At 74.5% G+C, this 57,671-nt stretch carries 18 protein-coding genes and 1 pseudogene (1 of these 19 running past the window's edge); 8 read left to right on the plus strand and 11 right to left on the minus strand.

Annotated elements, in window-relative coordinates; all coding sequences use genetic code 11:
* Positions 1 to 202 precede the first annotated feature (202 nt).
* A complete protein-coding gene (locus tag ACWGIS_RS18255) occupies positions 203 to 823 on the minus strand; it encodes a TetR/AcrR family transcriptional regulator (RefSeq protein ID WP_453363451.1) in 621 nt (206 codons plus the stop codon).
* Positions 824 to 990: 167 nt separating this feature from the next.
* On the opposite strand from ACWGIS_RS18255, the gene ACWGIS_RS18260 reads away from it, so the two are divergent.
* The gene (locus ACWGIS_RS18260) at positions 991 to 1,284 is read left to right on the plus strand and encodes an ArsR/SmtB family transcription factor (RefSeq protein ID WP_453363452.1); all 294 of its coding nucleotides are present in this window, start codon (positions 991 to 993) and stop codon (positions 1,282 to 1,284) included.
* A complete protein-coding gene (locus tag ACWGIS_RS18265) occupies positions 1,281 to 1,667 on the plus strand; it encodes a VOC family protein (RefSeq protein ID WP_453363453.1) in 387 nt (128 codons plus the stop codon). The genes ACWGIS_RS18260 and ACWGIS_RS18265 overlap by 4 nt, the downstream gene beginning before the upstream one ends.
* A gap of 66 nt (positions 1,668 to 1,733) precedes the next feature.
* Here ACWGIS_RS18265 and ACWGIS_RS18270 read toward each other — a convergent pair whose 3' ends face one another.
* Both ACWGIS_RS18270 and ACWGIS_RS18275 read right to left on the minus strand, forming a co-directional pair.
* Positions 1,734 to 2,360, minus strand: a complete 627-nt coding sequence (locus ACWGIS_RS18270) for a GOLPH3/VPS74 family protein (RefSeq protein WP_453363454.1) — start codon at positions 2,358 to 2,360, stop codon at positions 1,734 to 1,736.
* Between the two features lie 145 nt (positions 2,361 to 2,505).
* Complete coding sequence (locus ACWGIS_RS18275) at positions 2,506 to 2,808, minus strand: muconolactone Delta-isomerase family protein (RefSeq protein WP_453363455.1); 303 nt, start codon at positions 2,806 to 2,808, stop codon at positions 2,506 to 2,508.
* Positions 2,809 to 2,951: 143 nt separating this feature from the next.
* On the opposite strand from ACWGIS_RS18275, the gene ACWGIS_RS18280 reads away from it, so the two are divergent.
* Positions 2,952 to 3,665: an SDR family NAD(P)-dependent oxidoreductase gene (locus ACWGIS_RS18280; protein ID WP_453363456.1), complete on the plus strand. Its 714-nt coding sequence runs from the start codon at positions 2,952 to 2,954 to the stop codon at positions 3,663 to 3,665.
* 5 nt (positions 3,666 to 3,670) lie between these two features.
* Here the strand turns inward: ACWGIS_RS18280 and ACWGIS_RS18285 are convergent, their stop codons facing one another.
* The 8 genes and pseudogenes from ACWGIS_RS18285 to ACWGIS_RS18320 form a co-directional block, all read right to left on the minus strand.
* On the minus strand, positions 3,671 to 4,183 hold the full coding sequence (locus ACWGIS_RS18285) for a GNAT family N-acetyltransferase (protein WP_453363457.1): 513 nt from the start codon (positions 4,181 to 4,183) through the stop codon (positions 3,671 to 3,673).
* 225 nt (positions 4,184 to 4,408) lie between these two features.
* Positions 4,409 to 4,612, minus strand: a complete 204-nt coding sequence (locus ACWGIS_RS18290; protein ID WP_453363458.1) for an MbtH family protein — start codon at positions 4,610 to 4,612, stop codon at positions 4,409 to 4,411.
* A 140-nt stretch (positions 4,613 to 4,752) separates the two neighbouring features.
* Positions 4,753 to 24,789, minus strand: coding sequence for a non-ribosomal peptide synthase/polyketide synthase (locus tag ACWGIS_RS18295; protein WP_453363459.1), 20,037 nt, complete (start codon positions 24,787 to 24,789; stop codon positions 4,753 to 4,755).
* Positions 24,790 to 24,802: 13 nt separating this feature from the next.
* Positions 24,803 to 43,510: a non-ribosomal peptide synthase/polyketide synthase gene (locus ACWGIS_RS18300; RefSeq protein ID WP_453363460.1), complete on the minus strand. Its 18,708-nt coding sequence runs from the start codon at positions 43,508 to 43,510 to the stop codon at positions 24,803 to 24,805.
* 178 nt (positions 43,511 to 43,688) lie between these two features.
* Entirely contained in the window at positions 43,689 to 45,038 is a 1,350-nt protein-coding gene (locus ACWGIS_RS18305; protein ID WP_453363461.1) for a serine hydrolase domain-containing protein, read from the minus strand.
* A gap of 92 nt (positions 45,039 to 45,130) precedes the next feature.
* Positions 45,131 to 46,339, minus strand: coding sequence for a cytochrome P450 (locus tag ACWGIS_RS18310; RefSeq protein WP_453363462.1), 1,209 nt, complete (start codon positions 46,337 to 46,339; stop codon positions 45,131 to 45,133).
* A 1,164-nt stretch (positions 46,340 to 47,503) separates the two neighbouring features.
* Positions 47,504 to 48,374 (minus strand): annotated as a pseudogene (locus ACWGIS_RS18315) (thioesterase II family protein).
* Between the two features lie 433 nt (positions 48,375 to 48,807).
* Positions 48,808 to 49,800 (minus strand): LacI family DNA-binding transcriptional regulator, encoded by a 993-nt coding sequence (locus ACWGIS_RS18320; protein ID WP_453363463.1) that lies wholly within the window; start codon positions 49,798 to 49,800, stop codon positions 48,808 to 48,810.
* Positions 49,801 to 50,083: 283 nt separating this feature from the next.
* Here ACWGIS_RS18320 and ACWGIS_RS18325 point away from each other — a divergent pair, with 283 nt between their 5' ends.
* From ACWGIS_RS18325 to ACWGIS_RS18345, 5 genes are all read left to right on the plus strand, one after another.
* Positions 50,084 to 51,010 (plus strand): carbohydrate ABC transporter permease, encoded by a 927-nt coding sequence (locus ACWGIS_RS18325; RefSeq protein ID WP_453363464.1) that lies wholly within the window; start codon positions 50,084 to 50,086, stop codon positions 51,008 to 51,010.
* Positions 51,011 to 51,015: 5 nt separating this feature from the next.
* Positions 51,016 to 51,969 carry a carbohydrate ABC transporter permease gene (locus ACWGIS_RS18330; RefSeq protein WP_453363465.1) on the plus strand — a complete coding sequence of 318 codons (954 nt, stop codon included), beginning with the start codon at positions 51,016 to 51,018 and terminating at the stop codon, positions 51,967 to 51,969.
* Positions 51,970 to 52,052: 83 nt separating this feature from the next.
* Positions 52,053 to 53,393, plus strand: a complete 1,341-nt coding sequence (locus ACWGIS_RS18335) for an ABC transporter substrate-binding protein (protein ID WP_453363466.1) — start codon at positions 52,053 to 52,055, stop codon at positions 53,391 to 53,393.
* A gap of 99 nt (positions 53,394 to 53,492) precedes the next feature.
* On the plus strand, positions 53,493 to 55,553 hold the full coding sequence (locus ACWGIS_RS18340) for a beta-galactosidase (RefSeq protein ID WP_453363467.1): 2,061 nt from the start codon (positions 53,493 to 53,495) through the stop codon (positions 55,551 to 55,553).
* A gap of 103 nt (positions 55,554 to 55,656) precedes the next feature.
* A protein-coding gene (locus tag ACWGIS_RS18345) for a glycoside hydrolase (protein ID WP_453363468.1) crosses the window boundary here: on the plus strand, positions 55,657 to 57,671 show its 5' portion. It continues 49 nt past the right edge of the window; the window shows 2,015 of its 2,064 coding nt (coding positions 1–2,015); the start codon lies at positions 55,657 to 55,659; its stop codon lies beyond the right edge, outside the window.

The following is a 57,671-nucleotide window of genomic DNA, read 5'->3' on the forward strand; positions in this document are numbered from 1 at the left end:
ACCGACAGGTGGCGGCCGCCTCCGCCGTCACGTGTGCGGCCGGTCCGTGTCCTGCGGGTCCACCGACCGCCGCGCCTGCCAACGGGCGGCAAGCTGCCGGTGGACGGAAAGCCGCACCCCCGCTGCCCCCTGCCTGCCGGTGGACCGAAAGCGGTACGCCCGCCGTCCCACCGCCTGGCGGGTGCGGCGGGCGTCTCGCGGTTCAGCCGGTCGTTGCGGCCAGTTCCGGGTCGCGGGCGCCGAGGATGGCGAGGCAGGTGCGCCACAGGACCGTGAGGCGCTGGGTGTCGTTGTACAGCTTGGCGAAGAGGACCTGGCCCTCCAGCTGGGCGACGACGGACCTGGCGGCCTCGCGGGTGTCGCCGACGGTGACCTCGCCCCGGCGGGCGGCCTCCGCCACGACCTCCTCGACCATGTCGACCTGCGCGTCGAAGATCTCCTGGAGGCGTCCGCGGATGGCCTCGGTCTGGTTGCTCATCTCCAGGGTGAGGTTCCCGAACATGCACCCCGAGACCGTGCCGCAGCTCTGCTGGCCCGCGCGCTGGCCGGCCTCGGTCTCCTCGAACAGCCGGCGCAGCCTCTGGAGCGGCTCGGCGTCGTCCCGCAGGACGCGGGCCCAGTCGTCGCGCTGGGCGGCCCACTGCTCGTCGAGCACGGCGAGCGCGAGAGCCTCCTTCGACTCGAAGAAGTAGTAGAAACTGCCCTTGGGCACACCCGCGGCCTTGCAGATCTCCGCGGTGCCCAGAGCCGAGTAGCCCCGCTGCTCGATGAGCGACTGGGCTGCGGTGAGGATCTTCTCCCTGGCATTGCTGGTACGTCCCATGGGTCCAGTATACGACCGATCGACTACACACGAGTGGACCAGTCACCTACGGATCCGGACCGCCCGGCCTCGGATCCGGCCGCCCGCACGCGGACCACTGCGGGCCGGGCGAGGGCCCGCACCCCTCCCCTTGATAGGCAAGCGTTCACTTGCCTATGGTCTCGGTCATGGCGGAGGATGTCTTCAAGGCCCTGGCCGACCCCACGCGTCGGCGCATCCTCGACGAGCTGGTGGAGCGGGACGGCCAGACACTGTTCGAGATCTGCACACGGCTGCTGACCAAGCACGGCCTGGGGCTGTCCCGTCAGGCGGTCAGCCAGCACCTGGCCGTTCTGGAGGCGGCGGACCTGGTCCGGTCCCGGCGCCAGGGCCGCTACAAGTTCCACGACCTGAACACCGCACCCCTGGAGCTCATCGTGACGCGATGGCTCAGGCCCGAGGCACCGGAGAGCACTCCATGAGGATTCACCTGTCCAGCGTCTTCGTCGACGACCAGGACAAAGCCCTGCGCTTCTACACGGAGGTGCTGGGCTTCATCAAGAAGACCGAGGTCCCGCTGGGCGAGGACCGGTGGCTCACGGTGGTGTCGCCGGAGGACCCGGACGGTACGGAACTGCTCCTGGAGCCCTCCGGCCATCCCGCGGTGGGACCGTACAAGGACGCGCTGGTCCAGGACGGGATTCCGGCCACCTCGTTCGCGGTGGACGACGTGCACGCGGAGTTCGCGCGGCTGAGCGGGCTCGGGGTGCGCTTCACACAGGAGCCGCTGGAGATGGGGCCGGTCACCACCGCGGTGCTGGACGACACCTGCGGCAACCTGATCCAGATCGTGCACAGCGCGTAGCGCGGACGCCCGAACGCGGAACGCCCGCGCCGGCAGGGCGCGGGCGGTGGGACGGGCGCGGCCGCGTCAGACTCCGCCGCGCCACACGTTGTCGAAGGCCGCTTCCTCGATCGCCCGGCGCTGTTTGACGGCCTCCAGCTCCATCACCGCGTCGTTGACCTCGGCCAGGACCGTCGCCACGCCGTCGTCGGTGATGTCCGGAGCGTCCTCCACCGTCTCGTCCCAGGGTTCGCCGTCCATGCCGGCGGCTTCCGCGAGGGCGACGAGGACGGGCTCGCGGGCCGCCCAGCGGGCCTCGGCGCGGGTGCGCGCGGGTGACTCGACGAGCACCACCGGACTCGGGCTCGTACGCAAGGACTCAAGGCGGCGGTGCGGCCGGGTGACCTGGCCCTCGGTCTCGAAGGCGGCCTCGTACACGGCGGCGAGGCCCCGGCCCCTGCGCCACAGCCAGTCCTCCACCGACTCGTACGGCTCCTCGCGGACCAGCGACGACGCGGCTTCCCGCAGCAGGGGATCACCTTCGGGGGTCCACTCCCCCGGCACGAGGCGCACGCCGTCCAGTGTTACGGCTCCCCCGCGCAGGAGATCGAGCAGCTCGGCCCCGGCGAGCGTCAGCGACAGCGCGCCCTGGTCGACGGAGCGACCGGGCCCCATGTCCATCGCGACGATCAGCAGGTCCCGTGGTGTGGTCATGTCGGCATCCCCTCGGAGGTAGCCCCCACGGTACGACGCCGAGGCGGCCCGGCGCCCGTCGTACGGCCGAGGCCGACGGGCCCGTGCGACCTGCCGGCGACGTCGCGACGTCGCCGGCACGGCGGTACGACGGGCGCGCCCGGGGTCACGCGGCGGTGCCGGCCGCGCCCGGGTCGTTCGGGTGGGAGCCGAGCGGGGTGACGGTGGCCCGCATCCAGGGGCGCAGCGGCAGCGTGCCCAGCACCTCGCGGTGGAGTGCGGCCTCGTCCTCGGCCCTCCACACGCCGATGCTGCGCAGTTCGCCGACGGGGCGCCACAGCCGCACCAGGTGTCCGCGGGCGGCCAGTTCGCGGGCCCGGACGGCCTCGGCGGCGCGGCGCCGGTCCACTTCCGCGGGGTCGGTCCCCTCGGGGACGGTGGTGACCAGCTCGACCAGGAACTCACGCATGGTCCTTCTCCTTCGCTGAAGCGTCCCGCCGGAGAGGCGGAACAGTGCGGGACTGCCTTGCTTGACAATAGTAGACCAGTCGCTTAGTTTTTACACGACCGGTCGGCTAGCGATCGGAACGAACCCGACAGGAGAGAACCGTCATGAGCGCTCAGGGTCAGAAGGTCGCCGTCGTCACCGGGGCCTCGCAGGGCATCGGCGCCGGTCTGGTCGCCGCCTACCGCAAGCTCGGGTACGGCGTCGTCGCCACGTCGCGCACCATCGCCGAGTCGCAGGACAAGGACCTCGTGACCGTGCAGGGCGACATCGCCGATCCGGCGACCGCCGAACGCGTCATCGCCGCCGGCCTGGAGCGGTTCGGCCGGATCGACACCCTGGTCAACAACGCGGGAGTCTTCGTCGCCAAGCCGTTCACCGAGTACACGCAGGACGACTACGACGCGGTGCTCGGGGTGAACGTGGCCGGGTTCTTCCGGATCACCCAGCTCGCCATCGAGGACATGCTGCGGCACGGCGGCGGCCACGTCGTGCAGATCACCACGAGCCTGGTCGAGCATCCCAACTCCGCCGTGCCGTCCGTGCTGGCCTCACTGACCAAGGGCGGACTCCAGGCGGCCACCAAGGCGCTGGCGATCGAGTACGCCGGCCGCGGGATCCGCAGCAACGCCGTCGCCCTCGGCACGATCAAGACCCCGATGCACCCCGAGGAGACCCACGAGGCCCTCGCCTCCCTGCACCCGGTCGGGCGCCTGGGCGAGGTCGCCGACATCGTCGACGCGGTGCTGTACCTGGAGAACGCCTCGTTCGTCACCGGCGAGATCCTGGCCGTCGACGGCGGGCAGAGCGCCGGCCACTGACCCGGTCAGGACGGATCGGTCGTGGAGATCACCAGCATCTTCGTCACCGAGCCGTCGTCGCCGACCACGTCGCGCACGTGCCGGAAGCCCAGGCGGCGGGCGAGCGCAAGGCTGGCGGCGTTCCCCTCGCCCACCATGCCGTAGGCCTCCTTCAGGCCCAGGTGGCCGGCGGCGTGCTCCAGCAGACCCCGGACCACCTCGCCGCCCAGTCCCCGGCCCCAGTACTCCGGGGCCAGCGCGGTGATGAGCTCGTGCCCGTCGACGTTGCCGGTCTTCTTCACCTCCGCGTGTCCGGCGTACGAGCCCTGGAACCACAGGCCCCAGACGTCGAACAGCTCCTTCGGATACACGTCGGTCAGGATCGTGCGGAAGAGGGTGCGCAGGTCGGCCTCGGGGACCCGGTCCTGGCCCATCCAGCGGCAGACCTCCTCGTCGCGCAGGAGAGCGACGAAGGCGTCCTCGTCCTCGGGGCCGTAGGGCCTGAACTCCAGTCGTTCGGTGTGCAGGGTGGGCGTCATCGGCGTACTCCTCTTGTGACGCGGGGTGGGACGGCGGCGCCGCGTCGGGATGCGGCGCGCGGGGGCTGCCGAGGTTCTTCGACGGGCCGCGGGGAGGGGCGGGCCGGGGCAGGGGCCGTTCCGGCGCCCCCGCCCCCGTCCGGCGGTCCTCGGCCGGCGTTCCGGTCACCGGAGCCGGGAACGGCATGACCGCCCCGGCGTCCGGAGTGCGGAAGCGGACGGGGCTCAGGAGCCCGCGCGCTCCATCCGCTCGCGCAGGCTGCGCGGGCGCATGTCGGTCCAGACCTCGTCGACGTACGCGGAGCACTCGGCCTCGGTGCCCTCCTTGCCGACCGGCTGCCAGCCGGCCGGCACCTCGACGTCGACCGGCCACAGCGAGTACTGGTCCTCGTCGTTGCGCAGCACCTGGTAGCGGGTGTTCTCGTCCATCTCACGCTCTTTCGTCGTCGGTACGGTGACCGCGGCCGGCCGGTGGCCGGCCGCTCCTGCTCGTTGGCCGGTCGGCCCGCGGGGCGGCGCCCTGCGCCCGCCGCCCGTCCGGCCCGCCGCCCCCGCGCGGTGCGGAGGCGTCACCGGCTGTCCCGCGCGTGCCGGGCGATGTGACGCAGCGCCTCGGCGAACTCCTCGGCGACGTCGCGCACGGTCGCCGTGTCGTGGAGCCCGGCCCGGTGGTGCCAGGTGAAGGCCAGCCGCCCGTGCTGCACCGCTCCCACCACTTCGAGGGGGTGCGAGCCGCTGTCCCGGGGGTCGTGGTCCTGGCCGAAGGAACCGTGCTCGGCGCGTACGAGACCGCTGCCGGAGTCGGCCGGACGGGCGTCCCACTGGCCGAGGTAGTTGAACACCACCTGCCCGTGCGCCGCCGTTCCCAGCCGCTCGCGCACCTCCGGTGAGCCGAAAATGCGCAGGGCGCCGAAGCCCAGTCCGTTCCCGGGCACCGCGCGCAGCTGGCGGCGCACCGACTTGACCAGGGCCCGCCAGTCCCGTTCGGGGCCGAGGTCGTCCGCCGCTGCGACCGTGAGGGCGACCGGGTGGACGGTGGTGAACCAGCCGACCGTGCGGGAGAGGTCGACCCCGTCGAGGACGTCCTCTCGGCCGTGTCCCTCCAGGTCCAGGCGGACCCGGTCGCGGCCGGTCCAGCGGGCGAGGGCCAGGGCCAGGGCGGAGAGCAGGACGTCGTTGACGCGGGTGCGGTAGGCGGTGGGCGCGGCCCGCAGCAGCGCCGTGGTGTCCTCCTCGTCCAGCTCCACCGTGACGACGCGCTTCTCGCCCGCGTCGGCTCCCGGGGCACCGGCGGGCGGCAGCTGTTCAGCCGTCACCGCCTCTTCCCAGTACGGGAGTTCGTGGTCCAGGCCGCCGTCGGCGACGTGCGCGGCGAGGGCGCGGGCCCAGTCCCGGAACGAGGTGCCGCGCTCCCCCAGCCGCACGGGCTCCCCCTGTGCCGCCTGCCGGTAGGCCGCCTCCAGGTCGTCGCGCAGGATCCGCCAGGACACCGCGTCCACGACGAGGTGGTGGGCGACCAGGAGGAGGAACGCGGGGCGGCCGGCGCCGGTGAACAGCGCGGCCCGCAGCAGGGGGCCGTGGGCGAGGTCGAAGCCGGCGTGCAGCTCGTCGGCCGCCCCGCTCATCGCCTCGTCGGCCTCCGCGTCGGACAGCCCCGTCAGGTCGTGGCGGAGGAGGACACCGCTGCCGCCGTCCCCGGGCGGCGGGGTGAACTGGCGCCAGCCGCCGTCCTCCCGGGTGAAGCGCGTGCGGACGGCGTCGTGGTGTTCCAGCAGGGCGTCCAGCGCCGTGCCCAGGGCCACCGGGTCGGGAGTGCCGTCCAGTTCCAGCAGCACCGACTGGTTGAAGTGGTCGTGGCTGTGGCGCGGGCTGGTCAGGAACCACTCCTGGATGGGGGTGAGCGGCACCTCGCCGGTCACCGGGCCGTCCTCGGAGCGCTGCGGGGCGACGCCGACGACCGTGGCGAGCTCGGCGACCGTCTGATGGGTGAACAGGTCCCGGGTGGCCAGGTGCAGGCCCTCCCGGCGCAGCCGCGACACCACCTGCATGCTGAGGATCGAATCGCCGCCCAGGTGGAAGAAGTTGTCGTCGGCGCCGACCTCGTCCACGCCGAGCACGTCCTCCCAGACGCGGGCGACGAGGCGCTCGGTGTCGGTGCGTGGGGCGGTGCGCGGGCCGGCGGCTGCGGTGTGCCCGGGCTCCGGTGCGGGCAGCGCGCGCCGGTCGGTCTTGCCGTTCGGGGTGAGCGGCAGCTCCGCCAGCGGGACGAACACCGACGGGACCATGTGCGGCGGCAGCAGCCCGGCGAGGTGCTCCCGCAGGTCGGCCAGGGGCGGTCCGTCCGGGTTCTCCCGGACGGGGACGACGTACGCGACCAGCCGTCCGTGCCCCGCGCCCCGCTCGTCGCCGGTGCCCTCGTGGCGGACCGCGACGACCGCGTCGCGCACCAGGGGGCTGCGGCGCAGGGCGCTCTCGATCTCCCCCGGTTCGATGCGGAAGCCGCGCAGCTTGATCTGCTCGTCGGCGCGTCCGGCGAAGCGGAGACGGCCGTCGGCTCCCCAGCGCACCAGGTCTCCGGTGCGGTACATCCGCTCCCCGGGCGCGCCGAAGGGGTCGGCGGTGAACCGCTGGGCGGTCAGGCCGGGGCGGCCCAGGTAGCCGCGGGCGAGCCCGGGTCCCGCCACGTACAGTTCGCCGGTCACCCCGGGCGGGACCGGGCGGCGGGCGGCGTCCAGGACGTAGACGCGGGTGGCGCCGGCCGGGCGGCCGATCGGCGGGGCTGCGGCCTCCGGGGTCAGGGGGCCGGTCCAGGTGGCGACGACCGTGGCCTCCGTCGGCCCGTACGAGTTGATCATCCGCCGGCCGGGGGCCCAGCGCTGGACGAGGTCCGCCGGGCAGGCCTCGGCGCCGACGATCAGGGTCCGCAGGTGCGGCAGTGCGGCGGACGCCTCGGGCGGCACGGTGGCGAGGGCCGCCGGGGGGATCAGGGTGTGGGTGATGGCCCGTTCCCCGAGGACGCGGGCCAGCCGCTCGCCGACCAGCGGGCCCTCCTCGCCGGTCACCAGGGCGGCGCCGGTGAGCAGGGACACGCACAGCTCCAGCACGGAGGCGTCGAAGCTGGGCGAGGCGAACTGCAGGACGCGGTCGCCCGGGCCCGCGGCGTAGCGTTCGGCTGCGGCCGCGGCGAAGCCGGCCAGTCCGCGGTGCGTCACGACCACGCCCTTCGGGGTGCCCGTGGACCCGGAGGTGTAGATCACGTAGGCCGGGTGGTCGGGGGTCAGCGGGACGGCGCGGTCCGCGTCGGTGGGCGCGCTGTCCGGCCCCGCGTCGGTCCAGACGTCGGCGGGGTCGTCCAGGACGAGGGAGGCGCCCGCGTCCCGCGTCATGAACTCCCGCCGCTGTCGCGGGTAGGCCGGGTCCACGGGCAGGAAGGCGGCGCCGGTCTTGGCGACGGCGAGCTGGGCCACCACCGTCTCGGCGGCGCGGGGCAGGGCCAGCGCCACCACCCGCTCGGGTCCGGCGCCGCGCCCGATGAGCCGGTGGGCCAGCCGGTTGGCGGCCCGGTCCAGCTCCGCGTAGGTCAGCCGCCGGGTGCCGTCCGCGAGGGCCGGCGCGTCGGGGGTGCGGGCGGCCTGCCGCTCGAACAGCTCGGGCAGGGTCGCCGCGGGTACCGGCAGGGCGGTGCCGCGCCCCTGGTCCAGGAGGGCCTTCAGCTCCTCGTCGGACGCCAGTGGCAGCGCGCCCAGCGGCCGGTGCGGGTCGTCGGCGACGGCGGCGAGGAGCGTGCCGAGCTGGTCGGCCATGCGCTCGGCGGTGGCCGCGTCGAACAGGTCGGTGTTGTAGGTGAGCAGTCCGTGCAGCGCCCCCGATTCCGTCTCGGCGAACTCCAGGGTGAGGTCGAACGCCGCGTGGTGCAGCTCCTGTTCGACGTCCTGGACGTCGAGGCCGGGCAGGTCGAGGTCGGCCGCGGGGGTGTTCTGCAGGACGACCATGACCTGGAACAGCGGGGTGCGGCTGGTGTCGCGCGTCGGCTGCACCTCGTCCACGACCTGCTCGAACGGCACCTCCTGGTGCGCGAAGGCGTCCAGCACGGTCTGCCGCACGTCGGCGAGGAAGTCCGGGAAGGGACGGCTCGTGTCCACCCGCGAGCGCAGCACCAGGGTGTTGACGAAGAAGCCGATCAGGTTCTGGGTCTCCGGCCGGTCGCGTCCGGAGGTGACGGTACCGACCGCGATGTCCCGCTCGCCGGACAGCCGCGCGAGGAACGTCTGCGCGGCGGCGACGAGTGTGGTGAAGAGGGTGGCGCCGCGGTCCCGGCCGACCCGGGCGAGGCGGCGGGCCGTGCCGGGCGGGAGCACCAGCCGGGCGGTGGCGCCGTTGCCGGTGCGCACGGCGGACCGGGGCCGGTCGGTGGGCAGGTCGAGCGGCTCGGTGCCGGCCAGTTGCTCCTTCCAGTAGGCGAGGTGCTCGCCGGGGCCGGCGCCGTTCGTGGTGCGCTGCCAGTGGGCGTAGTCGGCGTACTGCACGGGCAGCGGCGGCAGTTGGCCGGTGCCGGGGTCCCGTTCGGCCCGGTAGAGGTGGGCGAGGTCGCCGGCGAGCACGGAGGTCGACCAGCCGTCGGTGACGATGTGGTGCAGGGTCAGCGTCAGCACGTGGTCGTCGGCGCCGAGCCGGACCAGTCCGGCGCGCAGCAGGGGGCCCCGGCGCAGGTCGAACGGGCGGGTGCGGTCGTCCGTGAGGAGCTGCCGCAGGCGCCGGGCGCGTTCCTCGTCCGGGAGTGCGGACAGGTCGTGCAGCGGGAGCGGTACGTCCTGCGGCGGGTGGACGAGCTGGACGCCGTGGCCGTCCACCGTGTCGAAGGTGGTCCGCAGCGACTCGTGCCGGGCCACCAGGGCGCGCAGGGCCGCGGTGAGGGCGGCGGTGTCGAGCGCGCCGCGCAGGCGCAGGGCAAGGGCGGTGACGTACTCCGCGCCGCCGGGCGCGAACTCCTCCAGGAAGAACAGGCGTTGCTGGGCGTACGACATCGGCGGCGGCACGTCGCGGGGCGCCGGGGTGACGGCGGGCGTGAGGGCGTCACCGGGCCGCCGTTCGGTGAGCAGGGCGGTGAGGGCCGCCGGGGTGGGGTGGGTGAAGACGGCGCGGGGTGAGAGGCCGGTGCCGAACGCCTCCGCGAGGCGGGAGGCGAGGCGGATGCTGAGGATCGAGTCGCCGCCCAGCCGGAAGAAGTCGTCGTGCACGCCGGGATGTCCGGCGCCGAGGACCTCGGCGAAGATCTCCGTCGTGCGGCGTTCGGCCTCGGTGCGGGGTGCGACGTGTGCGCCGTCCGCCGTCCGGGAGTCCGGTGCGGGCGCCGGGAGCGCCGCGCGGTCCACCTTGCCGTTGGTGCTGAGCGGGAGGGCGGGCAGCGGGACGAACGCGGAGGGGACGAGGTAGTCGGGCAGGGTGCGGGCGGCGAACGCCCGCAGGTCTTCGGTGTCCTCGGCGGCGGGGCCGACGACGTAGGCCACCAGGCGCCTGCTGCCGGGCCGGTCCTCACGGGCCAGCACGGCCACGTCGGCGACGCCGGGACGGGCCGCGAGCACGGCCTCGACCTCGCCGGGCTCGACCCGGAACCCGCGGATCTTGACCTGGTCGTCGGCGCGGCCCAGGAACTCGACGGTGCCGTCCGGACGGCGGCGGGCGAGGTCTCCGGTGCGGTACATGCGGGTGCCGGGCGGCCCGTACGGGTCGGCGAGGAACCGGGCGGCCGTGTCGCCGGGGCGGCCCAGGTAGCCGCGTGCCACCCCCTCGCCGGACACGAACAGTTCGCCCGCGCAGCCCGGCGGGACGGGGCGCAGCCGGCCGTCCAGGAGGTGGACGCGCACGTCGTCCAGGGGGTGTCCGATGGGCACGGTGCCGGGCACGTCCGCCGCGTCCGCGAGGGCGAGGGCCGTCGCGAACGTCGTGGTCTCCGTCGGCCCGTAGCCGTCCACCACGGTGAGGGCGGGGCACGCGTCCAGGACCCGCCGTACGGCCGCCGCGGGGACCACGTCGCCGCCGGTCCACACCTGGCGCAGGTCCGCGAAGCAGTCCGGCGCGTCCTGCGCCAGGAGCCGGAACAGGCCGGCCGTCAGCCACACCGCGGTCAGCCCGCCGTCCGCCGCGAGGCGCCGCAGCAGGGCGGCGTCCAGGGGCCGGTCGGGGGCCACCACCACGCTGCCGCCGTTCAGCAGCGGCGCCCACACCTCGAACGTGGCGGCGTCGAAGGCCGGCGGCGAGTGCAGCAGCACGCGGTCGCAGACGCCGTCCGCGAAGCGGCTGTCGGTGGCCAGGGACGCCACGTCGCGGTGCCGGACCGCCACCGCCTTGGGCCGGCCGGTGGAGCCGGAGGTGAACATGACGTAGGCCAGCCGGTCGGGGTCGGCCGCCGGGAGAACGGCCTCGGCTCGGGCCTCGGTGCGCGCCGCGGCGACGTCCTGGGCGGTCAGGCGGACGGTGGCGCCGGCCTGGTCGAGGAGGGCGCGGCGCCGGTCCTCGGGGGCACGGGTGTCCACCGGCAGGTAGGCGCCGCCGGCCTTGAGGACTCCGAGCTGGGCGGCCACCAGCTCTGCCGAGCGGTCCATGAGCAGGGCCACCCGGTCCTCGGCCGCCAGGCCGCCGGACCGCAGCCGCCGGGCCACGGCGTCCGACCAGTCGGCGAGCTGCCGGTAGCTGACCCGCCGGTCGCCGTCGCGCACGGCCGGCGCGTCGGGAGTGCGCAGGACCTGTTCGGCGAACAGGTCGGCCGGGCTGCGGGGCGGGGTCTGCCGGGCGGTGGTGTTCCAGCGGTCCAGCAGCGCGCGGTCGGCGGCGGTGAGGAGGTCCAGGTCGTCCACGTCGCCCTCGGCGCCGTCGGCGAACCGGGTGAGCAGGGCGGCCAGCCGGGACGCGGCGTGCTCGACCGTCGCGCGGTCGAACAGCGCGGCGTCGTAGGCCAGGTCGAAGCCGAGGCGGTCGGTCAGGTGGGCGCGGAGGCAGAGCGGGAAGGTGGTGGCGTCCTCGGCCCGCACCTCCTCGACGCGCACGCCCGTCCTGGCGGTGGCGGACTCGTCGACCGGGTAGTTCTCGAACACCACCATGCTGTCGAACAGCGCCTCGCCCTGCGGGATTTCGCTCAGGGCTTGGATGCGGGGCAGCGCCAGGAAATCGAAGCGCCGGGACTCGCTCTGCTGCTGCTGCAGTTCGCGCAGCCAGGGCAGGACGCCGCCCGAGGGGACGCGGACGCGGGTCGGCACGGTGTTGATGAACATGCCCACCATGGAGTCCACGCCGGGCAGTTCCGCGGGGCGGCCCGAGACGGTGGTCCCGAACACGACGTCACGGCGCCCGCCGTACCGGGCGAGGAGCAGCGCCCACATGCCCTGCACCACGGTGTTGACGGTCAGTCCGCCGCGGGCGGCCGTCTCCCGGAGCCGCCGGGAGAGCCGCTCGTCCAGTTCGTGGTGCACGGCCTCCGCCGCGCGGGCCCGGTGCGCCTCGGCGGGCGTGCGGTCGTACGGCAGCGGGGTGCGCGCCGTGAATCCGGCGAGGGCGTCGGCCCAGTGGCGGCCGGCCTCGTCCTCGTCCTGGTCGCGCAGCCAGCCGAGGAAGTCGGCGAAGGGCCGGCGCGGCGGCGGGGCGGTGTCGGCGCCGCCGGTGAGCGCGGCGTAGCGCTCGCACACCTCGGTGAGGAGCTGCCCGGTGCTCCAGCCGTCGAGGATCAGGTGGTGCGAGGACCACAGGAGCAGGACCTCGTCGCCGGGGAGGGCGGCCAGGGTGACGCGGGTGAGGGGCGCGGTGGTCAGCTCCATGCCGGCCGCGCGGTCCTCGCCTAGCAACCGCTCGGTGGCGTCGGCTCGCTGACGTTCCGTCATGTCGCGCCAGTCCAGGTGGGTGACGGGCAGTTCGACGTGCCGGTGCACCACCTGCACGGGGTGGGGCAGGCCCTGCCAGTGGACGCTCGTGCGCAGGGCGGGGGTGTGGTCGGTGACCTGCTGCCAGGCCGCGGCGAACGCCCGCGGGTCGGCCACTCCCGACAGTCGTACCGCAGTCCGGTCGAAGTAGGCGCCGGCCGCGTCGACCAGGCCGTGGAAGAGCATGCCGGACTGGAGCGGCGTCAGCGGCAGGACGTCCGCCACGTGGCGTCCGTCGCCGACGAGCCGGTCCAGCTGTTCCGGGGTGAGGCCGGCGAGCGGGAAGTCGGACGGGGTACGGCCGCCCGCCTCGGGGCGGGCGCAGTGCGCCACGATCTCGCGCAGCGCCCGGCACATGTCCTCGGCCAGCCGCCGCACGGTGCTCTCGTCGTAGACGGCCGTGGGGTAGGTCCAGCCGAGTTCCAGCCGGCCGTCCTGGACGACGCCCGTGATGTCCAGGAGGTAGGGGCGGTCTTCGTCCGGGTCGGTGTCGCGGCCGGCGGGCGGGAGCGCGGCCCGGTACAGGCCGCTGCCGCCGCCGGCGTCCCACTGCCCGTGGTAGTTGAACCCGACCTGCGGTGCAGGGACTCCGGCCAGCGGGCTGCCGGGCAGCAGGTGGCGCAGCGCGCCGTGGCTGAGGCCGTGCAGCGGCACGGCGCGCAGCGTCTCCTTGACGGACTTGAGGACGTCGCCCCAGCCCGCCTCGCCGGGGACGGTCAGGGCGAGCGGGAACTCGGCGGTGAACCAGCCGACCGTCCGCGAGAGGTCCACGTCGTCGAAGAGGTCCTCGCGGCCGTGGCCCTCGACGCCGACCAGGACCGTGTCGCGTCCGCACCAGGTGGCCAGCGTGCGGCCGAGGGCGCTGAGCAGCACGTCGTTGACCTGGGTGCGGTAGACGTCGGGGACGTGGCGCAGCAGCGCCTCGGTCTCCTCCGCCGCCAGGGTGACGGTGACGGTGGCGGCGGTGCCGTGGGTGTTGGGGCCGGTGCGTCCCGGGGGCAGGCCGGCCGGGGCGGCGCAGGTGCGGGTCCAGTGGGCCAGGTCGGCGTCCAGGGCGCCGGCGCGGGTGTGCCGCTCCAGCAGGGCCGCCCAGTGGCCGTACGTGGTGCCCTCGTCGGGCAGCTCGACGGGGCGTCCGGCCGCGGCGGCGCGCTGCGCGGTCTCCAGGTCGGCGAGCAGGATGCGCCAGGAGACGCCGTCCACGACCAGGTGGTGGGCGGTGATCACCAGCTGCGGGGGCCGGTCGGGGCCCCGGTCGAAGAGGAGGGCGCGCACGACCCTGCCTTCGGCGGGGTCGAGGGACGCCTGAGCCTCCTCGGCCGCGCGCCGCACCGCCGGTTCCAGTGCCTCGTCGTCCAGGTGGGACACGTCGTGGTGGGTGAGGACGCCCTCGGGTGCCTCGGGCAGCACGTTCTGGCGCGGGCCGTCGTCGGTGTTCCGGAACCGGGTGCGCAGCGCCGGGTGGTGGCGGACGACCGCGTCGAACGCCTGACGGAATGTCAGCACGTTTATGCCGGGCGCGAGTTCGAGCCGCTGGGTCATGGTGAAGCGCAGGGGGTCGCCGGGGGCGCGGCCGTCGAGGTACCAGCGCTGGATGGGGGTGAGGGGGGCCTCGGCGGGTGCGGTCTCCGCCGTTGCGGCCGGGCGCGGGTCCAGATCGCCCACGCGCAGGGCGAGTTCGGCGACGGTCTGGTGGCGGAAGACGTCCTTGGTGGTGAGGGCGAGGCCGGCGCGGCGGGCCCGGGAGACGATCTGGATGCTGAGGATCGAATCGCCGCCCAGGGAGAAGAAGTTGTCCCGGGCGCCCACCCGCTCGGCGCCGAGGACCTCCGCCCAGATCGCGGCGAGGCGCTCCTCGGTGCCGGGGCGGGGTGCCACGTAGGGCGTCGTGGTGTCCGGCCGGTCCGGCGGGGCGGGCAGTGCGCGCCGGTCGGTCTTGCCGCTGCTGGTGCGCGGCATCCGCGCCAGCGGGACGAACGCCGCCGGCACCATGTGGTCCGGCAGGGTCCGCCGCAGCCGGACCCGCAGCTCGTCGGCGGGCGGGGTGCGGTCCCCGGTGGGCACGAGGTGCGCCACGAGCATCGGGCGGCCGCCGTGTTCGCGAGCGGTCACCACGGCCTCGGCGATGTCCGGGTCGGCGAGCAGCGCGGCCTCGACCTCGCCGGGTTCAATGCGGAAGCCGCGGATCTTGATCTGCTCGTCGGCGCGCCCGAGGAACTCCAGGAGCCCGTCCGCGTCCCAGCGGGCGCGGTCCCCGGTGCGGTACATGCGCTCCCCCGGTGCCCCGAAGGGGTCGGCGAGGAAGCGGGCGGCGGTCAGGCCGGGGCGGTTCAGGTAGCCGCGGGCCACCTGGGCGCCGGCGAGGTACAGCTCGCCGGGGGTGCCGGGCGGTACCGGCCGCAGCGAGCCGTCCAGGACGTAGGCGCGCAGGTTGCCGCCCGGGCGGCCGATGACGGGCCGTTCGGGCCGTTCGGCGCAGCGGCCGTAGACGGCGTCGACGGTGCACTCGGTGGGCCCGTACATGTTGTACGCGCTCACCCCGAGGTCGTCGGCGGCGCACAGCTCGTGCCAGGCGGTGCCGTCGACCGCCTCGCCGCCCACGAGGAGCAGCCGCGGGTGGTGGCGGCCGGGCGCCAGGAGCCCGGCGGAGGTCAGTTCGCGCAGGAACGACGGGGTCACGTTGACCAGGTCCAGGCGGCGTTCGGCGACGAGGGCGCAGAAGGCCTCCGGGTCCAGGCGGGTGTCCTCGTCGACGAGGTGCACCTCCTGCCCGAGGGCGAGCAGCAGCGGCCCTTCCCAGGAGGTGTCGAAGGAGAACGAGGCGCTGAGCGCGGCCCGCAGCCGCCGTCCGTCCGCGGTGTGGGGTGCGACGAGACCCGCCCGGTGGTCGTGGCAGAGGTTGACCAGCTGGCGGTGCTCCACCGCGACCCCCTTGGGGCGGCCGGTGGAACCGGAGGTGTAGACGATGTACGCGGTGTTCTCCGGGCGCAGCGGCATCAGGCGGTCGGCGTCGGTGGGGGCGTGTGCGGGCAGTTGGTCCCAGGCCACCTCGTGCAGGGTGCCGGGCGTCACGACGGTGTGCGGCGCGGCGTCCGCGAGGAGGAACGCGACGCGCTCCTCGGGCAGTTCGGGGTCCAGGCACAGCAGGGTGCCGCCCGCCTTGAGCACGGCGAACAGGGTCACCAGCAGGTCGCAGGTGCGGGGCAGGCGGACGGCGACGACGCGTTCCGGGCCGACTCCGAGGCCGATGAGGTGGTGGGCCAGCCGGTTGGCGCGCCCGTCGAGGGCGGCGAAGTCCAGCGTGCCGTCCCGGGCGACCAGGGCGGTGGCGTGCGGCAGCGCGGTCGCCCGCGCCTCGAAGAGGGTGGGGAAGGTGGTGTCCGGCGCCTCGGTCCGCGGGCCCTGCCACGCGTGGAGCACCTGGTGCCGTTCGGCGGCGGTGAGCAGCGGCAGCGCGCCGGACTCCCGGCCGGGGTCCTCGGCGACGGCCTCCAGCAGCATCCGCAGTCGTGCGGCGAGGCGTTCGGCGGTGTCCGCCGTGAACAGGCCGGTGTCGTACTCCAGGTGGCCGGTCAGTCCGCCGTCGCCCTCCACGAAGTCGAAGGCGAGGTCGAAGGTGGCGTTGCGGACGGGCGGGGTGAGCGGCTCGACGTCCAGGCCGGGCAGGTCCGGGGTCGCGGCGCCCAGGTTGTGCAGCGCCACCATGACCTGGAACAGCGGGGTGCGGCTGGTGTCACGCTCGGGCTGGAGGAGGTCCACCAGCCGTTCGAAGGGCACGTCCTGGTGGGCGAACGCGTCGAGCACGGTGGTGCGCACCTGCTCCAGCAGCGCGCGGAACGGCTGTCCGGGGCGCACCCGGTTGCGCAGCACCAGGGTGTTGACGAACATGCCGACCACGTCGTGGAGTTCGGGGCGGTCGCGGCCGGCGGTCACGGTGCCGACGGCGACGTCCTCCTGGTCCGCCCAGCGGGAGAGCAGGACCGTGCAGGCCGCCACCAGGGTCATGTAGAGGGTGGCGTCCGCCTCGTGTCCGGTCCGGCGCAGGCGCTCGGTCAGCGAGGCGGGCAGGGTGAAGGTCACCAGGGCGCCGTCGCGGGCGCGGACGGCGGGGCGGGGCCGGTCGGTGGGCGGCTCCAGCGGTGCGAGCCCGTCCAAGGTCTGGCGCCAGTAGGCGAGTTGTTCCTCCGCCTCTTCGGTGCGGGCGCGCTGCCAGGCCGCGTGGTCGGCGTACCGCACGGGCAGGGCGGGCAGGTCCGGGCGCCTGCCCTCCAGCGCCGCCGCGTACAGCTCACCGAGGTCACGGCCGAGGACGGCGACGGACCAGCCGTCGGTGGCGATGTGGTGGACGGCGAGGACGAGCGCGTGCTCGTTCTCGGCCAGACGCGCCAGCCGGGCCCGCAGCAGGGGGCCGGCGGCCAGGTCGAAGGGAGTGGACGCCTCCCGTTCGACCAGGGCGTCCAGGGCCGCGCGGGCGCCGTCGGAGGGGACGCCGGTGAGGTCGTCCAGCGAGAGGCGGGCCGGATGCGGCGGGTGCACGATCTGCCGGGGACGGCCGTCCTCCTCGGCGAACGTGGTGCGCAGTGCCTCGTGCCGGGCCACCAGGCCGTCCAGGGCGGTGCGCAGGGCCGCCGCGTCGAGCCGGCCGCGCAGCCGCAGCACCGACAGGGTCGTGTACTCGGTGCTGCCGGGCTCGAAGCGGTCGAGGAACCACAGCCGCTGCTGGGCGTACGACAGCGGCGCCGGGGTGTCCGGATCGGCGGCGGGTATGCCCTCCGCGGGCTTCGTGCCCTCCACCGCGGGGTCGCCGAGGGCGGCGGCCAGGGCGGACAGCGTCGGGTGGGTGAACAGCAGCCGGGGCGACACGTCCGCGCCGAACGCGGCGCGCAGCCGGGAGGTCACCCGGACGGCGAGGATCGAGTCGCCGCCGAGCGCGAAGAAGTCGTCCTCGGCGCCCACCTCGTCCGCGCCCAGTACGTCCGCCCAGGCGGCGGCGACCGCGCGTTCGGCCGGGGTGCGGGGCGGGGTGCGGTCGGCGCCGGTGGCGAAGCCGTCGGGTCCCGGGGCGGGCAGCGCGCGCCGGTCGAGCTTGCCGTTGGCGGTGAGCGGCAGCGCCGCCATCGGGACGTAGGCGGCGGGCACCATGTGGGCGGGCAGCAGGCGGTCCAGGTGGGCGCGGAGTTCGGCCGGGGACGGTACCGGGGCGTGCTCGCCGGTGCCGACGACGTGCGCGACCAGCCGGCGCGTCCCGGAGGTGTCCTCGTGCACGCCGACGGCGGCGGCGCCGACGCCCGGGTGGCTGTGCAGCGCGGCCTCGATCTCGCCGGGCTCGATGCGGTACCCGCGGATCTTGACCTGCTGGTCGGCGCGGCCCAGGTACTCCAGGGTGCCGTCGGCCCGCCGGCGGGCGCGGTCCCCGGTGCGGTACATGCGGCTGCCGGGCTCGCCGAAGGGGTCGGCGAGGAAGCGGGCGGCGGTCAGGCCGGGCCGGTTCAGGTAGCCGCGGGCCAGGCCCTCCCCCGCGACGTACATCTCGCCGACGGCTCCGGGCGCCACCGGGGCGAGGTCCTCGTCGAGCACGTACACGCGCAGGTCGGGGATGCCCGTGCCGATGGGTCCCGCGGCGCCGGTGCCGGTGGTCGTGCGGTCCAGGGGGGCGTAGGTGACGTGCACGGTGGTCTCGGTGATGCCGTACATGTTGACCAGGCGCGGGCTGGTGTCCGGGTGGTGTTCGTACCAGCCGGACAGCCGCTCGACGTCCAGGGCCTCGCCGCCGAAGACGACGGTGCGCAGGGCCAGGCGTGCGCCGAGGTCCGGGTGTTCGGCGTCGGCGCGGGCCAGCGACCAGAAGGCGGACGGGGTCTGGTTGAGGACGGTGACCCGCTCGTCGGCCAGCAGGCGCAGGAAGTCCTCCGGGGAGCGGGCGGTGTCGTCGGGGACGACGACGAGCCGGCCGCCGTGCAGCAGGGCGCCCCACAGCTCCCAGACGGAGAAGTCGAAGGCGTAGGAGTGGAAGAGGGTCCACACGTCGTGCTCGTCGAAGTCGAACCACCGCCGGGTACGGGTGAACAGCCGCACCACGTTGGCGTGCGGCACCACCACGCCCTTGGGCAGGCCGGTGGACCCGGAGGTGTAGATGGCGTAGGCGGGGCTCTCCGGCAGCGGACGGCGGGCCGGGCCGGGGCCGGCGGCGGGGCGCCGCTCCAGGTCGGCGGTGACGGCCGGGTCGTCGAGCGGCAGGACGGGCACGCCGGTGCCCGCGGCCCGGCCGGCCGTCTCCGTGGTGGTCACCAGCGTCACGGGGTCGGCGTCGCGCAGCAGGTGGGCGACGCGTTCGGCGGGCAGCCGGGGGTCGATCGGCAGGTAGGCCGCGCCGGTCTTCAGGACGGCGAGGACGGCGACGACCAGGTCGGTGGAGCGGGGCAGGGCGAGCGCGACGAACCGCTCGGGCCCGGCGCCCTGTTCGGCCAGACGGTGGGCGAGGCGGCCGGCCGCCTCGTCGAGCGCGCGGTAGTCGAGGCGGTCGTCCCCGCAGGTGACGGCGACGGCGTCGGGGGTGCGGGCGGCCTGGGTCTCGAACAGGTCCACCAGGGTCTCTTCGGGGCGGCCCCGTTCGGTGCCGTTCCAGTCGGCCAGCATCAGCCGCCGTTCCCCGGCGGTGGTCCAGGCGAGTGCGCGCAGCGGCCGGTCGAGGTCGTCGGCGAAGCCGGTGAGCAGCAGGCACAGGCGGTCGGCGAGGGCGCGGACGGTCGCGGCGTCGAAGAGTTCCGGGTCGTAGGCCAGGTCGAAGCCGAGCCGCTCCCCCTGGTAGGCGCGCAGCACGAGCGGGTAGTTGGTGGCGTCCCGTGAGGTGACGTCCGCCAGGCGTACCCCCGAGCCGGCCGAACGGGCCTCGTCGAAGGGGTAGTTCTCGAAGGCGACCATGCTGTGGAAGAGCGGCGCGCCGGACGGCACGTCGCTGAGCGCCGTCAGCTCGGCCAGGGAGACCGCGGCGAAGCGCCGCGACTCGGCCTGCGCGTCCTGGAGTTCGCGCAGCCACGCGGCGGCGGTGCGGCGGCCGTCGACGCGGACACGGGTGGGCAGGGTGTTGATGAACATGCCCACCATCGACTCGACGCCGGGCAGGTCGTCCGGGCGTCCGGACACGGTGGTGCCGAACACGACGTCCCGCTCCGCGCCGTGGCGGGCCAGCAGCAGAGCCCAGGCGCCCTGCACCAGGGTGTTGACGGTGAGTCCGGCGTCGCGCGCGGTCCGGGCGAGGCGCGCGGAGACCTCGTCGGGGAGTCCGCCCGTGTGGACGTCCGCCGACCGGGCCCGGTGCGCGTCGCGCAGCGGGCGGTCGGTGGGCAGGGGCGTCGGCGTGGCGAAGCCGCTCAGGGCGTCGCGCCAGTGGGCGCGGGCCGCGTCGTCGTCCTGGTCGGCCAGCCACGCCACGTAGTCGCCGAAGGGGCGGCGCACGGGCGGGCTCGGCTCGCGTCCGGCGGTGAGGGCGGCGTACTCGTCGAACACGTCGGTGAGCACCTGGGCGAGGCTCCAGCCGTCCAGGATGAGGTGGTGCGAGGTCCACAGCAGGTGCAGCCGGGCGTCGGGCAGCCGGACCAGGGTCAGCCGCATCAGGGGTGCCGAGCCGAGGTCGATGCCGCGTGCCAGGTCCTCGGAGCGGAGCCGGGCCAGCCGTTCGTCCCGCTCGCCGGACGGTACGTCGCGCCAGTCGTGGTGGGTCACCGGCACGCGGACGTCCCGGTGCACGATCTGCAGCGGCCGGGGCACGCCCTCCCACACCACCGAGGTCCGCAGGGCGGGGGTGCGGTCGGTCACGTGCTGCCAGGCGAGGGCGAGGGCGTGCGGGTCGCCGACGCCCTCCAGCAGCAGGGCGGCCTGGTCCACGTACACGTCGTCGGGGCCGCCGACCAGCCGGTGGAAGAGCATGCCCTCCTGGAGCGGGGTGAGCGGCAGCAGGTCCTCCACGCCGCGGCCGTCGCCGGCCAGCCGGTCCACGGCGGCCTGGTCCAGGCCCGCGAGCGGGAAGTCGGAGGGGGTGCGGCCGCCGGCGTCCGGGCGGGCGCAGTGCTCGGTGATCGCGGACAGTGCCCGCACCATGCCCTCGGCCAGGCCCCGCACGGTGTCCTCGTCGTGCACCTGGTCGCTGTAGTGCCAGGTGATCTCCAGTTCGCCGTCGGCGACGACCGCCGAGACGTCCAGCAGGTGGTCCAGGGGCCGGTCCGGCGCGATGTCCCGGCCGGGCACCTCGGCGGCGGCCGGGGCGAACTCCCGCCCGCCGGCCTCGTCCCACTGCCCGTGGTAGTTGAAGCAGACCTGGGGCAGGGCCAGTTCCCGCAGGGCGGCGGCCGTGGGGTCGGGCGGGCCGAGGCGGGCCAGCGCCTCGTAGCTCAGTCCGCGCCGGGGCACGGCCCGCAGCCGTTCCTTCACCGCCTTCAGCGTGGCGGCCCAGTCCGGGGCGGCGGCCGGTCCGGCCGGGGCGAGGGTGACGGGGTACTGGCTGGTGAACCAGCCGACGGTCCGCGACACGTCGAGGGCGTCGCCCAGGTCCTCGCGGCCGTGTCCTTCGAGGGCGACGGTCACCCGCTCGGTGCCCGCCCAGTCGGCGAGGACCCGGCCCAGGGCGCTGAGCAGCACGTCGTTGACCTGGGTGCGGTAGAGGCCGGGCACCCGGCGCAGCAGGGCCTCGGTGGTGGCGGCGTCCACGCGGGTGCGGACGGTGCGCACCGATCCGGCTCGCGGGGCCGCGGATCGGTCGACGGGCAGGGGGACGCGCGGCTGCCGCGCCTCGGCCGTCCAGTACGCCAGGTCGTCGTCGAGGCCGCCGGAGCGCACCCGTTCGGACAGCCGCGTGGCCCAGGCGGTGAACGGCTCGGTGGCGGGCTCCAGTTGCACCGGCTCGCCCGCGGCGGCCTGCCGGTAGGCCCGCTCCAGGTCGCCGAGGAGGATGCGCCAGGAGACGCTGTCCACGGCGAGGTGATGGGCCGTCAGGAACAACTGGGGCCGGGCGCCGGACGGGAGGAGCAGCAGGGCGGCGCGCAGCAGGGCTCCGCCGGCCGGGTCCAGGGCCGCGCGGGCGGCGTCGGCGGCCTCGGCGAGGGCGGCGGGGAGGGCCGTGCCGTCGAGCGCGGTCAGGTCGTGGCGGGTGAGCGGCGCGGTGGCGGGAGCGGCGCCGGGGTGCTGTCGCCAGGTGTCCCCGTCGCGGGTGAACCGCGTGCCGAGCGCGGGGTGGTGGGCGGCCACCGCGTCCAGGGCCCGGGTCAGGGCCGCTTCGTCGAGGTCGTGCGGCAGGTCGAGCAGCATCGACATGCTGAAGTGCCGCAGCGGTCCGTGCGTGGCGAAGAACCACTCCTGGACGGGGGTCAGCGGGGCGGGCCCCTCGTCCCGCGGGGCGCGGGGCGCGGGCACGGCGCCGGTCCGTCCGGACGCGGCGGCGGCCAGGTCGGCGACGGTCTGGTGGCGGAAGACGTCACGCGAGGTCAGGTGCACGCCGGCGGCGCGGGCCCGGGAGACGACCTGGATGCTGAGGATGGAGTCGCCGCCCAGCTCGAAGAAGTTGTCGTCGGCGCCCACCCGCGCCACGCCGAGCACGTCGGACCAGATGCCGGCCAGCGTCTCCTCGCCGGGGGTGCGCGGGGCGGTGAACTCCCGCTCGCGCGGGGCGTTGCCGAGGTCGGGGGCGGGCAGGGCGCGGCGGTCCAGCTTGCCGCTGGTGGTCAGCGGCAGCGCGTCGAGCACGGTGAACGAGGACGGCACCATGTGGTCGGGCAGGACACGCCGGCAGGACGCGCGCAGCTCGGAGGCGGCGGGGCGCGCCGCACCGGGGGCCGGTACGAGGTAGGCGGCCAGCCGGGTGTGGCCGTGCGCGTCGGTCACCGCGACGACCGCGGCGGCGGTGACGTCCGGCAGGTCGAGCAGGGCCGCCTCGACCTCGCCGGGTTCGATGCGGTGGCCGCGCACCTTGACCTGGTCGTCGGCGCGCCCGAGGTAGTCGAGCCGTCCGTCGGAGGTCCAGCGGGCCAGGTCGCCGGTGCGGTACATCCGCCCGCCGGGCCGGCCGAACGGGTCGGCGGGGAAGCGCGCGGCGGTCAGTCCCGGACGTCCGGCGTAGCCGCGGGCCACCTGCTCCCCCGCCAGATACAGTTCGCCGCCGACACCGGGCGGCACGGGGCGGAGCCGGTCGTCCAGGACGTAGGCCCGCACGTTGGGCAGCGGACGGCCGACCAGGGGGCGGTCGCCGGCGTCGATCCGGCAGGCCAGGGCGTCGACCGTGCACTCGGTGGGGCCGTAGAAGTTGTACGCGGCGACGTCGCGGTGGGCGGCCAGCTCGCGCCACAGGGCCGGGCCGACGGCCTCGCCGCCCAGCATCAGCACCCGGGGGCGGTGCCGGGGGTCGGTGAGCAGTCCGGCGGGCAGCAGCTGGCGCAGATGCGAGGGGGTCAGGTCGAGGAAGTCGACGCGGTGCTCGACGACGTACTCGACGAGGGCGGCGGCGTCGAGCCGGGTCGCCTCGTCGACGAGGTGCAGCGGGTGGCCGTCGGCCATCAGCAGCACGCCCTCCAGCGAGGTGTCGAACGAGAACGACGCGGTCAGCGCCACCCGCAGGGGGCCGCCGCCCGCGTCGGCGACGAAGCCCTCCCTGTGGCCGGCCAGCAGGTTCGTGAGGGAGCGGTGCGAGACGGCGACGCCCTTGGGCCGGCCGGTGGAGCCGGAGGTGTAGATGACGTACGCGGTGTGGTCCGGGTCGAGCGGCGCGTGCCGGTCGGCGTCGGTGGGGTCGGTGGCGAGGGCCGTGCCGGGCACCGACCGCAGCGCGGCCTCGTCCAGCACCAGGGCCGGCCGAGCGTCCTGGAGGAGGTACCGGACGCGTTCGTCGGGCAGGGCGAGGTCGACGGGCAGATAGCCGGCGCCGGCCTTCCAGACGGCGAGGATCGCGGTGACCATGTCGGCGGTGCGCGGCAGGCGCAGGGCGACCAGCCGCTCGGGGCCCGCGCCCCGGGCGATCAGGTGGTGGGCGAGCCGGTTGGCGCGGGCGTTGAGCGCCGCGTAGTCGAGCCGGGTGTCCCCGGCGACCAGGGCGGTGGCGTGCGGGGTGCGGGCGGCCCGCTCCTGGAAGAGGTCCGGGTAGGCGGCCGGGGTGACCGGCAGGGCGGTGTCGTTCCAGTCCTCGGTCACCCGCCGGGTCTCGCGTGCGGAGAGCAGGGGGACGGTGCCCAGCGGCCGGTCGGGGTCGGCGGCGACGGCCTCCAGCGTCCGCAGCAGCTGGTCCGCCATGCGCTCGGCGGTCGCCGCGTCGAAGAGGTCGGTGCGGTACTCCAGCAGGCAGCTCAGCCCGTCCCCGTCGGGCACGAACTCCACGCTCAGGTCGAAGGTGGCCGCCTGCCGCTCCACGGCGACCGGCGAGGTGGCCAGGCCGTGCGGCGCGGGCGCCTCGGGCGGGGCCGGGTGCAGCAGGACCATCACGTCGAAGAGCGGGTTGCGTCCCGCCTCGCGGGGTGCGCCCACCGCCTCGACGAGCCGCTCGAAGGGCGTGTCGCCGTGCGCGAAGGCGTCGTTCACGGTGTGGGCGGCGTCCGCGAGAAGTGCGCGGAAGGACCCGCCGGTGTCCACGGGGGTGCGCAGGGCGACCGTGTGGGCGAAGAAGCCGACGGTCCGTTCCAGGTCGGTGCGGGAGCGCCCGGGTGTCAGAGAGCCGACGGTGATGTCGTCCTGTCCGGACCAGCGGGCCAGCAGCGCCTGGCAGGCAGCGGTCAGGGCGGTGAACAGCGTGGTGTGCTGTTCGGCCGCGAGCTGCCGCAGCCGGCCCGTGACGTCCGCGGGGACGGGGAAGGAGTGGACCGCGCCCGCGCCGGACTCCTCCCCGCGGCGGGGGCGGTCCAGGGGCAGCGCGGGCGCCGCGGAGCCGGTCAGCTTCCCCTTCCAGTAGGCGAGTTGGCGCTCCAGCGTGGGCCCGGACAGGTGCTCGCGCTGCCACACGGCGAAGTCCGGGTACTGCGTCGCGACCGGCGGCAGCTCCACCGCCGCGCCGCGCGCGAGGGCGTCGTACGCGGTGCACAGCTCCTGGAGCACGACGCCCATCGACCAGCCGTCGGTGACGATGTGATGGGCCGTCAGCATCAGCACGTGCGCGCGGTCCGACTCCCGGAGCAGCAGGGCGCGCAGCAGCGGGCCGGTGCCCAGGTCGAACGGGCGGGAGTACTCGGCGCGCAGCGCCGCGTCCAGGGCGGGGTTCTCGTGCAGGGCGCCATTCACGTCCGGGGCGGCCTCGCCGTCCGGGGCGCCGTTCCCGTCCGGGGCGGTGTCCGGCCGGACGTCGTGGACCGGCAGGGGTACGGGGCCGGCCGGGTGCACGGACTGCGCCGGGCGGCCGTCGATCTCCTGGAACGTGGTGCGCAGCGCCTCGTGCCGCTCCACCACGGTGTCCAGGGCGCGGGAGAGCGCGGCCCGGTCCAGCGGGCCGGTGACCCGGAGCGCGACGGTGCTGTTGTAGCGGGCGTCGCCGGGCCGCAGCCGGTCCAGGAACCACAGCCGCTGCTGGGCGAAGGACAGCGGCAGCGGCCGGGTGCGGTCCGCGCGCGGGAGCGCCTGCCGGGCGGGCGTGCCCGGTGTTCCGCCGGCCCGCCCGGCGAGCCGGCGGCGCAGCGCCTCCTGGAGGTCCTTGGGCAGTGCCTCGGCGCGGTTTCGCTTCGAAGACGTCATGGTCGTCCGGTCCTCACCGTTCTTCGTCGTGGTCGCTGTCGCCGCGCAGGGCGTCCTCGAGTTCGCTCAGCACCTGTTCCTCCACCAGCTCCGCCAGGACGGCGACGGTGCGGGTGACCAGCACGTCGCGGGGTGTGAGGGACACACCGAAGGCGTCGTTGGCGCGTGAGGCGATGAGCAGGGCGCGCAGGGAGTCGCCGCCCAGGGAGAAGTAGTCGTCCTCCGCGCCGACGGCCGTGTGCAGGGCCTCCTCCCAGATCGCGGCCAGCGCCTCCTCGGTGGGCGTGCGCGGGGCGATGTGCCCCGGCGCCTCCTCCGTGCCGGGTCCGGGGGCGGGCAGGGCGGCGCGGTCGGTCTTGCCGTTCTCGGTGAGCGGGAAGCGGTCCAGCACCACGAACGCCGAGGGGACCATGTGCGCGGGGAGGGTGCGGGCGGCCGAGGCCCGCAGGTCGGCGGACGTGGGCGGCTCGCAGCCGGGTGCGGCGAGCAGGTGGGCCACCAGGCGCGGCAGCCCCGGTTCGTCCTCCCGGACGCTCACCACGGCGTCCAGCACGCCCGGATGGCGCACCAGGGTCTGTTCGACCTCGCCCGCCTCGATGCGGTGGCCGCGCAGCTTGAGCTGGTGGTCCGTGCGGCCCAGGTAGTGCAGCTCGCCGCGGGCGTCGCGGCGCACCAGGTCCCCGGTGCGGTACATCCGGGTGCCCGGGGGGCCGAACGGGTCGGCGGTGAACCGGGCCGCGGTCAGGCCGGGCCGGTTCAGGTAGCCGCGGGCCAGTGCCGGGCCGCCGAGCCACAGTTCGCCCGCTACGCCGTCGGGGACCGGGCGCAGCCGCGCGTCGAGCACGTAGGCCCGGGTGGAGGGCAGCGCGCGGCCGATGGGGGGCGCGGTGCCGTCCGGCTCCAACGGGGCCGACCAGGTGGCGACGACGGTGGCCTCGGTCGGCCCGTAGGAGTTGATCATCCGGTGGTGGGGGGCCCAACGGGCGACCAGCTCGGCGCCGCAGGCGTCCGCCCCGACGGTGAGCGTGCGCAGGTCGGGCAGCGTGCCGGGGGTGTCCGGCGGCAGGGTGGCCAGCGCGGCCGGGGGCAGCAGGGTGTGGGTGATGCGCGCGTCGCGCAGGACGTCGGCGAGCCCGGCGCCGAGCAGCGGGCCCGGGGGCGGGACGACCAGGCGGGCGCCGTTCGGCAGCGACATGCACAGTTCGAGGACCGAGGCGTCGAAGCTGGGCGTGGCGAAGGCCAGAACGCGGTCGCCGGGGCCCACTTGGTAGTGCTCGGCCTCGGCGGCGCAGAAGCCCGCCAGGCCCCGGTGGGTGACGACGACGCCCTTGGGGGTGCCGGTGGAGCCCGAGGTGTGGATGACGTAGGCCGGGTCGTCGAGGTCGAGCGGGCGGGTGCGGTCGGCGTCGGTGGGCCGGTGCCCGGGCGTGCCGTCCGGCGACGCCGCCAGCAGGCCGGTGACCTCCGGGGCGTCGAGGGTGAGGGCGGGTCCGGCGTCGCGCAGCATCAGCGCGACGCGTTCGGCGGGGTAGCCCGGGTCGACGGGGAGGAACGCCGCTCCGGTCTTGGCCACCGCGAGCTGCGCGAGGACCATCTCCGGGGAGCGCGGCAGGACGAGGGCGACGATGTCGCCGGGACCGGCACCGCGGGCGATGAGGCGGTGCGCCAGGCGGTTCGCCCGTGCCTCCACGTCCGCGAACGTCAGCTCCAGTCCCGGTGCGCTCAGCGCCGGCGCGGCCGGGTCGCGGTCCACGCCGGCCTCGACGAGGTCCGGCAGGGCGGCCGGGGGCACCGGCGGGGACTGCGGGCGCGCGGGCGGGTCGAGCAGGCGTGCCCGTTCCTCGGGCGGCAGCATGTCCACGGCGTCGAGGCGGGCGGTGTCCGCGGACTCGGCCAGGGCGCGCAGCGTGTGGAGCAGCCGGGCGACCAGGGAGCGCGCCGTGCTCTCCTCGAAGTACCGGGGGTCGTAGCCGAGTTCGACGCCCAGCTCGGTACCGGGCGAGATCACCACGGTGAGCGGGTAGTTGGTCGCCTCCCGCGCGTCGAGGTCGCGGACCCGCACGCCGTGGGCGCCCGCGGTCGCATCGCCGACCGGGTAGTTCTCGAAGACCAGCAGGCTGTCGAACAGCGGGGTCCCGCCGGGCACTCCGCTGAAGTCCTGCAGATCGGTCAGCGGTGTGTGGTCGAAGCGGCGGTCCTCGGCGCGGGCCGTCTGCATCTCCCGCAGCCACGCGTCACAGGGCGCGTCGCCGTCGACGGTGACGCGGGCGGGCAGGGTGGTGATGAACAGCCCGGTGATCGTGTCGGCGCCGGGCAGGTCGGCGGGCCGCCCGGAGACGGTGGTGCCGAAGCACACCTCGCGTTCCCCGCTCCACCGCGACAGCAGCAGTGCCCAGGCGCCCTGGACCAGGGTGTTGAGGGTGAGGCGGTGGCGGCGGGCGACGTCCAGCAGCCGCCGGGTGCCTGCGGGGTCGAGGCGCTGCGACAGCCAGGTGCCGGAGCGGGCCGCCGCGCCGCGCGCGGGCCGCCGGTCGTACGGCAGGGGCGTGGGGGCGGTGAGATCCGCGAGGGCCTTCCGCCAGTGGTTCTCGGCTTCTGCGACGTCGCGGGCGGCGAGCCAGGCGGCGTAGTCCGCGAACGGCCTGCGCTCCGGGAGCCGCGGCTCGTCGCCCCGGGCGAGGGCGGCGTGGCACGCCATGACGTCGGACAGCACGTGGAAGACGCTCCAGCCGTCCAGCAGAACGTGGTGGAAGGTCCACACCACGCGCACCTCGTCGGGGCCGAGCCGGATGAGCGCGACCCGCAGCAGCGGCGCCCGGTCCAGGGCGAGGCCGCGCGCCTTGTCCTCGGCCAGCAGCCGCTCCAGTTCCGCCTCGCGCCGGGCGGGCGGCCAGGCGCTCCAGTCGTGCTCGGTGACCGGCAGGGTGACGTCGCGGCGCACGGTCTGCAGCGGTACGGGCACCCCGTCGAGGACCACGGCGCTGCGCAGCACCGGGGTGCGGTCCACGACGTGCTGCCAGGCGTCCGCCAGGGCGCGGACGTCGCGGACGCCGTCCGCCACGAACGTGATCTGCTCGACGTACAGCCCCTCACCGGGTTCGTCCAGGGCGTGGACGACCATGCCGGTCTGGGTGGGGGTGAGCGGGTAGACGTCGACGACATCGCGGCCGGTGCCCACCAGCCGGTCGACGCCCGCCTGGTCGAGCGGGGCCAGCGGGAAGTCGGCCGGGGTGCGCCCGCCGGCGTCCGGCCGGGCGCAGTGCCGCACGAGGGCGCGCAGTTCGTCGGTCAGGTCGGCGGCCAGCCGGGCGACGGTGTCGTGCCGGTGCACCTCGCGCGAGTACGACCAGGCGAACTCCAGCCGCCCGTCGGTGACCCGGCCCAGTACGTCGAGGAGGTGGGGCCGTCGCGCCGAGGCGTCCATGCCGCCCTCCAGGCCGCCGTAGGGGGCGTGCAGCAGGCCGCCCGGCGACGTGGCGCGGTCCTGCCGGCCGAGGTAGTTGAAGCCGACCTGCGGCAGCGCCGGCAGTCGCGCGCCGGCCGTGGGGCGGAGGTGGCGCAGCGCTCCGTAGCCCAGTCCGCGGCGCGGCAGCGACCGCAGTCCCTCCTTGACGGACTTGAGCGCGGTGCCGGTGTCGGCGTCCCTGGGGACGTCGAGGGCGACGGGGAACATCGTGGTGAACCAGCCGACGGTGCGGGCGAGGTCGACGTCGTCGAACAGCTCCTCCCGGCCGTGGCCCTCCAGGGCCACCGTCACCCGGTCACGGCCCGTCCAGCGGGTCAGGACCCGGCCCAGGGCGCACAGCAGGACCTCGTCCACCCGGGTGCGGTAGACGTCGGGCACGTCCTGGAGCAGGCGCCGGGTCTCCTCTTCGTCCAGTGCGGCCGTCACGGTCTCCTCGCAGGCGACGGTGTTCGCCCCGGACAGGTCGGCGGGCAGGGCCGGGTCTTCCTCCAGCCCCTGCCAGTGGGCGAGTTCGTCGTCGAAGCCGCCGGCCGCGGTGTGCGCGGCGAGCCGCGTCGCCCACGAGCGGTAGGAGGTGGTCTTCGGGCCGAGGCGGGGCCGGTCACCGGCGCGCAGCGCCCGGTACGCACTCTCCAGGTCCTCCAGGACCACCCGCCAGGAGACCGCGTCCACCACGAGGTGGTGGGCGCTCAGCAGCAGGACCGGACGCCCGCCGTCGGCGGGGCGGCACAGCGCGCCCCGCAGCAGCGGGCCGGCGGCCAGGTCGAACCCGCTGCCCAGCCGCCGGGCCCGCTCGCGCAGCGCCGCGTCGGCGCCGGTGCCCTCGGGCAGTGCGTGCGCCTCCAGCCACGCGGGGGCGCCGGGCGCCGTGCCGTGCTGGCGCCAGTGCCCGTCGCTGGACCGCTCGAACCGCAGGCGCAGCGCGTCGTGGTGGTCGAGGACGGCGGTGAGGGCGGCGCGCAGCACCGTCTCGTCGGTGTCGTCGGCGAGGTGGAAGGAAACCGTCTGGGAGAAGTGCGCCGGATCGCCGGTGAGGGTGTCGAGCAGCCAGTGCTGCACCGGGGTGAGCGGCACCTCGCCCACGACGGGTCCCTGCTCTGCGGTGGGCGCGGTGGCCGGAGCGGGCATCTCCTCGGCGGCCGCGGCCAGTTCGGCGACGGTCTGGTGGAGGAACAGGTGCCGCGGGGTCAGCGCCAGTCCGGCCCGGCGGGCGGCGGAGACGATCTGGATGCCGAGGATGGAGTCGCCGCCGAGCGCGAAGTAGTTGTCTCGCGCGCTGACTTCGGGCACGCCCAGCACCTCGGACCAGATCGCGGCGAGCGTCTGTTCGGTGCCGGTGCTCGGCGGGCGGGCGTCGACGGAGGCGGGGGCGGCCCACACGGGGTCGGGCAGTGCCCTGCGGTCCAGCTTGCCGGTGGCCCCGAGCGGCAGCTCCGCCAGCGGCACCACGGCCGCCGGGACGAGGTGGTCGGGGAGCGTGCGGGCGAGGAAGTCGCGCAGCGCGGCCGGTTCGGGGACGTCGGCACCACCGGCCGGTACGGCGTAGCCCACCAGGCGCCGGTGGCCGTCGTGCTCCACGACCCGCGCGGCGGCCGCGGACACCAGCGGGTGCCGGGCGAGGGCGGCCTCCACCTCGCCGAGTTCGATGCGGAAGCCGCGCACCTTCACCTGGTCGTCCGTGCGTCCGAGGTACACGAGGTCGCCCCGCGCGGTCCAGCGGACCAGGTCCCCGGTGCGGTACATGCGGCTGCCGGGCGGCCCGTACGGGTCGGCGAGGAAGCGGGACGCGGTCAGCCCCGGCCGGCGCAGGTAGCCGCGGGCCACTCCCGTCCCGGCGAGGTACAGCTCGCCGGGGACTCCGGCCGGCACCGGGCGCAGCCGCGCGTCCAGGACGTAGGCGCGGGCGCCGCCGACGGGCCTGCCGATCGCCGGGACCCGGTCGGGTTCCGCCGGGTCGCAGGTCCAGGCCGTGGCGTAGACGGTGGCCTCGGTGGGGCCGTAGATGTTCATCACGCGGCAGCCGGGCACCGCCGCCCGCACCTGCCGGACGGTGTGGACGGGCAGCGCCTCGCCGGCGAGCACGACCGTGTCGGCGGTGACGTCGACGGCGTCCTCCGCCAGCAGCCGGCCGAGGGCGGAGGGGACGGCGCTGAGCAGTCCCGCGGTCCACGGCCGGTCGCGCTCGGCGAGCGCCAGCAGGTCGCGGACGACCTCGACGCAGCCGCCGGCGAGCAGCGGGGAGAGGATCTCGAACACCGACACGTCGAAGTTGAGCGAGGTGGAGGCCACGACGTGCGAGAGTCCGCGGCCGGTGAACTCGGCGGCGGCCCAGTCGGTCAGCGCGACCACCGACTCGTGGGCGACGACGACTCCCTTGGGGCGGCCCGTCGAGCCCGAGGTGTGGATGACGTACGCGGGGTGGCCGGGCAGCAGGGGTGTGTGGCGTTCGTCGTCGCGGACGTCGGCGGCGGACCCGGCGGCCGCGGGTGCGCCGCTCGCCTCGCCGAGGTCGATCCGGGTGAACGGGCCGTCGGGCAGCCGGTCCGAGGTCTCCGCGCTGGTGACCACCGCGTCGGGGCGTACGTCGTCGAAGAGGAAGGCGATGCGCTCGGCCGGGTGGCCGGGATCGACGGGCAGGTAGGCCGCGCCGCTCTTGAGCACGGCGAGGAGGGCCACGATCAGGTCGGCGGTGCGGGGCAGGGCCAGCGCGACGAACCGCTCGGGGCCCGCGCCCGCCTCGACGAGCCGCCGGGCGAGCCGGTTGGCGCGCTCGTTGAGCTGCCGGTAGCTGAGGCACACGGCGCCCGCCAGTACGGCCGGGGCGTCGGGGGTGCGCGCGGCCTGCTCCTGGAACACCTCGGGCAGGGTCCGGTGCGGCGCGGCGGCGAGGGGTCCGCCGAGGCGGCCGACGAGCCGGCGGCCCTCCTCGGACGCGATCAGCGGAAGGTCGGCGAGGCGGCGGCCGGGGTCGGTGGCCATCTCCGTCAGGAGGGTGCGCAGGCTCGCGCCGAGCCCTTCGACGGTCTCGGCGTCGAAGGCCTCCGGGTCGTAGTCGAGGGCCACGGCGAGGGTGTCCCCCGGGGCGACCACCACGCTGAGCGGGTAGTTGGTCGGCTCCAGGTCGCGTTCCTGTTCCATGGCCAGCCCGTGCCGGGCCAGGGCGTCGCCGTCGAAGGGGTAGTTCTCGAAGACGACGATGCTGTCGAACAGCGGGGTGCCGCCGGGCACCTCGCTCCAGGTCTGGAGCTGGGCGAGCGAGACGAAGTCGTGACGCCGGGACTCCGACTGGGCGGCCTGGAGTTCGCGCAGCCAGTCGAGCAGGGGCCGCTGTCCGTCGACGCGCGCCCGGGTGGGCAGCGTGTTGATGAACACGCCGACCATGGAGGTGACGCCGGGCAGTTCGGCGGGGCGGCCGGACACGGTCGTCCCGAAGACGACGTCGTCGCCGCCGCCGTACCGCGACAGCAGCAGCGCCCAGGCGCCCTGGAGCACCGTGTTGACGGTGAGTCCGGCGCGCTGTGCGGTGTCCCGCAGCCGTGCCGACACCTCGGCGTCGAGCGTCACCCGCACCGACCCCGAGGAGGAGGCCGCGTGGGCCCCGGCGGACCGCCGGTCACGCGGCAGTTCGGTGGGGACGGTGAAGCCGGCCAGCGCCTCGCGCCAGTACTCCTCCGCGCGTCCGGTGTCCTGCCGGGCCAGCCAGCCCAGGTAGGCGGAGAACGGCGCGCGGTCCGGGACCTGCGGGCGGCGTCCGGTCGTCAGTGCCGCGTACCGCTCGCACACCTCGTCGAAGACCTGGGCGGCGCTCCAGCCGTCGAGCAGGATGTGGTGGAAGGTCCACACCATCCGCACGCGGTCGGGCGACAGCCGGATCAGCACGAGCCGCATCAGGGGCGCGGCGGCCAGGTCGACGCCGGCCCGCCGGTCCTCCTCCAGCATCCGGTCGAGTGCGCGCTCGCAGCGTTCCGCCGGCCACCCGGACCAGTCGTGGTGGGTGACGGGCACCTCGGCGCGGTGCTGCACGACCTGGAGGGGGACGGCCGTCTCCTGCCACACCAGCCGGGTGCGCAGCATCGGGTTGGCGTCGGCCGTCCGTTGCCACGCCTCGGCGAAGGCGTGCGCGTCACGGACGCCGGTGAGCGTCAGCTGCACCTGGTTGACGTAGGTCCGGGCGTCCGCGTCCAGGAGGCTGTGGAACAGCATGCCCGCCTGCATCGGGGTCAGCGGGCAGAGGTCGGCGACGGCGCGGCCGTCGCCCACGACCCGGTCCACGGCGGCCTGGTCCACGCCGGCCAGCGGGAAGTCCGAGGGTGTGCGTCCGCCCGCGGCGGGGTCGGAGCAGTGCGTGACCAGGTCGCCGAGCGCCCGCAGCATGCCCTCCGCGAGTCCTTCCACCGTGTCCCTGCGGTGCACCGCGGCGCTGTAGTGCCAGGTCACCTCCAGCCGGTCGTCCTCGACCCGGGCGATCACGTCGAGCAGGTGGGGCCGCGCCTGCTCGGGGGCCTCCGCGCCGTCCAGGCCGCCGGGCACGGAGCGCACGAGTACGCCCTCGTCGGCGGACCAGTCGAACCGGCCCAGGTAGTTGAAGCTGACGGCCGGCGACGGTTGTCCGGCGAGTGCCGCGTCTTGCGCGATCCACCGCAGGGCGCCGTGGCCGAGGCCGCGTCCTGGTACGGCCCGCAGCTGTTCCTTGACGGATTTGAGGGCGGTGCCCCAGTTCCCGTCGGGCACGTCGAGGGCGACCGGGAACAGCGTGGTGAACCAGCCGACCGTCCGGGACAGGTCGACGTCGTCGAAGAGCTGGTCCTCGCGGCCGTGGCCCTCCAGCTCGACGGCGACGGTGCGCCGTCCGGTCCAGCCGGCCAGCACGCGGGCCAGCGCGGTCAGCAGGACGTCGTCGATGCGGGTGCGGTAGACGCCGGGCACCTTCCGCAGCAGGTCGTCGGTGCTCCCCCGGTCGAGCCGGACGGTCACGGAGCGCACGTCGGCCATGGTGTTGCCGCCCTCGGCGTCCACCGGGAGCGGGGCCGCGCAGTGCCGCGCGACCGCCTCCCAGTGGGCCCGCTGCGCCGCGAAGCCGCCCTCCTCCGTGTGCGCGCGCAGTCGCCGCGTCCACTCCCGCACGGACGTGGTGCGGGCCGGCAGGCGCACCGGCTCCCCGGCTCGGGCCTGCCGGTAGGCGGTCTCCAGGTCCTCCAGGAGGACGCGCCAGGACACCCCGTCGACCACCAGGTGGTGCGCGACGAGCAGGAGCCGGTCGGTGCGGATGCCGGTGTCCTCTTTGCCGGTGTCCTCGGACGCGGTGCTCCGGACGCCGGTGAACAGGCGCGCGGTGAGGAGCGGGCCGGTGTCCAGGCGGAAGCCGGTGTGCGCCTCGGCCGTGACGCGGTCCTCGGTCTCCCGGGCCTTGGCCGCGCCGGACCCGCCGAGGTCGCAGACCCGCAGCAGCTCCGGTGCCTCGGCGTCCGCGGGGACGCAGGTCTGGCTCCAGGAACCGTCGTCGGCGCGGGTGAAGCGGGAGCGCAGCGCGTCGTGGTGGGTCCACAGGGCGGTCAGCGCGTGGCGCAGCGCGGCCGGGTCGGCGTCGGCCGTCTCGATCACGAGGGACTGGTCGAAGAACTCCGGGCGGCGCGGCGCCGCGTCGAGGAACCAGTGCTGGACGGGCGTGAGCGCGACGTCCCCGCTCACCGGGCCGGTCCCGGCGACGGGCGCCGCGGTACCGGTGGCGGCGGCCAGCGCGGCGACGGTGGGGTGCCGGAACAGGTCGCGGGGGGTCAGCGCGAGGCCCGCGGCGCGGGCGCGGGAGACGACCTGGATGCTGAGGATCGAGTCACCGCCCAGCATGAAGAAGTTGTCGTCGGCGCCGACGCGTTCGACTCCGAGCAGGTCGGCCCAGATCTCGCCGAGGATCCGTTCGGCATCGGTGCGCGGCGCGCGGTACGCGGTGTCGCCGGCCGCCGACCAGTCGGGTGCGGGGAGCCGCCGCCGGTCGACCTTGCCGTTGGCCGTCAGGGGCAGCTCCGCCACGGTGACGAAGGCGGCGGGCAGCATGTAGTCGGGCAGCCCGGCGGAGAGGTGGGCGCGCAGTTCGGTCGCGGTCGGCACGGCGGCCGACGGGGCGGGTACGAGGTGGGCGGCCAGCCGCTTGCGCCCGGCCTCCTCGTACACCGAGACGACCGCTTCGGCGATACGGGGGTGGGCGGTGAGCCGGGCCTCGATCTCGGCGGGTTCGACGCGGAAGCCGCGGATCTTGATCTGGTCGTCCGCGCGGCCCACGAACTGCAGTTCGCCGTCGGGGCTCCACCGCACGATGTCGCCGGTGCGGTACATGCGGCTGCCGGGCGGCCCGAACGGGTCCGCGGGGTAGCGGGCGGCGGTCGCGCCGGGGCGCCCGGCGTAGCCGCGGGCCACTCCGGCCCCGGCGATGTACAACTCGCCGGGGATACCCGGTGGTTGGGGCTGGAGCGTGTCGTCCAGGACGTAGACGCGGGTGTTGTCCAGGGGGCGCCCGATGGGCAGCACCGGTGGCAGCGGGTCGCCGGCGCGGAAGACGCGGCGGGTGGCGAAGGTGGTGGTCTCGGTCGGGCCGTAGCCGTCGACGACGGTCAGGCCGGGGCAGGCGTCCAGGACGCGGCGCACCACCGCGCCGGGTACGGCCTCGCCGCCGGTCCACACCTCCCGCGCGCCGCGCAGGCAGGCGGGGTCCTCCTGGGCGAGGAGGCGGAACAGGCCGGCGGTGAGCCACAGGTACCGCACGTCCTGCTCGGTGATCACCCGGCGTACGACCGAGGCGTCCAGGTCCGCCGCCGGTGCCAGGACGGCGGTCCCGCCGCGCAGCAGCGGGACCCACAGCTCGTAGGTCGACGCGTCGAAGGCGTGCGGGGAGTGCACGAGCACGCGGTCGTGGGCGGCGAAGGCCCGGTCCAGGGCCAGCGCGGCGACGTCCCGCTGCCGCACCGCGACGCCCTTCGGCACGCCGGTGGAGCCGGAGGTGAACATCAGGTACTGGACGTTGTCCGGGTGCACCGCGGCGCCGACCGGGAGCACGTCCATGGACGCGTCGCCGTCGGCGCGGCCGGGGCCGTCCGCGGGCGCGGTGTCCGCCCCGTCCCGCCCGGCTCCGTCCAGGCGTACGACGTCTCCCCCGGTGTGCACGGTCCGGGCCGTGTCCTCCCGGGCCGCGTCGGTGAGCAGCAGGCGGGCACCCGCCTCCGCGAGCATCGCGCGCAGTCGCTCCGCCGGGGCCCGGCCGTCGAGCGGCACGTAGACACCGCCGGTGCGGGCGAGGGCGAGCTGGGCGAGGACCAGGGTGACCGAGCGGTCCATCAGGACGCCCACCGGGACCTCGGGCCGCACGCCGAGGGCGGTCAGCCGGGCGGCCAGCGCGCCGGCCCGGGCGTCCAGTTCCCGGTACGTGAGGTGATCGGCGCCGGCCTCCAGGGCGACGGCGTCGGGCGTGCGCCGCACCTGGGCGGCGAAGAGGTCCGCGACCGTGGCGTCCGGCGTCTCGGTCGCCGTGTCGTTCCACTCGTGGACGACCTGTTCGCGCCGCTCGGGGGTGAGCAACGGCAGGCGGGCGGCGGGCCTTTGGGGTCCGGCGGCCATGCCCTCCAGCAGGACGGTGAGGTACTCGGCCATCCGCTCGGCGGTGCCCGTATCGAACAGCTCGGGGTCGTAGCCGAGGCGCAGGCCGAGTTCCGCGCCGGGGTAGGCCACCAGGCTCAGCGGGTAGTTGGTGGTCTCGATGCCGTGCAGGTCGCTCAGCCGCAGGCCGTGGGCGGCGGCCAGGCCGTCGTCGACCGGATAGTTCTCGAAGACCACGATGCTGTCGAACAGGTTGACCCGTTCCGGGAGTTCGGTGAACCCCCGCAGCCGGGTGAGCGGCATGTGGTCGAAGCGCCGGTCCTCGCTCTGGTCCTGCTGGAGGCGGCTCAGCCAGGCCAGGAGGGTCTCCTCGCGCGGAGCCGCGACACGGGTGGGCAGGGTCGTGATGAACAGGCCGGTCATGGCCTCGGAGCCGGGCAGCTCCGGGGGCCGCCCGGAGACGGTGGTGCCGAAGACCACCTCGTCACGGCCCGCCTGACGGCTCAGGAGCAGCGCCCAGGCGCCCTGCACCAGGGTGTTGAGGGTCAGGCCCGCCGTCCTGGCCAGGTCCTCCAGGGCACGGCTGGTGGCCTCGGGGACGTGCACGTGGACGGCCCGCGTGGACTCCGCGCGGTGGCTCTCGCGCGGTTCACGGTCGTACGGCAGCGCGGTGGGCTCGGTCAGGCCGGACAGGCGGGTCCGCCAGTGGTGTTCGGCCTCGGCGGGGTCCTGCTCGGCCAGCCAGGCCACGTAGTCGCGGAAGGGCCGGCGTTCGGGCAGGGCGACGCCGTCGGCAGTGCCGGTGTCCCCGGCCGGCAGCGCGTGGCAGGCGAAGACGTCCGACAGGACCTGGAACAGGCTCCAGCCGTCCAGGATCAGGTGGTGGAAGGACCACACCACGCGCACGCTGTCGTCGGTGAGGCGGACGAGCAGCAGGCGCTGGAGCGGGGCCTTCCCCAGGTCGATGCCGCGTTCACGGTCCCGGTCGAGCAACTCCCGCAGCCGGGACTGCCGTTCGGGTTCCGGGACGTCCCGCCAGTCCGCGTGCGTGACCGGCACGGTCGCGTGGCGCCGGACCACCAGCAGCGGTTCGGGCATGTCCTGCCAGGCGACATGGGCGCGCAGCACGGGGGTGCGGTCGGCGACCCGCTGCCAGGCCGCCGCGAGGGCGTCGGGGTCGGGTGTCCCGTCGAGGACGAAGGTCAGCTGCTGGAAGTAGGCGCCGCGGTCGTCCTGGGAGAGACCGTGGAAGAGCATGCCGGCCTGGGTCGGGGTGAGCGGGTGGACGTCCTCCACGGCGCCGGGGTCGTCCCCGGCGATCCGGTCCACGGCGGGCTGGTCGAGCCGGGCCAGCGGGAAGTCCGAGGGGGTGCGTCCGCCGGTGCCGGGCCTGGCGGCGTACCGGGCGAGTCCCGCGAGCGCGTCGGCGAAGCGCCCGGCGAGGTCCGCGACGGTCGCCTCACGGTGCAGTTCCGCGGAGTAGAACCAGGTGAACTCCAGTGCGTCGCCGTCCAGTTGCCCCACGACCTCCAGCGGGTGGGGGCGGGCGGCCGAGGGGTCGGCGTCCAGTTCCAGCGGGCGGAACGGTGCCTGGTAGAGGCCGTCCGGCGGCCCGTCCGGCAGCCCGAAACGGCCGAGGTAGTTGAAGCTGATCTGCGCCGCGGGCGCCGGGGGCGGCGACTCGGGCCCGGCCAGGTGCCGCAGGACGCCGTGGCCGATGCCGTGCCGCGGGACCGCGCGGAGCTCTTCCTTGACTCCCTTGAGCACGGTGTCCCAGTCCGCGTCCCGGGGGACGGTCAGCACGACGGGGTGGCGGGTGGTGAACCAGCCGACGGTGCGGCTGGTGTCGACGTCGGTGAACAGCTCCTCGCGGCCGTGCCCCTCCACGTCGACGACCACGCGGTCGCGCCCGGTCCACGCGCACAGGGTGCGGCCGAGGGCGCCGAGCAGCACGTCGTTGGCCTGGGTGCGGTAGGTCTCGGGGAGGGTGCGCAGCAGGACGGCGGTGTCCTCGGGCGTCAGGCGCACGGTCACCGAGCGCGCGGTGGCGTAGGTGCCGGCGCCCTCCAGGTCCGTCGGAAGGGCCGTCTCGTCCTCGGTGACCGGCTGCGCCCAGTGCGCTCTCTCGTCGTCGAAGCCGCCGTCGGCGGCGAGTGCGGCCAGGCGCCGGGACCAGTGCCGCAGCGCCGACGACTTCTCCGGGAGTTCCGCCGCGCCGTCGCGGCCCTCGCGCCGGGCGCGGTAGGCCCGGTCGAGGTCCTCCAGCAGCACCCGCCAGGAGATCCCGTCGACGACCAGGTGGTGGACGGCCAGGTGCAGGACGTGGGGCAGGCCGGTCCCCCGCTCGTGCAGCACGGCGCGCAGCAGGGGGCCGTGGGCGAGGTCGAAGGGGCCCAGGTGCGGGGTGTCGGTGCCGGGGCCGCTGTGGTGGGCCAGGTGCAGCCGGGGGGCCTTCTCGTCGATGTGCCACTGGACGCCCGTGTCGCCGGGGCCGGTGCGGAAGCGGGAGCGCAGCGCGTCGTGGTGGGCGACCAGGTCGTTCAGGGCGTCCTCCAGCGCCGCCGTGTCGACGGCGGCGGGCAGTTCCACCGACAGGGTCTGCGCGAAGCGGGCCGCCCGTTCACCGGCGCTCTCGAACAGCCAGTGCTGGATGGGCGTCAGCGGTGCGGTGCCGGTGGCGTCGACGGGGGCGGGCGCGGCGGGCACCCGGACTCCGGCGTCGTCCGCGCACCGGGCCAGCGCGGCGACGGTCTGGTGGCGGTAGACGTCGCGTGAGGTCACCGGCAGTCCGGCGCGCCGGGCCTGCGCCACGACCTGGATGCTGAGGATGGAGTCGCCGCCGAGCGCGAAGAAGTTGTCGTCGGCGCCGACCCGTGCGACGTGCAGGACGTCCGCCCAGATCGCGGCCAGCGTCCGCTCGGTGGGCGTGCGGGGCGCGACGTGCCGCGCGGTGTGCGCGACGGGGCCCGGGTCGGGCAGCTTCGCGCGGTCCAGCTTGCCGTTGGGGTTGAGCGGGAGGGCGCTGAGCACCACGACCGCCGCGGGCACCATGTAGTCGGGCAGGAAGGCGCTGAGCGCGCGGCGTACCGCCTCCGGTTCCACGCGCGCTCCGGCGGCGGGCACGACGTAGCCGATCAGGCGCCGGTGACCGTCGTTCTCCCGCGTGGCGGCGGCCGCCTCGGCGACCCCCTCGCAGGTGCGCAACGCCTCCTCCACCTCGCCGAGTTCGATGCGGAAGCCGCGTACCTTGACCTGCTGGTCGATGCGGCCGAGGTACTCCAGCTCGCCGTCGGCGGTCCAGCGCACCAGGTCGCCGGTGCGGTACATCCGGTCGCCGGGCGCTCCGTAGGGGTCGGCCAGGAACCGGGCGGCGGTCAGGCCGGGGCGCCGCAGGTAGCCGCGCGCCAGGCCGCCGCCGCCGAGGAACAACTCACCTGTCACGCCGGGCGGTTGGGGACGGAGCAGCCGGTCGAGGACGTAGGCGCGGGTGCGGGCGACGGGCCTGCCGATCGGCGGGGCCTGGTCCGGCACGGCGTCGCCGGCGAACCACGCGGTGGCGTAGACGGTGGCCTCGGTCGGCCCGTAGATGTTGGCGACCTCGCCGCCCGGCATGGCCCGGCGCAGGTCGCGCACGGTCTGGGCGGGCAGCGCCTCCCCGGCCAGGACGACGGTGTCCGCCTCGACGGCGGCGGCGTCCTCGGTGAGCATCCGGGAGACCACCGACGGCACCCCGCTGACCAGTCCGGCGCGCCGCGGTCCCGCCGCGTCGGCGAGGGCGGGCAGGTCGGCGACCAGCTCCACGCCGCCGCCGGCCAGCAGCGGGCACAGCATCTCGAACACCGAGACGTCGAAGTTGAGCGAGGTGGACGCCACGACGTGGGCGAGCCCGCGGCTGCCGAACTCCCGCTCAGCCCAAGAGGCGAGGGCGGCCACGCTGCGCTGCGCGACCACGACTCCCTTGGGGCGGCCGGTCGATCCCGAGGTGTAGATGACGTACGCGGGATGGTGCGGGTCCAGCGGCCGTGCCCGCTCGGCGTCCGTGACGTCGGTGACGTCCGCGTCGGACGGGTCCGGGGTCCCGGTGGCCGCGGTGTCCTCCAGGATCAGCGGCTCGCACTCCTGCGGCAGCACGGCCGCCGTGTCCCGGGAGGCCACGACCAGGGCGGGAGCGGCGTCGTCGAGCATGAAGCGGATGCGTTCGGCCGGGTAGGCCGGGTCCACCGGCAGGTAGCCCGCGCCCGACTTCAGGACCGCCCAGAGCACCGGCAGCAGGTCGGCGGTGCGCGGCAGGCAGAGCGCCACCAGCGTCTCGGAACCCGCGCCGCGGGCGATGAGCAGCCGGGCGAGCCGGTTGGCGCGCCGGTTCACCTCGGCGTAGTCCAGCCGCACCGGCCCGCAGACCACGGCGGTCCGGTCGGGGGTCTCGGCGACCCGCGCCTCGAACAGCGCGGGCAGCGTCCTGTCGCCGGCGTCGTCTCCGCCGCCGGCCGGCGGGTTCCAGGCGTCGAGGAGGGTGCGCCGCTCCTCGTCGGACAGGAGCGGCAGTTCGGCCAGCTTGCGGTGGGGGCCGTCCGCCATGCCCTCCAGGAGGCGGTGCAGGTGCCGGCTCATCCGGGCCACGGTGCGCGCCTCGAAGAGGTCGGTGTTGTACTCGACGGTCAGCTCGAAGTCGCCGTCCGCGCGCGGCGCGAACTCCAGGACCAGGTCGAAGCGGGCGGCCGGCCGGGGCAGCGGGTGTTCCTCGATGCGCAGCCCGCCCGCCCGTCCCGGATGCGCCGGGGCGGTCTGCTGCACCACGAGCGCCTGCACCAGGGGCGTACGGCTGGGGTCCCGGGGCGGGGCCAGCTCCTCCACCACCCGGTCGAAGGGCACCCCGTCGTGGGCGAAGGCGTCCAGCACGGTCGCGCGCATGCTCTCCACGAACCGGTCCACGGTGACGTCGTCGTCCACGTCGCCGCGCAGCACCACGGTGTTGGCGAAGAACCCGGCCACGTCCTCCAGGTCCCGGCGTCCGCGCCCGTTGGTGACGGTGCCGAACGCCACGTCCCGTTGCCCCGAGTACCGGGAGAACAGCACGGCCGCGGCGCCGGCGAACAGGGTAAACACGGTCGTGCCGCGGCCGCCGGCCAGGTTCCGCAGCCGGGCGACCAGTTCGGCGGGCAGGGCGTGCCGGTGCGCCGCCCCGGCGGTGGTGCGCACCGCGGGCCGGGGCCGGTCCGTCGGCAGTTCCAGCTGCGGCATCCCGGCCAGGTGCCGCTTCCAGTAGGCGAGGCTCTCGGTGTCGCCGTCCGTGAGGCGCCGTTCGCGCTCCCACGCGGCGAAGTCCGGGTACTGCACGCCGGGCGCGGGCAGTCCGTCGGGGGCCGCGGACACCTCGGCGTGGTAGAGCGCGGCCAGGTCGCGGGTGAGCACGCCGACCGACCAGCCGTCGGTGACGATGTGGTGCTGCGCCAGCAGCAGGAGGTGGTCGTCGTCGGTGCGGCGGACGAGCAGGCCGCGGGTCAGGGGGCCCGCCGCCAGGTCGTAGGGGCGGCCCAGTTCCTCGGTGAGCAGGCGTTCGGTGGCCTCGGCACGGTCGTCGGCCGGGACGTGCCCGAGGTCCGCCGTGCGCAGCGGCACCGCGGCGTCGCCGCTCACTCTCTGCGCGGCCTGTCCGTCCACGGTGGTGAAGGTGGTGCGCAGGGAGTCGTGGCGGGCGGCGAGCCGGTCCAGGGCGCGGCGCAGCGCGGCGTCGTCGAGCGGTCCGCGCAGGCGCAGCGCCACGCCGGTGTTGTACTCGGTGCCGCCCGCGGTGAGGTCGTTGAGGAACCACAGGCGGCGCTGGGCGCCGGACAGCGGGAGCGGGCGGTTCCGCGGGGCGGGCGGGATCGGGTCCGGCGGCGCGGCGGCCGCGGGGTCGCCGAGCAGCGGGGCCAGGCCGGCGACGGTGCGTACGGTGAACACGTCCCGCACCGACAGCCGTACGCCCAGGTCGTCCCTGATCCGGGACAGCGCGCGGGCGGCGAGGATCGAGTCGCCGCCCAGGTCGAAGAAGTCGTCCTCCACGCCGACGGCGTCGACGCCCAGCACGTCGGCCCAGACGGCGGCGAGGGCTTTCTCCTCGGGGGTGCGCGGCACGGTCCGGCCCTCGGTGGGCGCGGCGGCGGGGGCGGGCAGGGCACGCCGGTCGATCTTGTGCTGCGGGGTGAGCGGCAGTTCGTCCAGGACGACGACGGCGGAGGGGACCATGTGCGCCGGCAGGGCGGCGGTGAGCGCGGCACGCAGGGCGGCCGGCTCCGGGGCCTCGCGCGGGTCGGCGGGGGTGACGTAGCCGACGAGCCGTCGCCGGCCGGGCTCGTCCTCGCGCACCACGACGACGGCGTCCCGGACCAGGCTCTCGCGCGCGAGTACCGCCTCGATCTCGCCCGGTTCGATGCGGAAGCCGCGTACCTTCACCTGGCGGTCGAGGCGGCCGAGGAACTCCAGCTCGCCGTCGGCGGTCCAGCGTGTCCGGTCGCCGGTGCGGTACAGCCGGGAGCCGGGCGGCCCGAAGGGGTCGGCGACGAAGCGCGCGGCGGTCAGACCGGGGCGGCCGAGGTAGCCGCGGGCCAACGCGTCGCCGCCGACGAAGAGTTCGCCGTCGGTCCCGGGCGGCACGGGCCGCATGGTCTCGTCCAGCACGTACGCGCGCAGGCCGGGCAGCGGGGCGCCGATGGTGGGGGTGCCGGAGCCGGCCCGGAGCGCGCCGGTCCAGGACGTGACGATGGTCGCCTCGGTCGGCCCGTACGAGTTGATCATGCGGCGCCCGGGGGCCCAGCGGTCGACCAGGGCGGCCGGGCAGGCTTCGGCGCCGACGATCAGCGTGCGCAGCCGGTGCCCGGCGCCGTCCGCCGCCGGGTCGGGCAGGGTGGCGAGCGCGGCCGGCGGGATGAGGGCGTGGGTGACGCGGTGCTCGTCCAGGACGGCGGCGAGTTCGTCGCCGAGCCACGGCCCGTGCGGCGGCACGACCAGGGTGGCGCCCGTCAGGAGGGAGATGAACAGCTCCAGGACGGAGGCGTCGAAGCTCGGCGAGGAGAACTGCAGGACGCGGTCGCCCGGACCCACGGCGTACCGCTCGGCCGCGGCCGCGGCGAATCCCGCGATGCCCCGGTGGGTGACCGTCACGCCCTTGGGTGTCCCGGTGGAACCCGAGGTGTAGATCACGTAGGCGGCGTGATCGGCGTCCGCCGCCGGGAGCCGGGACGCCGGGACCCCCGCCGCGCCGGCCATGACGTCGCTGATCCGGTCCAGGTCGTCGAGGATCACGGCGGGGCGGGCGTCGGCCAGCATGAGGGCACGCCGTCCGGCCGGGTAGCCGGGGTCGACCGGCAGGAAGGCGGCGCCCGCCCGCGCCACGGCCAGCTCCGCCGCGACCAGTTCCATGGAGCGGGGCAGGACGAGCGCGACGGACCGGTCGGGACCGGCTCCGAGCCCCCGCAGGTGGTCCGCCAACAGGTCTGCCTTCAAAGCCAGTTCGCGGTACGACCAGGTCCGGCGCCCGTCGGTCAGCGCGGGCGCCGACGGGGTGCGGGCGGCCTGGGCGGCGAACAGGTCACCGAGCGGCAGGGGCCGGGCGGCGTCCCCGCCAGCGGGTGCTGCCGTCTCGTCGGTCCGCGGTGAGCGGGGCGCGGCCATGTCGTGCGGGTCCGTCATGGGGTGTCCTTACGGGCGGAGAACGAACGGGTACGCGCGGACGCGGGCGGCCCGGAGAGACAGCTGTGGGACCCACTGAGCGGTGGGGGGTGGCTGTCCGCGCGTGCGGCGGGGACGGGGGCGGCGACCCGGGGTCAGGGGGTGCCGGTGCGGCGGTGACGGGGACGGCGACCCGGGGTCAGGGGGTGCCGGTGCGGCGTGCTGTGCGTCCGGAGATCTGCACGCGTTCGATCGCGCCCGTGACGGGGTCGCGGTGGAACCGCCCGCCGGGCTCGCGCCGGCCGCTGGCCGGATCGATCAGGTCGCACGCCAGGTCCGGGTAGCAGGCCAGCGGGATCGGGCAGTCGCCGTCCACGGAGAGGGTCGGCATGCCGTCGCCGCCGACGTCGATCCGGTACTCGGTGCCGCCGTTGCGGTAGGTGCCGGCGCACTCGGGCAGGGGTACGGGACGGTCGTGGCGCGGGCGGGCCGGGGCGGTGGGCACCGGCATCCCGGTGATCCGGGCGAGGTCCGCGGACAGCTCCTGCCACATGGCGGTGGCGCCCTTGGCGTTGCCGGTGAAGGCGACGACGACGCCGCTGTCGGGCTCGGCCCGCAGATGGCACGAGGTGCCCTGGGCGTTCCCGTCGTGCCCGCACCAGCGGCGGCCGTCCCGCTCGAAGAGCGCGGGGCCGAGGCCCCAGCCGCTCGCCAGGACGCCCGGGTCGGCGGCGGGTTCGCGGCGGCGCATCGTCGCGGCGGCAGAGGGCGGCAGCACCTCGGACCGCCCGATCAGGGCCTTGCCGAGGGCGGCCAGGTCGAGGGCGCTCGCCTGCACGGCGCCGGCGGGTGCCTCCAGCGGTGCCAGGTTCTGGTGTGCCGTGCGTATCCGGCCCGAGGCGGTGTTGACGGTGTGTCCCGCGGCGGCCGGGCGGTTCGCGCGGGCGTCGCCGAGGAAGCAGGGCTCGGTGCCGAGGGGTTCGAGGAGCAGGGCCCGGACGGCTTCCCGCCAGCTCATCCCCGTCACCTCTTCGAGCAGCCGTCCGGCGGCGACGTAGCCGGCGTTGGAGTAGGAGAACGCGGTCCCGGGTTCGAACAGCGCGTTCTGTGCGGTGCAGAGCGCCGACAGGTAGCGCGGGGCGGTGGTGCCGGCGGCGGTGTCCGAATCGGGCCCGCTGGGCAGGCCGGCGGTGTGACTGAGCAGGTGACGGACGGTCACCTCCTGTAACGCGCGTAACTCCGGGAGGAAGGCGGCGGCCGGGTCGTCCAGGCCGAGGTCGCCGTCGTCGGCCAGCAGCATCACGGCCGCCGCGGTGTAGGCCTTGGTGACCGAGCCCAGCGGGACGGCCGTGTCGGCGGTGAACGGCGTGCCCGTGGCGGCGTCGGCGGTGCCGGTGTGCAGGCTCAGGGCGTGCGTCCCGAAGTCCAGGACCAGCTGGGCGCCCGGCACCCGGTGCGTGGCGGCGAGGTGTTCCAGGCGGCGCTGCAGCGCCTCGCGCACCGGGGAGGGTCGGCGGTCGGTGACCAGAGCGGCGGTGGGGTACGGCATGAGAGCGGGACTCCTGATGACGGCGGCTCAGGGCAGATGACGGACCGGACCGCGAGGTGAGCGGGACCGGGCCGGGGGAGATCTGCCTACGGCTAGGGGCGGGTGACTTCGACCGGCAAATGGCGTACGCCGACGATGACGGCCGGGTTCTGGAACGTGACGTCGTCGTAGGACGGGACGTCCAGCGTGCGGAAACGTTCAAGCAGCATGCGCAGCGCGATACGCGCCTCCAGCCGGGCCAGCGGCGCGCCGAAGCAGAAGTGGATGCCGTGGCCGAACGTGAGGTGGGGATTGGGGCTGCGGCCCAGGTCGAGGACGTCCGGCGAGGCGAACCGGGCGGGATCCCGGTTCGCGGCGCCCAGGTTCACCATGACCAGCGAGTCGGTGGGGATCTCGTGGCCGCCCAGCACCACGGGCCTGGTGACGCGGCGCCCCAGCTCGGGGAAGGGCGGAAGCCACCGCAGCACCTCCTCGATGGCGTCCGGCAGCCGGCCGGGGTCGGCGCGCAGGGCGGTGAGCGAGCCGGGATGCCGGTCGAAGGTGCCGACGGCGTTGCCCAGCAGGGCCGTTGTGGTGATGTGTCCGGCGACGAGCAGCAGGGCGACGAATCCGACGATCTCCTGGTCCTCCATGCGGACGCCGTCGACCTCGGCGCCGAGGAGCTTGCTGGTGAGGTCGTCGCCGGGGTGGGCACGGCGGTTGCGGATGTGCTCCAGGATGTAGCCGTTCATCTCGCGCACGGTCGGCGCGATGGCCTCCAGTGCCCGTTCCAGGTCGGCCATGTCGGGCGTCTCGCCGAGCTGGTCGCCGCTGAACAGGGTGCTCGCCCAGTCCTGGAAGAGGGTGTGGTCCTCGGGGGGTACGCCGAGCAGTTCGGCGATCACGATGATGGGGAGCGGGTAGGCGAGGGTGTCGACCAGGTCGAATCTGTCACGGTCCTCGACCGTGTCGAGCAGTCGCGCGCAGACGGCTTCGATACGCGCTTCCAGCCCCTGCACCACACGGGGGGTGAACGCCTGGCTGACCAGGGCGCGGAGCTTGCGGTGCTCCGGCGGGTCCATGCCGACGAAGTTGCCCTGCCGGAAGGTGTCGAAGTCCTGCTGGGTGGGCGCGATCGGGGACATGTCCGAGGAGTAGGTGGCCTGGTCCGCCAGGACGGCGGCGACACCCTGGTGGTCCACGACCTGCCAGACGCCCTGTGCCTCGTCGTGGCGGACGGGACCGGTCTCCCGTAAGGACCGCCAGCGGTCGGCCAGGACGTCCCAGACTAAGGACGCCTCCGTCAGTTGCTTGCTTGTCACCTTTTCTCCCTTGAGATGTGGGCGTGCAGGCGCGGCGGAATCACTGGTGGCGCAATGGTGCGCGGCGTGTCCGGGCCGCCGGACGACGGGCGGACGGGCGCGTCGTACGGACCCGGCGCGCAGGGACGAGGACACCGTGGCGAGCGCCTCGTTCAGCCGCCTCCGGCCCAACTTCCGTCAGCAACAGGCCGGTTGGATCGCCGTCATGAAGGGCATGCCGAGGTCCCCCTGATTCCGGCAGCCTTCCTGCCGGCCCCGTACGGTGGGCGTCCGCAGGGTCAGTGGAGTCGTTCGCGCAGGGTCAACACGCCCTCCGCACCGTACTTCGGCTCCTCGCCGGCGCGTGAACGGACGGTGCGACTCGCCTTGCGGGCCATGCCGACATCACAGCTCCCCCAGTGCATCTTCCCGCGCAGCCGCTGCGCGGGGCTTGTCCCAGCTCACGCGAACACGTGTCAGGCCCGCAAACTCCGGTCACCCGGGGCGGGATGAGTGGGTACGCACACCGACGGATCCTGTCCGTTCCAGGCACGGTGCGTACTCCAGGACACCCTCGTCCCGGTCGAACTCGGCCCACAGTCTTCATGGCGAGTCAGGTGAGAAGCAACCCCCAGAAGTTGAACGGAGAGTGCTGGTCACAGCCCGCCCGATGTGACCACCGAGTAGCTTTCACGGGGCCTCATCCGCGTGCACGACAGTCCGGCCGGATCGCCGCTTCCGGCGGGTGCCCTGTCCGCCCGTTCCCAAACGTGCGACCGCACACCGCACTCGGGCCTTCCCGCCCGGCGTACGCCCAGGGGCGCTCCCACCAGGGCCGCAACCCCTCCGAGCGCTTCGCCAGTTGGCACTTGTCGCCGGGCGGCCGGCATCGGCGGCCGCCCGCCCGACCCGTCCGGCCGGGCACGGACACCTCCCTGCGAAGGCGTGGAGCGAGCGGTTCCGGCCGTCGGCCGCTCCCGGACGCCGCGCCGGACGGCCGGGCGCACGGGGGCGCACGGTCACACCCTGTGCGCGGGCACGTGCATCCGCCGGGGGCCGGTGCTCCCCGCACATGACACCGACGGGACCGGCACTTCCTGACACAGCGTCACCAATGGGCGTAGGCAGAACTCCCTTAACCCATTGGCGACTTGAGTGACGGACTGTCGAACTTCGAGCGTCGCCTCAGCCCTGGGAGTCCCCGCCGGTGCCCCACCGCCCGGACCGGGCGCAGTCCGCCACGAGCCGGGCCACCGCCTCCCGGTGCTCCGACAGGAAGAAGTGGCCGCCGGGGAAGGACTCCTCCCGGAAGTCGCCCGACGTGTGCCGCTTCCAGGCGGCGGCGTCCTCGGGTGTCACCCGCGCGTCCTGCTCGCCGGTGAGACACAGCACGGGCACGGACACCGTGGCGTGGACGGCGGGACGGTACAGCTCGACGGCGCGGTAGTCGTTGCGGATGGCCGGAAGCGGCAGCTCCATCAGGTCCGGGCTGTGCACGATGCCGTCACCGGTCCCGCCCAGTGCGGCGAGGTGGTCCATGACCTCCCGGTCCGAGCCGTGGTGCACGCCCTCGCTCCGGTACACCGAGGGGGCCGAACGCCCCGAGACGACCAGCCGGCGGGGCGCCCCCCGGACAGGCGGCGGCCAGGCGGACGGCGGTCTCGAACGCCACGGACGCCCCCATGCTGTGCCCGAAGAACACCAGGGGCACGGGAGCCTCGGCGTACCGCAGGAGCGACGGCACCACCTGGTCGGCGAGGCCCTCGACGGTGGGGACGAAGGGCTCGGCCAGCCGCTCCTGGCGCCCGGGGTACTGAACGGCCGAGAGGTCGAACTCCTCGGGGAAGTGCGGAGCGAACGGCGTGAAGAACGTGGCCGCGCCTCCGGCGTGCGGGAAGAACACCACGTGCGCCACCGGCTGCCGCCCCCTGCGCAGCTCCCGGATCCAGGGATCCCTGCTCGCCCTCAACGCGACCCACCCTTCGTCTCGACCCGACAGGACATGCCCCGACGCCCGGCGCCCGGCACCCGGCACCCGGCACCCGGCACCCGGCACCCGGCACCCGCATCAACCCGCCTGCGCGACACTCGACGTCAACCGGCTGACCACACAGGTCTCATGACTACCCGTCAAGCTCCGCCTCATGACGCCCACGGGAAACACCGCCGAGGACGCGAGGGAAGTCGACGGACGGCGGACAGCCGGCGGACAGACGCCGGACGCCCGCGACGCAGGCAACTCCTCCGGGCCGGTCCCGCCCGGCTCTGTCCTGCCCTGTCCTGCCCTGTCCTGCCCTGTCCTGCCCTGCCCTGCCCTGCCCCGCCCTGCCCCGCCCCGCCCTGCCCTGCCCTGCCCTGCCCTGCCCTGCCCCGGGATGCAACTGCAAGGCGGAGGTGAGAGAGTCGACGCGGAGCCCGGCGACCGACGGCACCCCCACAGAGGTGCGACGACGGGCCCCGCGACGCCCGCTCGTTCCGAAGGGCCGACCCTAGGCCGTGTCCGAGCGCGGTGCCGTGCTGCCCCGCACCACGAGCTTCGTCGGGACGAGCGTGGTCCCGTGCTCCGTCCCCTCGTGCCGCATCCGCCGCAGGACGCCCTCGACACAGAGGCGGCCCACCTCCGCGAAGTCCTGGTGGACGGTGGTGAGGGGCGGCAGGAAGGAGCCGGCCTCGGGGATGTCGTCGAAGCCGATGACACTGACGTCCTCGGGGATCCGCCGGCCCCTCTCGTGCAGCGCCCGCAGCAGACCCAGCGCCATCTGGTCGTTGGCGGCGAACACCGCGGTGCACGCCTCCTCTTCGGCGAGCCGGAGTCCCGCCCGGTAGCCGGACTCGGCCGACCAGTCGCCGCGTACGACGGGCGGGACCGGGCGGCCGGAATCGGTGAGTTCGGCCCGCCAGGCGTCGGCACGGCGCTGCGCCGCGAACGACTCCTCGGGACCGGCGAGGTGCCAGACCGAGGAGTGGCCGAGGTCCAGCAGGTGCCGGACGGCCGCCCGCGCTCCCCCGGCCTGGTCGGTGTCGACCACGGAGTAGCGGTCACCGGCGTCCGAGTCGGCGACGACGACCTGCACGTGGGGCGGCAGGGAGATGGTCGCCGCGTCGAGCAGGTGCACCTCCATGATGGCGATGACCGCGTCGACGGCGAGTTCGCCGAGGCGGGAGAAGGCACCCCGCACCTCGTCCTGGGTGGGCACGGCGACCGGCAGGAGCGTGACGGCGTAGCCCTCCTGTGCCGCCGAGGTGGCGATGGCCTCCAGCGTCCGCATGTTGCCGGTGGTGGAGAGGTTGAAGGTGATCACGCCGATGGTGCGGAACTCGCCGCGCTTGAGGGCGCGGGCGGCGCTGTTGGGCCGGTAGCCCAGTTCCTTCATGGCGGAGAGCACCTGCCGCCGCGTCTCCTCGTTGACTCCCGAGTAGCCGTTGGAGACCCGCGAGACGGTCTGCGAGGACACCCCGGCGAGCCGGGCCACGTCCGCCATGGACGCACTCTGTGTACGACGCCCGGCCGGTCTCGTCCTGCGATCGTCAGCCCGTTCCACGGGTGTTGAGGCGCTGTCCGCGGTGTCCACTCGTCTCCCTCGCTACCCGGGCCGCCGTATCGCGAAGCGACCCTTGACCACCGACATGGGGGCAGTGTAGACATGCCGCCATCAGATGTTTACGTAAACATAACAGCCCTAGACCCCGTCCGGACCTTTATGTTTACGTAAACATCGCGGCGGCGTGCGACGCCGGTTCCGAGATGGACGAGCGAGGAACGACATGACGACGCTTCAACCCCCCGCGGCCGTGCGCCGGCGCCCGGAGCGGCCCCCGGCGAAACCGGACCGCCGCTCCTGGGCGGGATGGGGGTTCATCGGCCCCTTCGCGGTGGTCTTCGCCTTCGTCTTCCTGGCGCCCATCGGCTACTCGATCTACCTCAGCCTGTTCCGGGACCAGCTCATCGGCGGCACGACCTTCGTCGGCCTGGACAACTACCAACAGGCGCTCCAGGACGACCAGTTCTGGTCCTCCCTGGCCCGGGTGTCGCTGTTCCTGCTGGTCCAGGTGCCCATCATGCTGGGGATCGCCCTGCTCGTGGCGCTGGCCCTGGACAGCGGGCGGCTCTACGGCACGGACTTCTTCCGCATCTCGATCTTCCTGCCCTACGCGGTGCCCGCCGTGGTCGCCACCCTCATGTGGGGCTTCATGTACGGCACCAAGTACGGGCTGGTGGGGGACATCAACGACGCGTTCGGCGTCACCCTGCCCGACCCGCTGTCGAGCGACCTGGTCCTCGCCTCCATCGGCAACATCGTCACCTGGGAGTTCGTCGGCTACAACATGCTGATCTTCTACTCCGCGCTGCGCGTCATCCCGAGCTCGCTGTACGAGGCCGCGGAGATCGACGGCGCCGGGCAGATCCGTGTCATCACCGCCATCAAACTCCCCGCCATCCGCGGTGCCCTGGTCATCGCGACGATCTTCTCGATCATCGGCAGCTTCCAGCTCTTCAACGAGCCGAACATCCTGCGGCCTCTCGCGCGGAACGCGATCACGACGGACTACACCCCGAACTTCTTCACGTACTCGCTGTCCTTCAACGGCCAGCAGCACAACTACTCCGCGGCGGTCGCCATCATCATGGGCCTGATCACGATGGTCATCGCCTATGTCGTGCAGCTTCGCGGCATGCGCAAGGGAGCGTGACCTCGATGAGCAGCACGAGCAGCCCAGCCACCGTCTCCCCGGCCGCGGCCGCCCCGCCGGCCCGCCCGGCCGGGAGCGTGCCCCGACTGCGCAAGCGCGCCGAGCACGTCCCCGGGCGGCCCCGGCGCAGTCTCCCGCTGACCGTGGTCACCGGCCTGATCCTCGTCTACACCGTGGTTCCCCTGGTGTGGCTGCTGATCAGCGCCACGAAGACGCAGCAGGGGCTCGCCGACTCCTCCGGACTGTGGTTCGCGGACGACTTCGCTCTCTGGGACAACATCAGGCAGACGTTCACCTACAACGACGGCATCTTCGGCCGCTGGCTCCTCAACACCCTGCTGTACGTGGTGCTCGGCGCCGGCGGTGCCACCTTCCTCGCGATCATCGGCGGCTACGCGCTGGCGAAGTTCGACTTCCCCGGCAAGCGCGGTGTCTTCGCCGTGGTCATCGGCGCCGTCGCCGTGCCGGGTACCGCCCTGGCGGTGCCGACGTTCCTGATGTTCAGCAAAATGGGGCTGACCGACACACCGTGGGCGGTGATCATCCCGTCCCTGGTCTCGCCCTTCGGCCTGTACCTGATGTGGGTCTTCGCCACCGAGGCCATCCCCGTCGAGCTGCTGGAGGCGGCCCGCATCGACGGAGCGGGCGAGGCGCGCACGTTCTTCCGTGTCGCCCTGCCGCTGCTCGCTCCGGGCATCGTGACCGTCCTGCTGTTCACCACGGTCGCGACCTGGAACAACTACTTCCTGCCGCTGATCATGCTCAAGGATCCCGACTGGTATCCCCTGACCCTCGGTCTGAGCGCCTGGAACTCGCAGGCCGAGACGATCGGCGGCGACGTGATCTTCAACCTCGTGATCACCGGTTCGCTGCTCACCATCGTGCCGCTGATCGCGGCGTTCCTCCTGCTGCAGAAGTACTGGCAGTCCGGCCTCGCCGCCGGAAGCGTCAAGGAATGACCCGCCCCCGAGCCACCGCCCCCGCGGGTCCCGGCTCCTCCACCCACCGCCCGTCCCTCCCACGAAGAAGTGGAAGCACCTCCATGCGCAGAACGACCAGCCGCCTGATGCGCGGCCTCGCCGTCCTCTCCGTCCTCGCCCTGGGCGCCACCGCCTGCGGCGGCTCCGACGACGACAGCTCCGGTCAGAAGCCGGTCTCCGCCGACGACGTGCAGGCGGCTCTCGAGAAGGGCGGCAAGGTCACGGTCTGGGCCTGGGAGCCCACGCTCAAGACGGTCGCCGCCGACTTCGAGAAGAAGTACCCCAAGGTCGACATCAACCTGGTCGGTGAGCGGTCGGGCGACAAGCACTACACCGCCCTGTCGAACGCCATCTCCGCCGAGAAGGGCGTCCCCGACGTCGCGCAGGTCGAGTACTTCGCGCTGGGCCAGTACTCCCTCACCAAGGGCCTGTCCGACCTGGCACCCTTCGGCGCGGACAAGCTGGCCGGCAAGTACACCCCCGGCCCGTGGAACGCCGTGAGCGACGGTGACAAGGTCTACGGCCTGCCGATGGACTCCGGCCCGATGGCGCTCTTCTACAACAAGAAGGTCTTCGACAAGTACAAGATCGAGGTGCCGACCACCTGGGACGAGTACGTCGAGGCGGCCCGCAAGCTGCACAAGGCCGACCCGAAGGTCTACATCGCCAACGACGCCGGCGACGCGGGCTTCACCACCAGCATGCTGTGGCAGGCCGGTTCGCGCCCCTACAAGGTCGACGGCACCAAGGTGAAGGTCGACTTCTCCGACGCGGGCGCCAAGAAGTACACCGACACCTGGCAGAAGCTCATCGACGAGAAGCTCCTCGCGCCGATCAACGGCTGGACCGACGACTGGTACAAGGGCCTGGGCGACGGCACCATAGCCACCCTCGCCAGCGGCGCCTGGATGCCCGCCAACTTTGTCACCGGCGTCCCGAACGCCTCCGGTGACTGGCGCGCCGCGCCGATGCCGGCCTGGACGAAGGGCGACAAGGCGAGCGCGGAGAACGGCGGCAGTTCCCTGACCCTGCCCGCGCTCGGCAAGAACAAGGAACTCGCCTACGCCTTCGTCGAGTACGCCAACTCCGGTGCCGGTGTGCAGAGCCGGGTCAAGGAGGGCGCCTTCCCGGCGACCAAGGCCGAGCTGCAGTCCGAGGAGTTCCGCAACACCGAGTTCGCGTACTTCGGCGGCCAGAAGGCCAACGAGATCTTCGCGGACTCCGCCGCCGACGTCGCCGACGACTGGTCGTACCTGCCCTTCCAGCAGTACGCCAACTCGATCTTCAACGACACGGTCGGCAAGGCGTACGTCGGGAGCACCAAGCTCACCGACGGCCTGAAGTCCTGGCAGGACGCCTCCGTCAAGTACGGCAAGGAGCAGGGCTTCACCGTCGAGAACTGACGGTACGTCAACAAGCGCTGACAGCACACCGTTTCACGTCGCCATCCGGGGCGGGCCGGACCACTCCCCCGCCCCGGGCGGCACACCGGAAGGACCACCATGATCTCCACCCTCCTGTCCCGGCTGCAGCACGGGCCGGACGGTGACGCCACCCCGCGCCTCGCGTACGGCGCCGACTACAACCCCGAGCAGTGGCCGCGCGAGGTGTGGGCGGACGACATCCGGCTGATGCGCGAGGCCGGCGTCAACATCGTCTCCGTGGGGATCTTCTCCTGGGCCCGCATCCAGCCCGCCGCGGACGAGTGGGACTTCGCCTGGCTCGACGAGATCATGGACCTGCTGCACGCGGGCGGCATCGGGGTCGACCTGGCCACCGCCACCGCCTCCCCGCCGCCCTGGCTCACCACGGCCCACCCGGAGATCCTCCCGGTCACCGCCTCCGGCGAGACACTGTGGCCGGGGGCGCGGCAGCACTGGCGCCCCACCTCCCCCGTCTTCCGCGAGCACGCGCTGCGCCTGGTGCGCGCGATGGCCGAACGGTACGCGGACCATCCGGCGCTGGTCGCCTGGCACGTCTCCAACGAACTGGGCTGCCACAACGTCTACGACTACTCCGACGACGCCGCCCGCGCCTTCCGCGACTGGCTGCGCGCCCGCTACACCACGCTCGACGCGCTCAACCACGCCTGGGGCACGGCCTTCTGGTCCCAGCGCTACAGCGACTGGGAGCAGATCCTGCCGCCCCGGCTGGCCGCCTCGCACCCGAACCCGACCCAGCAGCTGGACTTCAAGCGCTTCTCCTCCGACGCGCTGAAAGAGTACCTGCGCGCGGAGCGCGACGTGCTGCGCGAGCTGACCCCGGACGTTCCGGTCACCACGAACTTCATGGTGATGGGCGGCACGAAGGGCATGAACTACGCCGACTGGGCCGACGAGATCGACTTCGTCTCCAACGACCACTACGTGGTGCCCGGCCCGCAGGACCGTGACGAACTGTCCTTCTCCGCCAACCTCGTCAGTGGCATCTCCGACGGCCGTCCGTGGTTCCTCATGGAGCACTCGACGAGCGCCGTCAACTGGCAGCCCATCAACGTGGCCAAGCGGCCCGGCGAGCTGGCCCGCGACTCGCTGGTGCACGTCGCGCACGGCGCCGACGCCGTCTGCTTCTTCCAGTGGCGCCAGTCGGCGGCCGGCGCCGAGAAGTACCACTCGGCGATGGTCCCGCACGCCGGACCCGACAGCGAGCTGTTCCGCGCGGTCACCGCGCTCCGCCGCACCCTGCGGACGCTGGCCCCCGTCGCCGGCACCGAACGCGAGCCCGCCCGGGTCGGCATCGTCTTCGACTGGGAGTCGTGGTGGGCGAGCGAGCAGGACTCCCACCCCACCTCCCGCCTGGACTACCGGCGGGAGGCCCTCGACTGGTACTCCGCGCTGCTCGCGCTCGGCGTCCGGGCCGACGTCGTCACCGCGCGGTCCGACCTCGGCCGCCACGAGCTGCTGATCGCACCCGTGCTGCACATGGTCCCGACCGCGCTGGCCAAGGACCTGACCCGGTACGTCGAGCAGGGCGGGCACCTGGTCACGACGTACTTCTCCGGTGTCGTCGACGAGAACGACCACGTCTGGCTCGGCGGCTACCCGGGGGCGCTGCGCGAGCTGCTCGGCATCCGCGTCGAGGAGTTCGGCCCGCTGCTGGACGGAGACACCGTCGAACTGGACCTGGACGGCGCCCCGACCGGCAGCCTGTGGACCGACCGGATCACCGTCACCGACCCCGAGGTCGACGTCCTGGGCCGCTATCGCAGCGGCACCCACGCGGGACTTCCCGCCGTCACGCGCCGTACGGCCGGCCGGGGTTCGGCCGCGTACGTGTCCACCCGGCTCGGCGCCGACGGGCTGGCCGGACTCCTGCCGCGGCTGCTCGCACCGGCCGGTGTCACCTCCGAACTGCCCGACGCGGCACGGGGACACGTCGAACTGACCGTGCGCCGGGGCTCCGGCGCCCGCTACCTGTTCCTGGTCAACCGGACCGACGCGGCCGTGCCGTTGGCGGGACTCGACGGGGAACTCCTGATCGGCCGGAAGGACGCCGACGGCGCGCTCGTCCTGCCGCCCCGGGACGTCGCCGTACTGCGACAGCCCGACCTCCGACACCCCTGAGTCGAGCCGCATCCACGCCTGATTCGAGGGGGCACACCGTCGTGCCCCGTCCACGGGGCACGACGGACCACCGCAGCGACCGCAGACGAGTTGGGAGCACACGTTGGCACGCCGCACCCGCACACGACGACGGCTTCTGGGACCCCTCGGGGTCACCGCTCTGACCCTCGGAGCGACCCTGGTCACCGCACCACCGGGGCACGCGGAGGCGCGGACGGCGGCATCGGCCGTCACCGTCTCCCCCGACCCCTCGTACCGGGCGCAGCGCTTCGAGGGCTGGGGCACCAGCCTGGTCTGGTTCGCCAACGCCACCGGCGACTACCCGCCCGAGATCCGCGAGCGGCTCGCCGACCTCCTCTTCGGCGACGAGGGACTCGGCCTCAACATCGCCCGCTACAACATAGGCGGCGGCAACGCGCCCGACGTCAAGGACTACCTCCGCGCGGGAGGGGCCGTGGAGGGCTGGTGGAAGGCCCCGGCAGGCACGACGCGTGAGGACACCGACTGGTGGAACGCGCAGGACGCGGCCGACTGGAACCCGGACGCCGACGCCACGCAGCGCTGGTGGGTGGACCGCATCAAGGGCGACGTCGACCGCTGGGAGACGTTCAGCAACTCGCCTCCCTGGTTCATGACCCGCAGCGGTTACGTCTCCGGCGGCTTCAATGCCACCGAGGACCAGCTCAAGAACGAGTCCGTCGACGACTTCGCGGCCTATCTGGCGGGCGCGACCAAGCGGCTGGAGCAGGCGCACGGCATCCAGGTCGACACGCTGGACCCCTTCAACGAGCCCAACACCGGCTACTGGAGCACGCGTCTGGGCGCCGACGGGCAGCCGGTCGGCGGCCGTCAGGAAGGCGCCCACATCGGTCCGGAGCTCCAGCGGAAGGTGATCGAGGCGCTGGCTCCCGCCCTGAGGAAGGCGGGGACCGGCACGGAGATCTCCGCCATGGACGAGACCAACCCGGGCCTCTTCGCGCAGAACTGGAACACCTACCCCGCCGAAGTGCGCGGCCTCGTCGGCCAGATGAACGTCCACACCTACGGGACGGGCGGCCGTACCAGCGTGCGCGACCTCGCCAAGGCGGCCGGCACACCGCTGTGGATGAGCGAGGTCGAGGGCGACTGGGGCGACGGCCAGAGCTTCACGGACATGCGGCCCGGACTCGGCCTCGCCCAGCAGATGGTCGACGACCTGCGCGAACTGGAGCCCAGGGCCTGGGTGTTCTGGCAGCCCGTCGAGGACCTGGACAACATGAAGCCGGGCGGCGAGTCGGCGAAGGGCGGCAACTGGGGCAGCATCCAGGTCCCGTTCAGCTGCACGTCCGCGGACACCCTGGCCACCTGCCCGGTGCGCACGAACACGAAGTTCGACACCGCCCGCAACTTCACCCACTACATCAAGCCCGGCGACCGGCTGATCGGCACCGACGACACGGCGAGCGCGGCGGCCGTCTCCCGCAAGGGCGACGCCGCGACGGTCGTCCACGTCAACAGGACCACCGGCGCCCGTGCGGTGACGATCGACCTGTCCAAGTTCGGCCACATCGCGCGCGGCGCGACGGTGACGCCGGTCGTGACGAGCGCCGAGGGCAAGCTCGACCGAGGGGCACCCGTCCAAGTCACCGGTGAGCAGGCCACCCTGACCGTGCCCGCCCAGTCCGTGACGTCCTTCCTCGTCAAGGGCGTGTCCGGCGCCGCCGAGGACGCGGCGCTCGCCCAGAAGGGCCACACCTACCGGCTGACGGGCGTGCAGAGCGGCAAGGCCCTCACCGTCGCGGACGACGGCACCGGGCTCGTCATCAGGTCCGCCGGCACGGAGGTTGGCGGCGACGGGCAGCGGTGGCGACTGCGCCGCACCGGCGACGACAGCGGGAACCTCCAGCGGTACGTGCTCACCGACCCCGCGCAGGGACGGCGGGTGGCCGTGCGGAACGGCGTGCCCGTGCTGGAGGCTGACCACGGCCGTACGGACAGGGCCGCCCAATGGATCGCGTCCACGACCGGCGACGGCTCCTGGACCCTCGTCAACGCCGCCGACGGCCGGCTGCTCGAAGTCGGCGGCCAGGCCACCTCGGAGGGCGCGGCCGTCACCGTGTGGACCCCGAACTCCGGCGC

The sequence above is a fragment of the Streptomyces sp. NPDC054842 genome (assembly GCF_053611025.1).

Coding starts and splice junctions, on each gene's coding strand:
- ACWGIS_RS18255 (WP_453363451.1), bottom strand. CDS start 823: ATGGGACGTACCAGCAATGCCAGGGAGAAGATCCTCACCGCAGCCCAG.
- ACWGIS_RS18260 (WP_453363452.1), top strand. CDS start 991: ATGGCGGAGGATGTCTTCAAGGCCCTGGCCGACCCCACGCGTCGGCGC.
- ACWGIS_RS18265 (WP_453363453.1), top strand. CDS start 1,281: ATGAGGATTCACCTGTCCAGCGTCTTCGTCGACGACCAGGACAAAGCC.
- ACWGIS_RS18270 (WP_453363454.1), bottom strand. CDS start 2,360: ATGACCACACCACGGGACCTGCTGATCGTCGCGATGGACATGGGGCCC.
- ACWGIS_RS18275 (WP_453363455.1), bottom strand. CDS start 2,808: ATGCGTGAGTTCCTGGTCGAGCTGGTCACCACCGTCCCCGAGGGGACC.
- ACWGIS_RS18280 (WP_453363456.1), top strand. CDS start 2,952: ATGAGCGCTCAGGGTCAGAAGGTCGCCGTCGTCACCGGGGCCTCGCAG.
- ACWGIS_RS18285 (WP_453363457.1), bottom strand. CDS start 4,183: ATGACGCCCACCCTGCACACCGAACGACTGGAGTTCAGGCCCTACGGC.
- ACWGIS_RS18290 (WP_453363458.1), bottom strand. CDS start 4,612: ATGGACGAGAACACCCGCTACCAGGTGCTGCGCAACGACGAGGACCAG.
- ACWGIS_RS18295 (WP_453363459.1), bottom strand. CDS start 24,789: ATGACGTCTTCGAAGCGAAACCGCGCCGAGGCACTGCCCAAGGACCTC.
- ACWGIS_RS18300 (WP_453363460.1), bottom strand. CDS start 43,510: ATGACGGACCCGCACGACATGGCCGCGCCCCGCTCACCGCGGACCGAC.
- ACWGIS_RS18305 (WP_453363461.1), bottom strand. CDS start 45,038: ATGCCGTACCCCACCGCCGCTCTGGTCACCGACCGCCGACCCTCCCCG.
- ACWGIS_RS18320 (WP_453363463.1), bottom strand. CDS start 49,800: ATGGCGGACGTGGCCCGGCTCGCCGGGGTGTCCTCGCAGACCGTCTCG.
- ACWGIS_RS18325 (WP_453363464.1), top strand. CDS start 50,084: ATGACGACGCTTCAACCCCCCGCGGCCGTGCGCCGGCGCCCGGAGCGG.
- ACWGIS_RS18330 (WP_453363465.1), top strand. CDS start 51,016: ATGAGCAGCACGAGCAGCCCAGCCACCGTCTCCCCGGCCGCGGCCGCC.
- ACWGIS_RS18335 (WP_453363466.1), top strand. CDS start 52,053: ATGCGCAGAACGACCAGCCGCCTGATGCGCGGCCTCGCCGTCCTCTCC.
- ACWGIS_RS18340 (WP_453363467.1), top strand. CDS start 53,493: ATGATCTCCACCCTCCTGTCCCGGCTGCAGCACGGGCCGGACGGTGAC.